53 protein-coding genes (2 of these 53 cut by a window edge) are annotated in these 55882 nt (G+C 71.2%); 23 read left to right on the top strand and 30 right to left on the bottom strand.

What is annotated here, in order from left to right:
- Positions 1-104 carry the 5' end (the start) of a lysophospholipid acyltransferase family protein gene (locus AAHG09_RS12405; protein WP_342107543.1) on the bottom strand. The gene continues 628 nt to the left of window position 1, outside the view, so 104 of the gene's 732 nt are visible here — the first part of the coding sequence; the start codon lies at positions 102-104; its stop codon lies beyond the left edge, outside the window.
- A gap of 179 nt (positions 105-283) precedes the next feature.
- Here AAHG09_RS12405 and xth point away from each other — a divergent pair, with 179 nt between their 5' ends.
- Both xth and AAHG09_RS12395 read left to right on the top strand, forming a co-directional pair.
- Complete coding sequence (gene xth / locus AAHG09_RS12400) at positions 284-1093, top strand: exodeoxyribonuclease III (RefSeq protein ID WP_342107794.1); 810 nt, start codon at positions 284-286, stop codon at positions 1091-1093.
- A gap of 272 nt (positions 1094-1365) precedes the next feature.
- Complete coding sequence (locus tag AAHG09_RS12395; RefSeq protein ID WP_342107542.1) at positions 1366-2244, top strand: SDR family oxidoreductase; 879 nt, start codon at positions 1366-1368, stop codon at positions 2242-2244.
- Here AAHG09_RS12395 and AAHG09_RS12390 read toward each other — a convergent pair.
- A complete protein-coding gene (locus AAHG09_RS12390) occupies positions 2193-3359 on the bottom strand; it encodes a metallophosphoesterase (protein ID WP_342107541.1) in 1167 nt (388 codons plus the stop codon). The two genes, AAHG09_RS12395 and AAHG09_RS12390, sit on opposite strands and share 52 nt — an antisense overlap.
- 380 nt (positions 3360-3739) lie before the next feature.
- Between AAHG09_RS12390 and AAHG09_RS12385 the strand changes: the two genes are divergently transcribed.
- The 3 genes from AAHG09_RS12385 to AAHG09_RS12375 all read left to right on the top strand — a co-directional run bounded on the left by AAHG09_RS12385 (position 3740) and on the right by AAHG09_RS12375 (position 9026).
- Positions 3740-5896, top strand: a complete 2157-nt coding sequence (locus AAHG09_RS12385; protein WP_342107539.1) for a hypothetical protein — start codon at positions 3740-3742, stop codon at positions 5894-5896.
- A gap of 77 nt (positions 5897-5973) precedes the next feature.
- Entirely contained in the window at positions 5974-7701 is a 1728-nt protein-coding gene (locus AAHG09_RS12380) for a type I secretion system permease/ATPase (protein WP_342107538.1), read from the top strand.
- Positions 7698-9026 carry an HlyD family type I secretion periplasmic adaptor subunit gene (locus AAHG09_RS12375; protein ID WP_342107537.1) on the top strand — a complete coding sequence of 443 codons (1329 nt, stop codon included), beginning with the start codon at positions 7698-7700 and terminating at the stop codon, positions 9024-9026. The genes AAHG09_RS12380 and AAHG09_RS12375 overlap by 4 nt, the downstream gene beginning before the upstream one ends.
- Positions 9027-9279: 253 nt before the next feature.
- Here the strand turns inward: AAHG09_RS12375 and ssb are convergent, their stop codons facing one another.
- Both ssb and AAHG09_RS12365 read right to left on the bottom strand, forming a co-directional pair.
- Entirely contained in the window at positions 9280-9849 is a 570-nt protein-coding gene (gene ssb / locus AAHG09_RS12370) for a single-stranded DNA-binding protein (RefSeq protein ID WP_342107536.1), read from the bottom strand.
- Between the two features lie 168 nt (positions 9850-10017).
- Positions 10018-11034: an NADP-dependent oxidoreductase gene (locus AAHG09_RS12365; protein WP_342107535.1), complete on the bottom strand. Its 1017-nt coding sequence runs from the start codon at positions 11032-11034 to the stop codon at positions 10018-10020.
- 147 nt (positions 11035-11181) lie between these two features.
- Between AAHG09_RS12365 and AAHG09_RS12360 the strand changes: the two genes are divergently transcribed.
- The gene (locus AAHG09_RS12360; protein WP_342107533.1) at positions 11182-11577 is read left to right on the top strand and encodes a DUF4174 domain-containing protein; all 396 of its coding nucleotides are present in this window, start codon (positions 11182-11184) and stop codon (positions 11575-11577) included.
- A 147-nt stretch (positions 11578-11724) separates the two neighbouring features.
- Entirely contained in the window at positions 11725-11901 is a 177-nt protein-coding gene (locus tag AAHG09_RS12355) for a hypothetical protein (RefSeq protein ID WP_342107531.1), read from the top strand.
- Between the two features lie 14 nt (positions 11902-11915).
- Here AAHG09_RS12355 and AAHG09_RS12350 read toward each other — a convergent pair whose 3' ends face one another.
- The 3 genes from AAHG09_RS12350 to AAHG09_RS12340 form a co-directional block, all read right to left on the bottom strand.
- Positions 11916-12272 (bottom strand): hypothetical protein, encoded by a 357-nt coding sequence (locus AAHG09_RS12350; RefSeq protein ID WP_342107530.1) that lies wholly within the window; start codon positions 12270-12272, stop codon positions 11916-11918.
- 394 nt (positions 12273-12666) lie between these two features.
- On the bottom strand, positions 12667-13071 hold the full coding sequence (locus AAHG09_RS12345; RefSeq protein WP_342107529.1) for a hypothetical protein: 405 nt from the start codon (positions 13069-13071) through the stop codon (positions 12667-12669).
- Between the two features lie 68 nt (positions 13072-13139).
- Positions 13140-14087 carry a protein-methionine-sulfoxide reductase heme-binding subunit MsrQ gene (locus tag AAHG09_RS12340; RefSeq protein ID WP_342107528.1) on the bottom strand — a complete coding sequence of 316 codons (948 nt, stop codon included), beginning with the start codon at positions 14085-14087 and terminating at the stop codon, positions 13140-13142.
- Between the two features lie 192 nt (positions 14088-14279).
- Here AAHG09_RS12340 and AAHG09_RS12335 point away from each other — a divergent pair, with 192 nt between their 5' ends.
- From AAHG09_RS12335 to AAHG09_RS12290, 10 genes are all read left to right on the top strand, one after another.
- Entirely contained in the window at positions 14280-15290 is a 1011-nt protein-coding gene (locus AAHG09_RS12335) for an aldo/keto reductase (protein WP_342107527.1), read from the top strand.
- Between the two features lie 368 nt (positions 15291-15658).
- Positions 15659-16420 (top strand): ribosome maturation factor RimP, encoded by a 762-nt coding sequence (gene rimP / locus AAHG09_RS12330; protein WP_342107525.1) that lies wholly within the window; start codon positions 15659-15661, stop codon positions 16418-16420.
- Positions 16421-16485: 65 nt separating this feature from the next.
- Entirely contained in the window at positions 16486-18114 is a 1629-nt protein-coding gene (nusA, locus tag AAHG09_RS12325) for a transcription termination factor NusA (protein WP_342107524.1), read from the top strand.
- 25 nt (positions 18115-18139) lie between these two features.
- Positions 18140-18862 (top strand): RNA-binding protein, encoded by a 723-nt coding sequence (locus AAHG09_RS12320; protein ID WP_342107522.1) that lies wholly within the window; start codon positions 18140-18142, stop codon positions 18860-18862.
- A 76-nt stretch (positions 18863-18938) separates the two neighbouring features.
- A complete protein-coding gene (infB, locus tag AAHG09_RS12315; RefSeq protein ID WP_342107520.1) occupies positions 18939-21911 on the top strand; it encodes a translation initiation factor IF-2 in 2973 nt (990 codons plus the stop codon).
- A gap of 105 nt (positions 21912-22016) precedes the next feature.
- Positions 22017-22445, top strand: coding sequence for a 30S ribosome-binding factor RbfA (gene rbfA / locus AAHG09_RS12310; protein ID WP_342107519.1), 429 nt, complete (start codon positions 22017-22019; stop codon positions 22443-22445).
- A gap of 54 nt (positions 22446-22499) precedes the next feature.
- Complete coding sequence (truB, locus tag AAHG09_RS12305) at positions 22500-23528, top strand: tRNA pseudouridine(55) synthase TruB (RefSeq protein ID WP_342107518.1); 1029 nt, start codon at positions 22500-22502, stop codon at positions 23526-23528.
- A 450-nt stretch (positions 23529-23978) separates the two neighbouring features.
- Positions 23979-25373 carry a dihydrolipoyl dehydrogenase gene (locus AAHG09_RS12300; RefSeq protein WP_342107515.1) on the top strand — a complete coding sequence of 465 codons (1395 nt, stop codon included), beginning with the start codon at positions 23979-23981 and terminating at the stop codon, positions 25371-25373.
- Between the two features lie 75 nt (positions 25374-25448).
- On the top strand, positions 25449-28064 hold the full coding sequence (locus AAHG09_RS12295; protein WP_342107514.1) for a histidine kinase dimerization/phosphoacceptor domain -containing protein: 2616 nt from the start codon (positions 25449-25451) through the stop codon (positions 28062-28064).
- A complete protein-coding gene (locus tag AAHG09_RS12290) occupies positions 28061-28669 on the top strand; it encodes a biliverdin-producing heme oxygenase (RefSeq protein WP_412760031.1) in 609 nt (202 codons plus the stop codon). Before AAHG09_RS12295 ends, AAHG09_RS12290 begins: the two co-directional genes overlap by 4 nt.
- Positions 28670-28692: 23 nt before the next feature.
- Here the strand turns inward: AAHG09_RS12290 and AAHG09_RS12285 are convergent, their stop codons facing one another.
- Positions 28693-29586: a LysR family transcriptional regulator gene (locus AAHG09_RS12285; protein WP_342107512.1), complete on the bottom strand. Its 894-nt coding sequence runs from the start codon at positions 29584-29586 to the stop codon at positions 28693-28695.
- Positions 29587-29684: 98 nt separating this feature from the next.
- Between AAHG09_RS12285 and AAHG09_RS12280 the strand changes: the two genes are divergently transcribed.
- Positions 29685-30131 carry a DMT family transporter gene (locus AAHG09_RS12280; RefSeq protein WP_342107510.1) on the top strand — a complete coding sequence of 149 codons (447 nt, stop codon included), beginning with the start codon at positions 29685-29687 and terminating at the stop codon, positions 30129-30131.
- A gap of 204 nt (positions 30132-30335) precedes the next feature.
- Here the strand turns inward: AAHG09_RS12280 and gmk are convergent, their stop codons facing one another.
- From gmk to AAHG09_RS12235, 9 genes are all read right to left on the bottom strand, one after another.
- Entirely contained in the window at positions 30336-30998 is a 663-nt protein-coding gene (gene gmk / locus AAHG09_RS12275; protein WP_342107508.1) for a guanylate kinase, read from the bottom strand.
- Between the two features lie 39 nt (positions 30999-31037).
- The gene (locus tag AAHG09_RS12270) at positions 31038-31913 is read right to left on the bottom strand and encodes a YicC/YloC family endoribonuclease (RefSeq protein ID WP_342107506.1); all 876 of its coding nucleotides are present in this window, start codon (positions 31911-31913) and stop codon (positions 31038-31040) included.
- Positions 31914-32013: 100 nt separating this feature from the next.
- The gene (locus AAHG09_RS12265) at positions 32014-32454 is read right to left on the bottom strand and encodes a type II toxin-antitoxin system VapC family toxin (protein WP_342107505.1); all 441 of its coding nucleotides are present in this window, start codon (positions 32452-32454) and stop codon (positions 32014-32016) included.
- A 126-nt stretch (positions 32455-32580) separates the two neighbouring features.
- Positions 32581-32904: a hypothetical protein gene (locus tag AAHG09_RS12260; RefSeq protein ID WP_342107503.1), complete on the bottom strand. Its 324-nt coding sequence runs from the start codon at positions 32902-32904 to the stop codon at positions 32581-32583.
- Positions 32905-33002: 98 nt separating this feature from the next.
- On the bottom strand, positions 33003-34400 hold the full coding sequence (mltG, locus tag AAHG09_RS12255; protein ID WP_342107500.1) for an endolytic transglycosylase MltG: 1398 nt from the start codon (positions 34398-34400) through the stop codon (positions 33003-33005).
- A gap of 163 nt (positions 34401-34563) precedes the next feature.
- Complete coding sequence (gene mutM / locus AAHG09_RS12250) at positions 34564-35454, bottom strand: bifunctional DNA-formamidopyrimidine glycosylase/DNA-(apurinic or apyrimidinic site) lyase (protein ID WP_342107498.1); 891 nt, start codon at positions 35452-35454, stop codon at positions 34564-34566.
- Between the two features lie 97 nt (positions 35455-35551).
- A complete protein-coding gene (locus tag AAHG09_RS12245; RefSeq protein ID WP_342107497.1) occupies positions 35552-36190 on the bottom strand; it encodes a Smr/MutS family protein in 639 nt (212 codons plus the stop codon).
- Positions 36187-37302, bottom strand: a complete 1116-nt coding sequence (gene mltA, locus AAHG09_RS12240; protein ID WP_342107495.1) for a murein transglycosylase A — start codon at positions 37300-37302, stop codon at positions 36187-36189. Before mltA ends, AAHG09_RS12245 begins: the two co-directional genes overlap by 4 nt.
- Before the next feature lie 96 nt (positions 37303-37398).
- Positions 37399-38112: a Tim44/TimA family putative adaptor protein gene (locus tag AAHG09_RS12235; RefSeq protein WP_342107494.1), complete on the bottom strand. Its 714-nt coding sequence runs from the start codon at positions 38110-38112 to the stop codon at positions 37399-37401.
- A gap of 358 nt (positions 38113-38470) precedes the next feature.
- Here AAHG09_RS12235 and secB point away from each other — a divergent pair, with 358 nt between their 5' ends.
- From secB to AAHG09_RS12220, 3 genes are all read left to right on the top strand, one after another.
- Positions 38471-38971, top strand: a complete 501-nt coding sequence (gene secB / locus AAHG09_RS12230; RefSeq protein ID WP_342107493.1) for a protein-export chaperone SecB — start codon at positions 38471-38473, stop codon at positions 38969-38971.
- 463 nt (positions 38972-39434) lie between these two features.
- Complete coding sequence (locus AAHG09_RS12225; RefSeq protein ID WP_342107492.1) at positions 39435-40667, top strand: MFS transporter; 1233 nt, start codon at positions 39435-39437, stop codon at positions 40665-40667.
- 42 nt (positions 40668-40709) lie between these two features.
- The gene (locus AAHG09_RS12220) at positions 40710-41222 is read left to right on the top strand and encodes a GNAT family N-acetyltransferase (protein WP_342107491.1); all 513 of its coding nucleotides are present in this window, start codon (positions 40710-40712) and stop codon (positions 41220-41222) included.
- Positions 41223-41271: 49 nt separating this feature from the next.
- On the opposite strand, the gene AAHG09_RS12215 is transcribed toward AAHG09_RS12220, so the two are convergent.
- The 7 genes from AAHG09_RS12215 to AAHG09_RS12185 all read right to left on the bottom strand — a co-directional run bounded on the left by AAHG09_RS12215 (position 41272) and on the right by AAHG09_RS12185 (position 48889).
- Positions 41272-42147 carry an RNA polymerase factor sigma-32 gene (locus tag AAHG09_RS12215; protein WP_342107490.1) on the bottom strand — a complete coding sequence of 292 codons (876 nt, stop codon included), beginning with the start codon at positions 42145-42147 and terminating at the stop codon, positions 41272-41274.
- Positions 42148-42458: 311 nt separating this feature from the next.
- Positions 42459-43058, bottom strand: a complete 600-nt coding sequence (locus tag AAHG09_RS12210; protein ID WP_244000052.1) for a CarD family transcriptional regulator — start codon at positions 43056-43058, stop codon at positions 42459-42461.
- Positions 43059-43570: 512 nt separating this feature from the next.
- The gene (gene fdxA / locus AAHG09_RS12205) at positions 43571-43909 is read right to left on the bottom strand and encodes a ferredoxin FdxA (protein WP_342107488.1); all 339 of its coding nucleotides are present in this window, start codon (positions 43907-43909) and stop codon (positions 43571-43573) included.
- A 216-nt stretch (positions 43910-44125) separates the two neighbouring features.
- Positions 44126-44422: an RNA-binding S4 domain-containing protein gene (locus AAHG09_RS12200; protein WP_342107487.1), complete on the bottom strand. Its 297-nt coding sequence runs from the start codon at positions 44420-44422 to the stop codon at positions 44126-44128.
- Positions 44423-44431: 9 nt separating this feature from the next.
- Positions 44432-47827: a helicase-related protein gene (locus tag AAHG09_RS12195; RefSeq protein WP_412760034.1), complete on the bottom strand. Its 3396-nt coding sequence runs from the start codon at positions 47825-47827 to the stop codon at positions 44432-44434.
- An 88-nt stretch (positions 47828-47915) separates the two neighbouring features.
- Positions 47916-48233, bottom strand: coding sequence for a hypothetical protein (locus tag AAHG09_RS12190; RefSeq protein WP_342107484.1), 318 nt, complete (start codon positions 48231-48233; stop codon positions 47916-47918).
- Between the two features lie 29 nt (positions 48234-48262).
- Positions 48263-48889, bottom strand: a complete 627-nt coding sequence (locus tag AAHG09_RS12185; protein WP_342107482.1) for a TetR/AcrR family transcriptional regulator — start codon at positions 48887-48889, stop codon at positions 48263-48265.
- Between the two features lie 75 nt (positions 48890-48964).
- Between AAHG09_RS12185 and AAHG09_RS12180 the strand changes: the two genes are divergently transcribed.
- A complete protein-coding gene (locus tag AAHG09_RS12180; RefSeq protein ID WP_342107480.1) occupies positions 48965-49321 on the top strand; it encodes a darcynin family protein in 357 nt (118 codons plus the stop codon).
- 20 nt (positions 49322-49341) lie between these two features.
- On the opposite strand, the gene AAHG09_RS12175 is transcribed toward AAHG09_RS12180, so the two are convergent.
- Entirely contained in the window at positions 49342-49632 is a 291-nt protein-coding gene (locus tag AAHG09_RS12175; protein ID WP_342107478.1) for a DUF1330 domain-containing protein, read from the bottom strand.
- Positions 49633-49706: 74 nt separating this feature from the next.
- Positions 49707-50648, bottom strand: coding sequence for a DUF3108 domain-containing protein (locus AAHG09_RS12170; protein WP_342107476.1), 942 nt, complete (start codon positions 50646-50648; stop codon positions 49707-49709).
- Between the two features lie 343 nt (positions 50649-50991).
- Between AAHG09_RS12170 and rpmB the strand changes: the two genes are divergently transcribed.
- On the top strand, positions 50992-51294 hold the full coding sequence (gene rpmB, locus AAHG09_RS12165) for a 50S ribosomal protein L28 (protein ID WP_091718626.1): 303 nt from the start codon (positions 50992-50994) through the stop codon (positions 51292-51294).
- Positions 51295-51556: 262 nt separating this feature from the next.
- Here the strand turns inward: rpmB and cobT are convergent, their stop codons facing one another.
- The 4 genes from cobT to AAHG09_RS12145 form a co-directional block, all read right to left on the bottom strand.
- Positions 51557-53464, bottom strand: a complete 1908-nt coding sequence (cobT, locus tag AAHG09_RS12160; protein WP_342107475.1) for a cobaltochelatase subunit CobT — start codon at positions 53462-53464, stop codon at positions 51557-51559.
- Positions 53465-53470: 6 nt separating this feature from the next.
- Positions 53471-53965 (bottom strand): DUF29 domain-containing protein, encoded by a 495-nt coding sequence (locus AAHG09_RS12155; RefSeq protein WP_342107474.1) that lies wholly within the window; start codon positions 53963-53965, stop codon positions 53471-53473.
- Between the two features lie 17 nt (positions 53966-53982).
- Complete coding sequence (gene cobS / locus AAHG09_RS12150; protein ID WP_342107473.1) at positions 53983-54966, bottom strand: cobaltochelatase subunit CobS; 984 nt, start codon at positions 54964-54966, stop codon at positions 53983-53985.
- 309 nt (positions 54967-55275) lie between these two features.
- On the bottom strand, positions 55276-55882 hold the 3' portion of the coding sequence (locus AAHG09_RS12145) for a J domain-containing protein (protein ID WP_342107472.1). It continues 17 nt past the right edge of the window; the window shows 607 of its 624 coding nt (coding positions 18-624); the start codon falls outside the window, past its right edge; the stop codon is at positions 55276-55278.

The raw sequence follows: 55882 nt of genomic DNA, 5'->3' as shown, positions 1-55882 counted from the left end.
CGTTCGGGGGATCCGCTCAGGAGGAAGATGACCAGGGGGACGAGGAACAGGGTCGTCCAGGCGGCCCAATAGGCGGCGAACAGGAACGAGCGGGCATGAGCCATGGCGGGGCCTCGACGCGGGGCCCGGGATACAGGGCAGGGGCTGGGCATATAGCGCGTGCCGGGCGGGCGCGCACGGCCTTTTGCCCCATCCACGGCGAGCGGACTGTCGCGGATCGCGAAATCCGCTATCGGATCTCCACCCCGTGCGAACCCCGCCCGTGCGAACCCCGGCCCAGCCCGTGCAGCTCACCGTCACCACCTGGAACATCAACTCGGTGCGGCTGCGCATCGACCTCGTGCTGCGCTTCCTCGCCGAGCAGAAGCCGGACGTGCTCTGCCTCCAGGAGACCAAGTGCCCGGACGACGCCTTCCCGCTGAAGGCCCTGCGCGGCTCGGGCTACGAGCACGTGATGTTCGCCGGCCAAAAGGGCTACAACGGCGTCGCGATCCTCTCGCGCTTTCCCCTGCACACCCGCACCGTGATGGGCTTCTGCGAGCGTCAGGATGCCCGCCACATCTCGGCGGTGCTGGGGCCGGAGGCGGGCGCCGCCGCGGGGATCGTGCTGCACGATTTCTACGTGCCGGCCGGCGGCGACGTGCCGGACCGGGACCTCAATCCGAAATTCGCCCACAAGCTCGACTTCCTGTCGGAGCTGCGCGTCTGGGGCGGCAAGCGCGTCGCGGGCCCGGCGATCCTGATGGGGGACCTCAACGTCGCGCCGCTGGAGCACGACGTCTGGTCGCACAAGCAGCTCCTCGACGTGGTGAGCCACACGCCGGTGGAGACCGAGGCGCTGGAGATCCTGCGCGGCGAGGCCGGCTGGATCGATACCGCGCGCCACCTCACCCCGGAGCCGGAGAAGATCTACACGTGGTGGAGCTACCGGTCCCCCGATTGGGCGGCCGCCGACAAGGGCCGGCGCCTCGATCACCTGTGGGTCTCGCCCGATCTCGCCGGCACCGTTCGCAAGGTCGAGGTGCTGCGCGATGCCCGCGGCTGGGAGCGCCCCTCCGACCACGCGCCGGTCACTTTGACGCTGGCCCTCTGATCGCGAACCGCCGGCGGAACTGCGACTCGGGCCGAGCATTGCCCGCTCACGATGCCGTGACGTGAGGTGACCCCATGCGCAAGATCCTGATCGCCTTCCTCCTCCCCCGAGTCGTCTCGTTCCTCCGCAATCGCTACGGCAAGCCGCACGCGACCCGCGGGCGGGCTTTCTAAGTCGGCAAACGACCTGCGCACGGCTGTGACGGCCGGGCGCAGGCTGCGCCCTCGGCGGCAGCCCTAGATCCGGGCCTTACCCGCCGAGGAGTTGAACCGATGACCGACGATCCGCGCGAGGCCGGCCCGCGCCCCCCCTATCCCGGCGACCAGCAGCAGCCCCGTCCGGGCCTCACGACCCGGATGACGCCGCGGCCAGACCACGGCGAAGAGAGCTATGTCGGCAAGGGCCTGCTCGCCGGTCGGGTCGCGCTGATCACCGGCGGCGATTCCGGCATCGGCCGCGCCGTGGCGATCGCCTATGCCCGCGAGGGCGCGGACGTGGCGATCTCCTATCTCGACGTCGAGCAGGAGGACGCCGAGGATACGAAGGCCTGGGTCGAGAAGGCCGGCCGCCGCTGCCTCCTGCTGCCCGGTGACATCCGCGACGAAGGCCATTGCCGGAGCCTCGTGGCGCGGACCGTGGAAGCCTTCGGCCGCCTCGACATCCTCGTGAACAACGCCGCCGCCCAGGTGGTGAACGAGGGGCTCGACGATCTGAAGGCGGCCGACATCGAGGGCTCGTTCCGGGCCAACGTGTTCGCGATGTACTACCTCGCCCAGGCGGCGGTGCCGCACATGAAGCCCGGCGGGGCGATCGTGAACAGCACGAGCGTGCAGGCGAAGGTCGCCGATCCCAGCATGCTGATCTACGCGGCCACCAAGGGTGCCATCGCGAGCCTGACCATCGGCCTGTCGAATCTGCTCGCCCCGAAGGGCATCCGGGTGAACTGCGTCGCCCCCGGGCCGGTCTGGACGCCGATCCAGCCGATCGTGAAGAGCCCGGAGCAGATCGAAGAACTCGGCGCCCAGACGCCGCTTGGCCGCGCCGGGCAGCCCGCCGAGCTGGCCCCGGCCTACGTGCTCCTGGCGTCGCGGGAGGGCAGCTACATGTCGGGCGCCCTGGTGCCGGTCACGGGCGGCATGCCGATGCTCTGAGCGGCGCGGCGCAGGGTGATCCGCGTCAGCTCGGACGGGCGGCCGAGCCGGAGGGCGAAGCCGGGCCACAGAGCCGTGCCGTTGCTGACGTAGAGCCGCATGCCGCCGACCTGATAGGCACCCGAGACGAAGCCGGCATTGCCCCGCGCGACGAGCCGGTCGAGGCCGCGGATCATGCCGCCATGGGTGTGCCCGGAGAGCTGCAGCGCCACCCCCCGCGCCGCGGCCCGGGCGGCCTGCGCCGGCTGGTGGTCGAGCAGGACGATCGGCGCGCCCGCGGGCGCACCCGCCAGGGCGGCGGCGAGGTCGGGTCCCGGATGTCCGGTGGCGGGCGCCGAGCGGTCGGTGACGCCGGCCAGCACCAGCGCGCCGCCATCGCGCGTCAGGACGGTGTGAGCGTTGGCGAGGATCCGGATCCCCAACCCTTCGAGGTGGCGCATCCAGGCGTCGGCATCGAAGAAATACTCATGGTTGCCGGGCACGGCCCAGACGCCGTCCCGTGCCCGCAGGGCTGCCAGCGGCGCGACGTCAGCGCGCCGGGCGTCCAGCGATCCGTCGATGAAGTCGCCCGTCACCACGATCACGTCGGCGTCGAGCGCATTGGCGCGCGCCACGACGTCCCGTGCCCAGGAGCCCGGGAACAGGCGGCTGATGTGCAGGTCCGTGAGGTGCAGGAGCGTGAAGCCGTCGAAGCCGGGGGCCAGGTCGGCGATCGCCACGCCGACGTCCTTCAACGGCGGGACGCGCAGCGCCTGCCGCACCGCAATGGCCGCCAGGAGCGCGGATGTCAGGGCGACCGCGGCGCGCGCAGCGGTCGGGATCGTCCAGCCGCCCCCAGGCAGGGCCAGGGAGACCAGGGCCACGAGATCGAGGGCGATCTGGAGGGGCGCCGCCAGGGCGATCGCACCGAACGCCCAATTGAACAGGATCACCACCGGGCGCGGGAATTCGGGGGCGAAGACCGACCCGGAAGAGAGGCGGCTCCACAGGTGATACTGGGAGGCGGCCAGGAGGACCAAGGCGAGGCCGAGCTTCAGCGGAAGCGGCCACGGCATCGGCCACACCACCCGCGCGATGACGTAGAGGGCGGGCAGGCTGGGGATCAGGCGGATCATGGCCGGCTACATGGACCGGGCCGTATCCGGAAGGCAAAGCCACCGGCCCGCGCCGGCACCGGATGAGGCCCGAGCCGGGGCGGCCCCCGAAGTCGCGCCCGGCAGACGCACGCGGCCTGCGATCTCGATCATGCGGGTAACGGCGACAACCTCGGCCCTATCCGGAGGTCTCCCGGCTCGCGCGATCGAAGCCGGTTCTGATCCTTCATCCGTCGGATTGGGCGCAGACTGTGTTGGCGGTGTAGCTATTGTTGAATGCGGCGGATTTTTCCGAAAATACAACTAGAAGTGAAAGGTAAATTACGGACTATTCACCACTCGAGCCGCTAAAAGCAACCGAAGATTGCATTTCTGGTTACATGGCAAAACCGGAGGTGCTCATGTCGTCATCCCCCCTCGCCATCCTCAGCCCGGCCACCCGATCGCTCGAATGGCTCGTCGGTCCGGGCGCGTTGCTCTCGTCCACCGCCCTCTCGACCGGCCAGCTCGCGAGCCTCGGCCCGATCGCGTCGCAGATCGAGGGGGCCGTCAGCGCCACCGCCGGAAGCGACGGCGGCTCGGTCCTCCCCGACACGCTGGCCGAGACGGCCAACACGATCGTCCTCGATACGCACGCGCAGCTCGAAACGGTGGGCCATGAGGTGGCGCCGCTGAACGGGCCGCTGCACGGTCTCACCAACCTCGGTGAGACGATCGGGCTGGGTCACATCGGCGAGGCCGGTAACCTGATCACCGATCTGACGGGCGCCGTCACCGATCCGAACGCCGGTACGGTCGCGCCGCTCCTGACCGACGCCGGCCACGTCACCGACGCGGCCAACACGCTGCTCGACACGGTGGCGGCGGTGCCGGCCGCCGGCAACGGCCTCGTCGGCACCGGCAGCGTCCTCACACCGGCGACCGATATCCTCAATCAGACGGTGCTCGATCTCCACACGACGCTGGAGGATATCGGTCATTCGGTCCCCCAGCTCAACGAACCGATCCACGCGGTCACGGGCCTCGGCGAGACGGTCGGCCTCGGCCATATCGGCGAGCCGGGCAACCTGCTGACCGACGCCCTCGCGGTTCCCGGATCGGTCCTCAACGGCGGCGGCCTCGCCTCGGCGGATCCGCTCCTGTCCGACCTCGGCCACGTCCTCGGCGCGACCGACACGCTGCTCGGCTCCGCCACCGGCGCCCTCAGTGGCGGGAGTCTCCTGGCCTCGGACGGGCTTCTCGCCCCGGTCACGAACCTCGCCAACATGGCCGTCCTCGACGTCCACATGACGCTGGAGAATCTCGGCCATGAGATTCCCCTGCTGAACGACGCCATCCACGGGCTGACCAACCTCGGCGAGACGGTCGGGCTCGGTCATCTCGGCGAGGGCGGGAACCTCCTCACCGACGTGGCGGGCCTGCCCGGCGACCTGCTGGGCGGCCAGGGGCTCGGTGCGGTGTCCCCGATCCTCGGCGATGTCGGCGCGGTGACGAATGCCGCCGGCGGCCTCGTGGACGGGGTGACCGGCCTCGTCGGCACGCTCGGCAGCAGCGGGGCCGGGATCCCGGCGGCCGGCGGCCTCCTGACCCCGGTGACCGCCACGGTGGACGGCCTGCTCGGCGACCATGCCGCGAGCCCGCTCGCCGGTCTCCTCGGCGGCGTGACCGGCGACGGCCAGAGCGTGACCGGCAGCCTGCTCGGCGCCGGTGCGCCGCTCCAGCCGGTCGGCGATGTCGCCAACACGCTGATCGACACCGTCCACGCGGGCCTGGAACAGGTCGGCCACGACGTGCCGGTCCTGAACGATCCGCTCCATTCCGTCATCACCCTCGGCAACATGTCCGGCCTCGGCGAACTCGGCGAGACGAGCAACCTCGTCACCGACGTGGTCAACCTGCCCGGCTCCGTGCTGACCGGAAACGGCGTGCCGGCCACGGGGCAGGTCGTGAGCGACGTCGGGCATGTCGCGGATGCGGCGGGCGGCGTCCTGGACTCGGCGACGGGCCTTCTCTCCGGAGGCGGCGCGGGTTCGGGGGCATCCCTCGGCGACCTCCTGACGCCCGTGACGACGGCGGTGGGGACGGTGACATCCGGTGCGGCCGGAAACGAGGTCGGCACGCTGCTGGGCGGCCTGACCGGTGGTACGACGGGGGAGGCCGGCGCGCACCCGCTGATTGATGTCTCCGCGGGGCCGACGACCACGGCGCCGGTGGCCGACGCCGCGATCCTCACGCCCGCCGCCGATCCGGCCCACACCGTCGAGGTGAGCGCGGTCTCGGTGGGGGCCGATCAGCCGAGCCTGGCGACCGCGAACCTGCTGACCGGCGACAGCATCCTCCTGCCGCAGACCGGCGGCGGCGGCGCGGATGCCCTGGTCGGCCAGCTCGCCAGCGCGATCCAGGGCACGACGGCAACGCCGGCCGATGCCGAAGCGTCCCATGGCGCCAGCGTCGATCTCGGGATCGCCACGGTCGATCTCGGCGGCCACGCCGACGTCCAGCACACCGACCCGACGCCGCACACGACCACGAGCGGTCTGCACCTGCTCGGGCTGTAAGGCCGAGCGCCCCCGCCGCACCCACGGCGGGGGCCGCCATCGTCGTCGCGCCACACCGAGAAGCCGGGGAAAAACCTGTGACCGACGAACGCGTGCTGCGTGTCGCGAGGCGTCGCGAGTTCTGGGCCGCCCTCCGGGCCGGGCGCGCCTGCCTGATCACCGTCATGGTGGTCAGCGGCCTCATCAACCTGTTGATGCTGACCGCCCCGATCTTCATGCTGCAGGTCTACGACCGGGTGCTGCCGAGCCGGAGCATCGCCACGCTGGTCGGCCTCGCCGGCATCACGCTGATGCTGCTGGTGATCCAGAGCATCCTGGAGATCTTCCGCGCGCGGATCCTGTCGCGATTCGGCCGGCTCATCGACGAGCGCCTCGGCCACCGGATCTTTCGCACCCTGCTCGCCCGCGGCGCCGAGATGCCGCGCAGCGACGCGGGACCTCAGGCCCTGCGCGACCTCGATACCGTGCGCGGCTTCGTGTCGAGCATGGCGGTGAGCGCCTTCTTCGATCTCCCCTGGGTGCCGCTCTACGTCGCGGTCTGCTTCCTGTTCCATCCCTGGCTCGGGGCGGCGATCGCCGGGGGCGCCCTGTTCCTTTGTGGGCTGACGATCCTGACCGATTGGGCCTCGGCCGCCGTCACCCAGGAGGCCATGCGCGTGGCCGGCGAGCGCCGGTCCGTCACCGACATGGCGCACCGGAATGCGCCGCTGCTCTCGGCCCTCGGGATGCGCGCCCGCATCGCGGCCCTCTGGCAGGTCCGGTCGCGCCGCAACCTCGACGTGGCGACAAGGGGCAACGACCTCGCCATCGGGTTCGGCACGACGGCGCGCCTGCTGCGCACCCTGCTGCAATCCGGTATCCTCGGCCTCGGCGCCTTCCTGGTGGTGCGCGAGGAGGCGACCGCGGGCGTGATGCTGGCCGCCACGATCCTGTCGGCCCGGGCGCTGGCGCCGGTCGATCTCGCCATCGCCAACTGGAAATCCTTCACGGCCGCCCGGCAGGCCTGGGGCCGACTCACCGCCTTCCTGCCCCCGCGGGAGCCGGCTGTCCCGACGCCCCTGCCGGCCCCGCGCGAGAGCCTGCGCGTCACGGCCCTGTCGATCGCCATACCGGGCACCGACACCCTCGTGCTGCACGACGTGAACGTCGCCCTCGCCCCCGGCAGCGCGCTCGGCGTGATCGGCGCCAGCGGGTCCGGGAAATCGACCTTCGCCCGGGCCCTGGTCGGCCTGGCGCGGCCGAGCCGCGGCGTGATCCGCCTCGACAGCGCCGCCCTGGACCAATGGGACCCCGACGACCTCGGGCGCGCCGTCGGCTACCTGCCGCAGGATACCGAGATGCTCGACGGCACGATCGCCGAGAACATCACCCGCTTCGATCCCGCGCCCGATCCCGAGGCTTTGCTCGCCGCCGCCAAGGCCGCGGGCGTCCACGAGGTCGTGCTCCGGCTGCCGGGAGGGTACGACGCCCGGGTCGGCGGCGCCGGCGGGCTCGGGCTGTCCGGCGGCCAGCGCCAGCGGATCGCCCTGGCGCGGGCGCTCTACGGCGAGCCCTTCCTGGTCGTCCTCGACGAGCCGAACTCCAACCTCGATGTCGACGGCGACCGCGCCCTCTCGGCGGCCGTCCAGGGCGTGCGCGCCCGCGGCGGCATCGTGGTGGTGATCGCGCACCGGCCGAGCGCCCTGGCGGCGGTCGACCGGATCCTCGTGCTCGGCGACGGGCGCGTGCAGCTGCACGGGCCGCGCGACGAGGTTCTGGCGAAGCTCGGCGCCCTGACGCGCCAGACACCCACGAGGGTCGCATGACGACGCAGCCCAGCTCCACCGCGCCGGATTCCGACCCGACCGCCGGGACGCGCCGCTCCCTCCGCCGGCATATCGGCGGCGTCGCCGCCGTGATCGTCGTGGCCCTGGGCGTGGGCGCCTGGACGGCGGCGACGGAGCTGTCCGGCGCCATCATCGCGTCCGGCTCGCTGGTGGTCGAGAGCAACATCAAGAAGGTCCAGCACCCGACCGGCGGCGTCGTGGCCGAACTGCCGGTCCAGGAGGGGGACCGCGTCCGGGCCGGCGATCTGCTGGTGCGCCTGGATGCGACGGCGGCGCGGGCCACCTACGACAGCGTCACCAAGAGCCTGTGGGAGATCGCCGCCCGCAACGCCCGGCTGGAGGCCGAGCGCGACGCCCGCCCGGATCTCGTGATCCCGCCCGAGCTCACCACGGCCGGGCCGGAGGTCGCGCGGATCGTCGACGGGGAGCGCAAGCTGTTCCGCTTCCGCCGGGACGCGCTGCAGGGCCAGAAGGCGCAGCTGCGCGAGCGGGTCGGGCAGCTCAACGAGGAGATCAAGGGTCTGGTCGAGCAGGCCGCCGCCAAGGAGCAGGAAACCGCGATCATCGGCCGGGAATACGCGGGCGTCGAGGAACTCTGGAAGAAGAACCTGATCCAGCTGACGCGGCTCACCAGCCTCCAGCGCGACATGTCCCGCCTCAAGGGCGAGCGCGGCGTCCTCGTGGCCACCATCGCGCAGACCCGCGGCAAGGTCTCCGAGACCGAATTGCAGATCCTCCAGCTCGAACAGAACCTGCGCAGCGAGGTCGGCAAGGAACTCGCCGAGAACCGCGCCAAGGCGGCGACCCTGATGGAGCAGAAGATCACCGCCTTCGACCAGCTCCAGCGCATCGAGATCCGCGCGCCGCAGACCGGCTACGTGCACGAACTCGCGGTCCATACCCGCGGCGGCGTGATCGCCCCGGGGGAACCGATCATGCTGATCGTACCGACCGCGGATTCGCTCGTGGCCCAGGTGCGCGTCGCGCCGCAGGACATCGATCGGCTTCAGACCGGTCAGGCCGCCGGCCTGCGCCTCCCGAGCTTCGACCAGCGGACGACGCCGGAGCTGAACGGCCGCGTCACGCGGATCGCCGCCGACGTGAGCGAGGACAAGCGGACCGGCAGTTTCTACTACCTCGTCCGGCTGGGGGTGACGAAGGACGAACTCGCCAAGCTCGACGGGGCCAAGCTGATGCCCGGCATGCCCGTGGAGGCGTTCATCCGGACGGCCGACCGGACGGTCCTGTCCTACCTGACGAAGCCCCTGGTCGATCAGGCGCGGCGGGCATTTCGCGAGAAGTAGCGGGCCGACCGTTTTCCCGGGCGCATGGAGCGCCGGCGGAATGCGGCCCGGGAAACCAGCGCAAGAGTTCGCGGCGTCCCTAAGAAACAATCGGGGCCGCTGGCGCGGCGCTTCTTGGGCTGGATCCCGGATCAGGTTCCGCTGTCGCGCCACCTGTCCGGGACAGGGGTGCGCGACATGGGACCGAGCGGATCCCACGTCGCGCAACACGGCTCAACACCTTGAGAGGGCGGGTTCCGACCCCTGATGGATCCTAGAACGGGATGTCGTCGTCGAGGTCGTAGCCGCCGCGGCTGCCGCCACCGCCGCCGCCCGTGGAAGCCGGGGCCGGACGGCGCTCGCCGCCCTGGGCGCGGCCGCCGCCGAAATCGCCGCCGCGGTCACCACCCCGGCCACCGCCGAAGTCGCCGCCGCGGCTGACCTGCCCGCCGCCCTCATCCTCGCCGGCGAAGTCGCCGCCACCGCCGCCGCCGCGCCCGTCGAGAATCGTCATCTCGCCGCGGAAGCGCTGGAGCACCACCTCGGTCGTGTACTTCTCGACGCCGGAATTGTCGGTCCACTTCCGGGTCTGGAGCTGGCCCTCGATGTAGACCTTCGAGCCCTTGCGCAGGTACTGCTCGGCCACGCGCGCGAGGTTGTCGTTGTAGATCACGACCGAGTGCCACTCGGTCTTCTCCTTGCGCTCGCCGCTCGCCTTGTCCTTCCACGACTCAGAGGTGGCGATCCGCAGGTTGCATACCGGATCGCCCGAGCCGAGGCGGCGCATCTCCGGGTCGCGCCCGAGATTGCCCACCAGAATCACCTTGTTGACGCTGCCCGCCATCGCTCTCTCCTTATCGTACGGATCTCACAGGGCATGGGCCCGGCGGCGCGCGAACCATGCGCCCGGGCCTCCGGAGCGGCAACCTGCGGTGCGAGCTTGTGCCCGCTTTCCGCAGCGCCGACGGATCTGAATGTTCTATCTCTGTTCCGAAACGGCAGCAAGCGGCCGTCAGGAGACGCGTACGACCAGCTTGCCGAAATTGCGACCTTTCAACAGGCCGATGAAGGCGTCCGGCGCCTTCTCAAGGCCCTCGACCACATCCTCGCGGTAGCGGACGCGCCCGTCCCGGATCCAGCCGCCGACCTCGTCGCGAAACGTCTCGGCCTGGTCGGCGAAGTCCCAGACGATGAAGCCCTGGATGTGCAGGCGGTTGGTCAGGACCGAGCGCATCAGGCCGGGCAACCGATCGGGGCCGGGCGGAACCTCCGTGGCGTTGTAGGCCGAGACGAGGCCGCAGACCGGGATCCGCGCGAAGGGGTTGAGCAGCGGCATCACGGCGGCGAAGACCGCACCGCCGACATTCTCGAAATAGACGTCGATGCCCTTCGGGCAGGCGGCCGCCAGGGCGCCCGGCAGGTCGTCGCCGCGGTGGTCCACGGCGGCGTCGAAGCCGAGCTCCTCCGTGAGATAGCGGCACTTGTCCGGCCCGCCCGCGATGCCGACGGCCCGGGCGCCCTTCAGCTTGGCGATCTGCCCGACGAGCGAGCCCACCGGCCCCGCGGCGGCGGCGACCACCACGGTCTCGCCCGCCTTCGGCCGGCCGATATTGAGCAGGCCGGTATAGGCGGTCATGCCCGGCATCCCGAGGACGCCCAAGGCCGTCGAGGGCGGCGCGGCGCCGGGGTCGACCCGGCGCGAGCCCTTGCCGTCCGTCACGAAGTAGTCCTGCCAGCCCGCGAAGGCGGTGAGCAGGTCGCCGACGGCGTAGTCCGGATGGTTCGAGGCCACGACCTCGCCCACCGTCTCGGCGGTGATCGGCGCGCCGATCTCCACGGGTGCCGCGTAGGACTTCGCATCGCTCATCCGGCCGCGCATGTAGGGGTCGAGCGACAGCCAGCGGGTGCGCAGGAGAACCTGCCCGGGGCCGGGCTGCGGAACCGGCACTTCCTCCAGGCGAAAGTTCTCGGGGCGCGGCTCGCCGTGGGGGCGCGAGGCCAGGACGATGCGGCGGTTCATGGCGGTCATGGACAAACTCCCGGAGACTGGCGGCCTGCCCCGATCTGGGGCGCCGGCCGGCGGCTGCAAAGGCGTTCAGCGATCTTCGGGGCGATCTTCGGGGCGATCTCGCGGGCGGATCGCGCGTTGTCCGGTCTTCTCATTCGGAGGCACGGCATGCGCAGGACGGCCCTCGGCCTCGGATTGGCGGCCCTGACGGCGACCGCCTCGGCGGCGCCCCTCGACGCCTATCGGGATCGCGCCCGCGTGCTGGTCCTGTCGGCGCCCGACGCCGGGGACGCGCAGCTCAGGGCCCAGCGCGCCGCCCTGGGGCCGGTCCGCAGCGGCGTCGCCGAGCGCGATCTCGTGGTGCTGGAGGCTTTGGGCTCCGGCGCCGAAGCGCGGGCGCTCCGCGCCGCGCTCGGTCTGCCGGCCGACAGTTTTCGGGCCGTCCTGGTCGGCAAGGACGGGGGCGCCAAGCTCACCGCTGCGGCGCCGATTCCGCCCCAGCGACTGTTCGCCACGATCGACGCGATGCCGATGCGGCGCAGCGAGATGCGGGAGCGTCGATAGGCCATAAATCCCAGGATCGGATGTGCACAGCGGCGGGCGCGGACACCAACGGTTAAGCCTACCGACCTATCACCGACTCGTGTCGACGGCCGTATTCCGGCCGTCCGTTGAGGCCCGCCAGGACGCTCCCACGAGACGCTCGAACCGATGAACCGACACCATGTTGCCGACGCCATCCGCCGCCTCGTCGCCGCGCAGGTCGAGGATATCGAGCGCGCGGTCCGCGACGGTCACAAGACCATCGCGCTGAACGAGCTGGCGGATCTGAACCGCCAGCTCAAGGCCTTTGCGGCCGCCCTCAAGAAGGCGCCCGCCCGCATCTGAGCGGATCCGCGCGCCTACCAGCGCGGCCCATCCCAGTGTGAACCGCCCCAGCGGCGGGGCGGGACGTCCTCCGGGGGCGGAGGCGGCGGGGGCGGGCCGCGGTCGAAGCCCGGCTCGTCGCAGACCCGCACCCGGCGCACGACCGGCGCACCGTCCGGATCGAACCGGCGCCGGACGAATTCCCGGCACGCCTCAGGGGGCGCCGCGGTGAAGCGCGGCCGATGGAACTCCGGCTCGGGACGTGGCGGCGGAGGCGGGGGCCAATGCTCCAGCTCCTCCGGGGGCGGACCACCGTAGCCACGGTGCGGCGGATAGGGGCCGTCGAAATCGGCGGCCGAAGCCGAACCGGTTGCGAGAAGCAGGGCGAGCAATCCGGTCCGAATGGGGAGACGACGGGCGGGCACGGGCGGCCTCGGCGTGATCGGGCGCGCGGGGATCGCGGCCATCATCACCGGAGATTGCGCTTGGCCGCCTGAACCGCCCCATGGGTGGCACGTTGGCCGCCGTTCAGCTGGACGCTGGGGTGCTGTGATGGGGTATCCTATCCATCCCCCTCATCCTGAGGTGCCCGCGTCAGCGGGCCTCGAAGGAGGCCTCGAAAGACCTGCGATCCCTGGAGGGCTCCTTCGAGGCCTCCGCTACGTTCCGGCACCTCAGGATGAGGAGGTGGATTGGGCGACCGTCGTTTTAAGCCGCGTGAGGCGTCGCGAAACAACCCTGCAGAGATCTGGATGCCGAGCGCTGGTGTTCGCCTTGTGAAAGGCTCTATTTCTGCATCGCGTTCACTTCGCATTGCGCATACTCGCCGCTCGCCTTCACGTAGGCGTTGAGCTTCTGCAGGTAGGCCTCGGCGATCGGCCGGAAGGCCTGCGCCTGCAGGTTATAGGCCTTGATCGCGTCGTTGTAGCTGTAGGCCTCCCAGCCCGGGCAGCCCTCCTTGGTGTCCAGGCATGCCGGCTTGTCCGGCAGTGCGGGCTTGGCAGGGCGGGCGGAGGCCGGCGGCGGCTCGGGCGGGGTGCAGGTCGCGACCGCCGGTGCGGCTGCCACGGACGGTGCGGCCGGTGCGGCCTTGGCGGGCTTCGCGGCGGACGCCGGTGGCGCCCCGTTCGGGGCCGCCTGGGCGGCGACGGGCACGAGCAGGCCCGCGATGAGGAGAAGGGTGCCGCGCATGGCGTCCTGACAAGCTCCGCTGCGGCCCGGACCGTCGTCGGCGGGGGCCGGCCGCGGGTTCTGCGGCATCAGGCCCGCGGCGACAAGGGTTCCGGCAAGGCTTCTTGGGACGCCGGCCGCCGGGCCGGGGACGCGACCTGTCCACCCGCAGGTCGGCGCGTCGCCCGCGCACCCCGCACGAGCGCCATCGCGGGCAGCAGAAGGCCGATCGCCAGCACCCACCAGGCCGGCCGGATCGGGCCGGAAAAATCCAGGTTGGCGGCGAGCACGAGGCTCGCCGGGACGCCGCTGGCGAGCCCGTACCACGCGGCCTCCAACGCCGCGGTGGCGAGCCCCGCGAGGATCGCGAGCAGCAGGAGCGACCATGGCCGCTCCGGCCATTTGAACCGCCGCATCACCCGCCAGCCCATCAGCAGGAGGAACAGCCCGGCCGAGAAGACCGGATCGGTGACGTCGATCTTCGATTGCAGGAAGTAGTGGACGAGCGCCAGCACCGCGATCGTGTAGACGAGCCGGTGCAGCCGGTGCCAGTTCGGCCCCAGGTTGCGCACGGCCGCATCCGTCGAGGTCAGCCCCAGGGCGATCAGGCCGATCAGCGCCACGAAGCCGATCGTCAGGTAGAGCCGCAGCGCGATCTCCGAGACGATCTTGGTGAGGATCAGGTTCTGATCGACCGCGTAGAGGGTGAGGTGCGCCACCCCGTAGGCCATCACGGTGATGCCGAGCATGCGCCGGACGCCGATGACCTTCGGCCAGTCGGCGATGCGGCGCAACGGCGAGATCGCCAGGGAGAACAGCAGGAAGCGCACCGCCCATTCGCCGGTGGCATGGATCAGGGCGGTAATCGGCTTGGCGCCCAGCGCGTCGAGCCGGTAGGCGGCGGCGAGATAGAGCGCCGGCGCGATGCAGCCCGCGAACACCGCGAGCCTCAGCCAGGAGAGGCGTCCGGCCCGGTCGAGCCAGGGGAGGGGGATGCCGAGGGGGATGCCGAGGGAGCCGGCCAAGCGGTCGATCATGCGTCGCGAACGGGGCTTGAGGCGGTGGAAGGAGCACCGACGGGCTCCCGGAAACGGCTGTCTTGCGGCGTCGGTGCCGTCACGGGTCGGTTCGCCGCGGGACCGCCCCGGTTACAGGGCGGGTTGACCTGTGTGGTTGACCTCGGGCGCCCTGCGGCAAGATAGCGGGGCGACGGACACCGGATGGATCCCATGCAGTATCGCACGCTCGGCCGCTCCGGCCTCAAGGTCTCGCCGATCTGCCTCGGCACGATGATGTTCGGCGGCCCCACCGACGAGCCGACCGCGGGCCGGATCGTCGCCAGCGCCCGGGAGGCGGGGGTCAACTTCATCGACACGGCCAACGTCTACACGGACGGACGCTCGGAGGAGATCACCGGCCGGGCCATCAAGGCGGAGCGCAACGCCTGGATCCTGGCCACCAAGGTCGCCAACGCGACGGGGCAAGGCATCAACGACCGCGGCCTGTCGCGCGTCCACGTGATGAAGGCCGCCGAGGACAGCCTGCGCCGCCTCGGCACGGAGTTCATCGACATCTACTACCTCCACAAGGAGGACCACGACACCCCGCTGGCCGAGACCGTGCGCGCCATGGCCGACCTCGTGCGGTCCGGCAAGATCCGGCATTTCGGCGTCTCGAACCACCGCTCCTGGCGGGTCGCCGAGATCTGCCGGCTCTGCGACGAGCTCGGGATCGACCGGCCGGTGGTGAGCCAGCCCTACTACAACGCCTTCAACCGCATGCCCGAGACCGAGCACCTGCCGGCCTGCGCGCATTTCGGGCTCGGCGTCGTGCCGTACTCGCCGCTGGCCCGCGGCGTGCTCACCGGCAAGTACGATCCCGACGCCCCGCCCCCGGCCGAATCCCGTGCCGGGCGGCAGGACACGCGGATGATGCAGACCGAATGGCGGCCGGAATCGCTCCGCATTGCCCGCACGCTCAAGGAGCACGCCGAGGCCCGCGGCATCACGGCCGGCCAGTTCGCCACCGCCTGGGTGCTGAACAACCGCCTCGTCACCGGCGTCATCGCCGGTCCGCGGACCGAGGCGCAGTGGCAGGAGTACCTCGGCGCCCTCGACTACGCCTTCACCCCGGAGGACGAGGCGCTGGTCGACGGCTTCGTCGCGGCGGGGCACCCGACGACGCCGGGCTACAACGATCCGGCCTATCCGCTGGAGGGGCGGGTGCCGCGGAGCGGGTGAGGCGCTCAAAAGCAGTCGATTTCCAATCCACCCCCTCATCCTGAGGTGCGAGCGCAGCGAGCCTCGAAGGAGGGTTCCTGCCGGCCGCGCGATCCCTGGAGGGCTCCTTCGAGGCCTCCGCTTTCGCTCCGACACCTCAGGATGAGGGCGAGATTTGGAAGAACCAGGCTGCGTGGTGCGCCGGATCCGTCTTGCGCTCCGGACCGTGGCTCGCTATTTAGCCCCTAACAGTTCTGATGGCAGTCGAGAGGCTGCGGTTCGGGAGTGGGCCCCACCGGGTCCGCTCTTTTTTTTCGCCGCACGTCTCTTTCGTCGAACGCCCGCGGGCGGGCCACGCAGAACGCCGCAAAGGGTGTTCACCACCACACATGTCGTCCGAGATCGAAGCGGATCTGTCCGAGAAGCGCCTCGTCCGCGAGGGCGGGGTCGCTGCGCGCGTCGCGCAGGTGATCGAGGGGCCGCTCCAGGGCCTCGGCTTCCGGTTGGTCCGGGTGAAGATGTCCAACATCAACGGCTGCACCGTCCAGATCATGGTCGAGCGGCCGGACGGGACTTTCACCATCGCGGATTGCGAGACGGTGAGCCGCACGATCTCGCCGCTCCTCGACGTCGACGATCCGGTCGGCGGCGCCTACAACCTCGAAGTGTCCTCGCCGGGGATCGACCGGCCGCTGGTGCGGGTCTCGGACTTCGCCCGCTGGGTCGGCTACGAGGCCAAGGTCGAGCTGAGCCCGCCGCTGGACGGGCGCAAGCGCTTCCGCGGCATCCTCGGTGCGCCGGATCTCGACAAACAGACAGTGCCGATCGACCTGCCCGACGTGAAGGAAGGGCTGCCGAGCCGCATCGACCTGCCGCTCAAGACTCTCGCCGAGGCCCATCTCGTCCTGACCGACGAGCTGATCCGCGAGTCGCTCCGCCGCGGCGGCCCGCCCGCCGAAGATGCGGCCGATGAGGTCGAGGACGACGAGCCCACCGAGGAGCCGGCGGCGCCCGCGCGCAGCGCGTTCCGCCCGCAGGGGCCGAAGAAGGCCAGCCCCGCGGCCAAGCCCCAGAAACCGGCGCGGACCGGTCCCCGGAAGCCGATGGTGACCAAGGCGTCCCGGCTCAAGGACCGCGACTCGCTGCACTGAACACGCCAGCGCCGGCCCACGCGGCCGGCCTGAAAACGTTTGACGGAAGAGAAGGACCGACACCGATGGCCGTCGTCAGCGCCAACAGGCTCGAACTCCTCCAGATCGCCGACGCGGTCGCCCGCGAGAAGGTGATCGACCGCTCCATCGTGATCGACGCGATGGAGGAGGCGATCGCCAAGGCCGCCCGCTCGCGGTACGGCGCCGAGACGGACGTTCACGCCGAGATCGACCCGAAGACCGGGGCGCTCCGCCTCTCGCGCCACCTCCTGGTGGTCGACGAGGTGGAGAACGACGCCCGCGAGATTACCCTGGATCAGGCCCGCCGCTACAACCCCGGCGCGCTGGTCGGCGACGTGATCTCCGACACCCTGCCGCCCTTCGATTTCGGGCGCGTCGCGGCCCAGTCGGCCAAGCAGGTCATCGTCCAGAAGGTGCGCGACGCCGAGCGTGCCCGCCAGTTCGACGAGTACAAGGACCGGATCGGCGAGATCCTCAACGGCATCGTGAAGCGCGTCGAGTACGGCAACGTGATCGTCGATCTCGGCCGCGGCGAGGGCATCGTGCGCCGGGACGAGATGATCCCGCGCGAGACCTTCCGCCCCGGCGACCGCATCCGCTCCTATCTGTTCGACGTGCGCTCGGAGGTCCGCGGCCCGCAGATCTTCCTGTCGCGCTCGCATCCCCAGTTCATGGCCAAGCTGTTCGGCCAGGAAGTGCCCGAGATCTACGACGGCATCGTCGAGGTGAAGGCGGTGGCCCGCGATCCGGGCTCCCGCGCCAAGATCGCGGTGATCTCCCGCGACGGCAGCATCGATCCGGTGGGTGCCTGCGTCGGCATGCGGGGATCCCGCGTGCAGGCGGTCGTGGGTGAACTACAAGGTGAAAAAATCGACATCATCCCGTGGTCCGAGGACGAGGCGACCTTCATCGTCAACGCCCTCCAGCCCGCCGAGGTGGTGAAGGTGGTGCTCGACGAGGAGGCCGACCGCATCGAGGTGGTGGTGCCGGACGACCAGCTGTCGCTGGCGATCGGCCGCCGCGGCCAGAACGTGCGGCTGGCTTCCCAGCTGACCGGCTGGGACATCGACATCCTGACCGAGGCCGAGGAATCGGAGCGCCGCCAGAAGGAGTTCGCCGAGCGGACCCAGGTGTTCATGGAGGCGCTCGACGTCGACGAGACCGTCGGTCAGCTGCTGGCGGCCGAGGGCTTCCGCAACGTCGAGGAGATCGCCTACGTCGACCTCAACGAGCTGTCCGGCATTCAGGGGCTCGACGAGGAGACCGGCGCCGAGATCCAGGCCCGCGCCCAGGATCACCTCGCCCGGATCGAGCAGGCGCACGACGCCCGCCGCACCGAGCTCGGCGTCTCCGACGATCTGCGCGAGATCGAGGGCATCACCACGCCGATGATGGTGGCGCTCGGCGAGAACGACGTGAAGAGCGTCGAGGATCTGGCGGGCTGCGCCACCGACGACCTCGTGGGCTACACCGAAGGCCGCGGCCCCGAGGCCGTCCGCCACGCCGGTTATCTCGACGGGTTCGACCTGTCCCGCGCCGAGGCCGAGGGCCTGATCATGGCGGCCCGCCTCAAGGCCGGCTGGATCGAGGCCCTGCCGGAGCCGGAGGCCGAGGACGACGCCGAGCAGGTCGGCGAGGGCGAGGAAGCCACCCCCGCCCAGGCCGAGGCCTGAGCGGACGGGCGGCGGCGGAGGCGCAGTGAGCGAGGTCGAGACGATCCCGCCCGAGGGCGGACCGGACGCCGGGGGGCTCGATGCCGGCCCCGGCCGCCGCGCGCCCGAACGGACCTGCATCGTCACGCGCGTCGCCCAGGCGCCGGAGGCGATGATCCGGTTCGTGCGCGGGCCGGACGGGCATGTCGTGCCGGACCTCCGCGCCCGGCTGCCGGGCCGCGGCGCCTGGGTCAGCGCCCGGCGGGACGCGGTCGCCACGGCGGTGCGCAAGAACCTGTTCTCCCGGGCCTTCAAGGGGCCGACGCCGGTCGCTCCCGATCTGCCGGACCGGATCGCCACGGGGCTGCGCGAGGATCTGCGGCAGGCGATCGCCCTCGCCAACAAGGCGGGCTGCATCGTGGCCGGCTTCTCGAAGGTCGAGGCAGCGATCGGCGGCCAGCCCGGCGCGGTGGCGGTGATCCACGCCGCCGAGGGCAGCGCGGACGGCCGGCGCAAGATCGCTTCGGCCTTGTACCGGCGTCACGGCGAGGCCATGTCAAGGATACCGATCATCGACGACCTGTCCGAAGATGAATTGGACATGGCCTTAGGTCGGGATCATGTGATACACGCTGCGCTCGTCGCAGGAGCCGGAGCCGCCGGCTGCCTGTCGCGTTGGCGTCGGCTACGCTCCTTCGAGGGCGCCGCCGCGGCGACCGGGGAGCCCGATCCAGCCCGAATCGGCGGGGTCGACGAAGCCTCACGTTGACGACGCAGGACTATTTTGACCGGCGCCACCGGGCGTCGGTTCACGGGACGATGGAAACCCTCAGGGTTCAGGCTGAATGAGCGATACGAACAACCCGGGCGACAAGACTCTGAATCGGACTTCCCCGAAGCCGCTCGGCCTCAAGCGGCCGATCGAGGCGGGCACCGTGCGTCAGAGCTTCTCCCATGGCCGCTCCAAGCAGGTCGTGGTCGAGACGGTGAAGCGCCGTGTCATCGGTGCGGCGCCGGCCGCACCCGCCCGTGAACCCGCCCCCGCAACCACCCGCCCGGCGCCCCCTGCGCCGACGGCGCCGGCTCCCCGCCCGGCCCAGCGTGCCGCTTCGGGCGTCGTGCTGCGGACCCTGAGCGAGCAGGAGAGCGCGGCCCGCGCCGCGGCGCTCGCCGACGCGCAGCGCCGCGAGGCCGAGGCCCGCCGCAAGGCCGAGGCCGAAGTCGAGGCGCGCCGCAAGGAGGCCGAGGAGCAGGCCCGCCGCGAGCGCGAGGCCGCCGAGGCCCGCCGCCGCGAGGAGGAGGAGCGCAAGGCTGCCGCCGCGGAAGCCGCGCGTGCCGCCGAGGAAGCCGCCAAGCAGGCGGCGGCGGAAGCCGCGAAGGCCGCGGCTGCCCCCGCCGCCGAGGCTCCAGTCGCTGCCCAGCCCGCGCCGTCTGCGCCCGCTGCCCGTCCGACCCCCGCTCCGGCTCAGCCCGCGGCAGCCGCAGCCCGCCCGGCCGCTGCTGCGACGCCGGCTCGTCCGGCTGCGACTCCGGCCCGGCCGGCCGCCGCGCCGGCACGCCAGGCGGAGGCGACCCGTCCCGCTGCGGCCCGCCCGGCCGCGGCACCGACCGCTGCCCCGCGTCCGCCGCTGACGCCGCGCCCCTCCACGGGCGAGCCGCGCAAGACCATCACGGCCGATTCGCGCAAGCCCCGCGATCTCAACTTCATGGCGCGCCCCGCCCCGGCCCCCGAGCCGGAGAAGAGCGCGACGCCGACGACCGCCGCGCGTCCGGCCGGTGCCGGTGCGGCTGCGCGCCCCGCCGGCCGCGCGACCCAGACCAACGAGGACGAGTCCGAGACCAAGCGGGTGATCCGCCGTCCCGGCATGCCGCTCAAGATCATCGCGCCGCCCAAGACCCCGAAGTCGCCGGGTGGCGACCGCAACCGCGGCCGTCTGACCATCGCGACGGCCACGTCGGGTGAGGAGGAGCGCACCCGCTCGGTGGCGTCGTTCCGCCGCCGCCAGCAGCGGATGAGTGGTCGCGGTCATGTCGAGCAGAAGGAAAAGCTGTCCCGCGAGGTGACGATCCCCGAGACGATCACCATCCAGGAACTCGCCAACCGCATGTCGGAGCGGGCCGTGGACGTGATCCGGATGCTGATGAAGCAGGGCCAGATCCACAAGATCACCGACGTGATCGATTCGGACACCGCCCAGCTCATCGCCGAGGAACTGGGCCACACCGTCCGCCGCGTCGCCGAGTCCGACGTCGAGGAGGGCCTGTCGTCCGACGAGCCGGATCTGGAGGAGGATCTCGATCCCCGTCCGCCGGTGGTCACCATCATGGGCCACGTCGATCACGGCAAGACCTCGCTGCTCGATGCGATCCGCAAGGCGAACGTGGTCGAGGGCGAGGCCGGCGGCATCACCCAGCATATCGGCGCCTACCAGGTCGCCTCGCCGTCCGGCGACATGATCACCTTCATCGACACCCCGGGCCACGCGGCGTTCACGTCGATGCGCGCCCGCGGCGCCAAGGTCACCGACATCGTGGTGATCGTGGTGGCGGCCGATGACGGCGTCATGCCCCAGACCATCGAGGCCATCCAGCACGCCAAGGCGGCGGGCGTCCCGATGATCATCGCGGTCAACAAGATCGACAAGCCGGATGCCAAGCCGGAGCGGGTCCGCACGGAGCTGCTGCAGCACGACATCCAGGTCGAGTCGATGGGCGGTGAGACCCTGGAATTCGAGGTCTCGGCCAAGACCGGCGACGGCCTGCCGGAGCTTCTGGAGGGTATCCAGATCCAGGCCGAGATCATGAACCTGCGCGCCAACGAGAAGCGCGACGGCGAGGGTACGGTGATCGAGGCTCAGCTCGACCGCGGTCGCGGCCCCGTGGCCACGGTCCTGGTCCAGCGCGGCACCCTGTTCACCGGCGACATCGTCGTGGCGGGCGCCGAGTGGGGTCGCGTGCGCGCCCTGATCGACGACCTCGGCGAGAACGTGCAGTACGCCGGACCTTCGGTCCCGGTGGAGGTGCTGGGCTTCAACGGCACGCCCGATGCCGGCGACCGCGTGACCGTGGTGCCGAGCGAGGCCCGTGCCCGCGAGGTCACCGAGTACCGCGCCCGCCAGAAGCGCGAGCGCCAGAACGCCCGGACCGGCGGTGCCAACCGGTCGCTCGTCGACATGATGCGCGACCTCAAGGAAGGCGCCGGCCGCAAGGAGCTGCCGGTCGTCATAAAGGGCGACGTGCAGGGCTCGGTCGAGGCGATCTCCGGCGCGCTGGAAAAGCTCGGCAACGACGAGGTCGCGGCCCGCATCCTCCTGGCGGGTGTCGGCGGCATCACCGAGTCGGACATCACCCTGGCGCAGGCCTCGAAGGCGGTCGTCATCGGCTTCAACGTGCGCGCCCTCAAGGAGGCCCGTGAGGCCGCCGAGCGGGCCGGCATCGAGATCCGGTACTACAACATCATCTACGACCTCGTGGACGACATCAAAGCCACGCTGTCCGGGATGCTGCCGCCGACCCTGCGCGAGGAGCGCCTGGGCGAGGCTACGATCCAGGAGGTCTTCGAGGTCTCGAAGGTCGGCAAGGTCGCGGGTTGCCGCGTCCAGGACGGCATCGTGGAGCGCGGCGCCCATGTCCGCCTCATCCGCGACAGCGTGGTGATCCACGAGGGCAAGCTGAAGACGCTCAAGCGCTTCAAGGACGACGCGAAGGAAGTCACCTCCGGTCAGGAGTGCGGCATGGCCTTCGAGAACTTCGAGAACATGCGCGCCGGCGATACGATCGAGTGCTACCGGGTCGAGGAGATCCGCCGCACCCTCTGACGCTCCGGACCCGTCCGGACAGGGCGGTCGCGGCACCTGCCGCGGCCGTCTTTTCTTTTTTCCAGGACGTGAGCCGGCCGCCCCTGGGTGCCGGCCCGAGACAGAATGGCCCAGAAACCCACCACCACCGGCCCCTCGCAGCGTCAGCAGCGCGTGGCCGAACTCATCCGTCATGCCCTCGCCGAGGTGCTCCAGCGCGGCGACATCCAGGACCCGGTGCTCGGCACGCATGTCGTGACCGTGCCTGAGGTGCGGATGTCACCGGACCTGAAGCTCGCCACCGCCTATGTGATGCCGCTCGGCGGCCTCGACGAGGCACCGGTGATCGCCGCCCTGGAGCGTCACCGGAAGGTGCTGCGCCAGGAGGTGGCGCGGCGGGTGAACCTGAAATTCGCGCCTGAGCTGCGCTTCCGCCGCGACGAGACCTTCGACGAGGCTGCGCGGATCGACCGCCTGCTGCGCGACGAGCGCGTGCAGCGCGACCTCGATCCCGGCGAGCAGGACGACGAACCGGAGACCGGGCCGGGGCATTGATCCCGGACACGAACGAGAAAGGGACGGGGCTCGACCCCCGGGGGACGCGACGACATGACGGTTTCCATCGAAGACCAGCCGCAGGGCGAGCGCCCGGCCATCAACCCGGCCGGTGAGCGCCGGGGCCCGGAGGGCCGCCGCCCGCAGCGCGGCCCGCGCCCCGACCGCCCGAAGCGCCGGGACGTGTCCGGCTGGGTGATCCTCGACAAGCATGTCGGCATGACCTCGACCCACGCGGTCGCGGTGGTGAAGCGCGCCTTCAACGCCAAGAAGGCCGGCCATGCCGGCACCCTCGACCCGCTGGCGTCGGGCATCCTGCCGATCGCGCTGGGCGAGGCGACCAAGACCGTCCCCTTCGTGATGGATGGCCGCAAGGCCTACCGGTTCACGGTCCAATGGGGCGTCGAGACCGATACCGACGATGCCGAGGGCCGCGCGGTGGCCACCAGCGAGGCCCGGCCGGACCGGGCGGCCGTGGAGGCCGCGCTGCCGGCCTTCGTGGGGGCGATCGAGCAGGTGCCGCCGCGCTATTCGGCGATCAAGATCCAGGGCGAGCGCGCCTACGACCTCGCCCGTGAAGGGGAGACCGTGGAGCTGGTCGCCCGGCCGGTGCAGATCGACCGGCTCGCCGTGGTGGAGCACGATGGCGATCGCACCGTCATCGAGGCGGAGTGCGGCAAGGGCACCTATGTGCGGGCGCTCGCCCGCGATCTCGGCCGGATGCTCGGCTGCTACGGCCACGTGGCGGCCCTGCGCCGGACCCGCGTCGGGCCGTTCTCGGAGGCCGAGTCCTGCCCTGTCTCGGTCCTGTCGGAGGGTACGCCCGAGGCGGCGCTCGCCCATCTGCGTCCGGTGGAGACGGCCCTCGACGCGATCCCGGAGGTCGCGGTGTCGCGGGATCTCGGCCTGCGCCTGATGCGCGGCCAGCCGGTGATCCTGCGGGGCCGGGATGCCCCCGTCGCCGGCAAGGCCTTCGCCACCTGTGCCGGCGTCCTGGTCGCCGTGGGCGACGTGGAGCGCGGCGAACTGGTGCCGCACCGGGTGTTCCACCTCGGCGGCACGGCGCCGGGCCGCGGGGCGTAAGGCGTCCCCGCTCCCGTGCAGGCCTGCGGATTCCCACAACGCTTTGCAGCTTGAACGGCGGGGTAGGACTGGAATCCCCTCACCCCGCCTGCGGGGAGAGGGCCGCGTCTCCCCCTTGTCGGGGAGCGCGGCGAGGCTGCAGCCGAAGGTGAGGGGGCGATTCAGGACGAGACTCCTCCGGACGCGCCCCCTCACCGCCGCTCCGGCTTCGCCACCGCTTCCCGCACGGACGACGAGGTCCGTGCGGGCCTCTCCCCGCGCGCGGGGAGAGGGGGTCCCGCGGTCCATCCTGCCGAAACCTCAAGCAAGTGTCGTCTGAAGCCCGCAGACCCACGTCTTCTCCGTCACGCACCGTTCACAGGCCACCTCCCACCCACCTGAGGCGCGTGCGCGCAGGCGGAACGAACCTCAGCCATGAAACTTTGGCCTCGGCGGATGAGCGGGGGCAGGATGCGTGAGCTGGCGTGCGACGTGGCGGTGATCGGCGCCGGGACGGCGGGCATCGCCGCCTATCGCGCCGCCACCGGAGCCGGCGCCCGCGCCGTCCTGATTGAGCGCGGCCCGGGCGGCACCACCTGTGCCCGCGTCGGCTGCATGCCCTCCAAGCTGCTGATCGCCGCCGCCACCGCCGCCCATGCGGCGCGCACCACAGATCTGTTCGGGGTGCGCGTGTCGGGCGTCACCGTGGACGGACCCGCCGTGATGGCGCGTCTCAGGGCCGAGCGCGACCGCTTCGTCGATAGCGTCTTGGAGGGGCTGGACGATCTGCCCGCCGCGGACCGGATCCACGGCAGCGCCCGGTTCATCGACGACCAGACCGTCGCGGTCGGCCCGGACGTGTGGATCCGGTTCAAGGCCGCCGTCATCGCCACGGGGTCGAGCCCGACGGTGCCGAAACCCCTGCGCGGCCTCGGCGATCGCCTCCTCACCACCGACACCTTGTTCGAGATCCCCGACCTGCCGGACTCGCTGGCCATCCTCGGCGCGGGCGCGGTCGGGATCGAGATCGCCCAGGCCATGGCCCGGCTCGGCGTCGCCGTGACGGTGCTCGACGCCGGCGACACCATCGCGGGTCTGAGCGACCCGAACCTGACCCGACAGGCGGCGGAGATCTTCGGGGCCGAACTGGATCTGCATCTCGGCGCCACCCTGGAGGGCAGCGAGCCGGAGGGCGATCGGGTCCGCCTCGACTGGACCGATCGGCACGGACGCGGGCAGGTGACGCGGGCCGCGCGGGTGCTGGCGGCCGCCGGCCGGGCGCCGAACCTCGGGGATCTCGATCTCGCCGCCGCGGGCTTGCGCCTCGGTGAGGATGGCGTCCCGGATTTCGACCATAATACCCTGGTCTGCGCGGGGGCGCCGATCCTGATCGCGGGCGATGCCGATGCGTGGCGGCCGGTGCTCCATGAGGCGAGCCGCCAGGGCCGTATCGCGGGCGCCAACGCCGCCGCCCTCGCGGCCGGGCGTCCGGTCCAGGCCGTGGCGCCCTGGACGCGGCTGGCCATGGTGTTCACCCATCCGCAGTCCGCCGCGATCGGCGCCCCCTCCGCGCCGGACAGTGACGATCGTGTGATCGGCGCGATGGATTTCTCGGATCAGGGCCGTGCCCGCGTCGAAGGCCACAACCACGGCGGTATCCGGATCTGGGCCGATCGGGACGGACGACTCCTGGGCGGCGAGATGCTCGGCCCCGCCGTGGAGCACCTCGCCCATCTCCTCACCTATGCGGTCGCGGAGGGGCTGACGGCGCAAGACATGATGGATCGGCCGATCTACCATCCCACGGTGGAAGAGGCGCTGACGACCGCGCTGGCGGACATATCCCGGATAAGAACTGGGTGCTGATCTTGTCGCGATCGCGAGCATTGCGCTCGACCCCTTGCACCGCCATACCCGTCCAATGAGCTGGTTGGGTTCCTGATGCCGCCGAGTCCGGCCGACGATAGCATTATAGACCTCGATGCACTCGCGCCCGATGCGATCGACCGCCTGGATCAGGGGGTGATCGGCCTGGACGCGGCGGGCGCGGTCGTGGCCTTCAGCGAGGGCGCAAGCGTGCTCTCGGGCTTCGCGCGCGAGGCCGTGCTGGGCCGAGACTATTTTCGCGATGTGATGCCTGGTGCCAACGTCCCGAATTTCCGTGGTCGCTTCCTTGCCGGCGCGCGCCGCGGCGCCCTGGACGAGCGGTTCGATTACGTGTTCGGCCGGGTGCCGCAGCCGCTGCGCGCCCGGATCCATATGCGCCACGGGACGATGGCGGGCGGCCCGCCGGTGACGTGGCTGACGATCGACCCCCTCGAGAGCCTGAGCGCCGGCCTGTCCCGGGAGGCTGTCCTGGCGGCGATCGGAAGCCGGGTCCGGGCCGAGCCGGTGGATGCCAGCCTGTGCGAGCGCGAGCCGATCCATATCCCGGGCTCGATCCAGCCCAACGCCGTGATGTTGGCCGCCGATGCCGGCACGCTGACGATCCTCGCCTACTCCGCCAATGTCGACGAGCTCGTCGACCCGACCGAGCCGCCGCTCGCGGGGCGGCCGCTGGCCGAGATCCTGCCCGCGGGTTTCGTCGAGACCGTCCGTAGCCGGCTCGCAAACGGGACGCTGGATGACGGCCGCTCGGTCCGCGCCCGGCTCACCCTCCCGGGCCGCGACGCGACCTACTACGCCGTCGCCCACGCCCATGCCGGGCGGCTGATCGTCGAACTGGAGCTGGAGCCCGACGCGGAGGCGGATTTCGCCACCGCCAGCCAGGTCGACACGGAACTCGCCGTCGGGCGCCTGCGCGAGGCCGAGACCCTGGCGGATGCCGCCCGGATCGCGGCCCTGGAGATCCGGGCGTTCACCGGCTTCGAGGCCGTGCTGGTCTACCGGTTCGACGTGGACTGGAACGGCGAGGCGGTCGCCGAGGACAAGACGCGCGACTGGTCGCGCAGCCTGCTCGGCCTGCGCTTCCCCGCTTCCGACATCCCCGCCCAGGCGCGCGCGCTTTACACCAAGGCCAAGAGCCGCTTCGTGATCGACCGCGACAGCGTGCCGGTGGGCCTCGTTTCGGCCGCGGGCGCCGGCAATGGCCCGATCGACCTGACCTTCGCGCAGCACCGGACGCTGTCGCCGATCCACTTGGAGTATCAGCGCAACCTCGGCGTGAACGGCTCCATGTCGATCTCCATCATGGTGGAGGGTCGGCTCTGGGGCCTGATGATCGGGCATCACCGCCGCCCGCATTACGTCACGCCCGAAACGCGCTCGGCCGCCACCGTGCTGACCGACGCCTTCGCCATGCGGGTGCAGGAGATCGAGTCCCGCCGGCTCTGGGCCGAGCGGCAGGCGCATCTCGACGTCGAGATTCTCCTCGTGCGGCGCTTGACCCGCTCCGACGATTTCGTGACCGCCCTGACCGAGGGCGGGACCACGCTGCTGGACCTGTTCAGCGCCACAGGTGCCGGGATCGTCTCGGGCGAGCGGATCACGCTGATCGGCCGCACGCCCCCGGCAGACCTCGTGACGGCGATCGCGGGCTGGCTGCGGGGGCAGATACCGACGGGCGAGTACAGCTACAGCAGCAGCAGCTTCACCACCGCGTATCCGGACGCGGCGCCGTACCGCGAGTTCGCCAGCGGGCTGCTCGCGACCTTCGTGGACCAGTCGCGCGAGAACCTGCTCCTCTGGTTCCGCCCCGAAGTGCCCAGCACGGTGACGTGGGGGGGCGATCCGCGCAAGCCCGTGCTCGCCGGCAGCGGCCCGGTGGCGGTGCTGCCGCGGCGCTCGTTCGAGCGCTGGGTCGAGGAGCGGACGGGCTTCGCCGCGCCCTGGGCCGAGTGGCAGGTCCAGCTCGCCGGTTCCCTCGCGGAGGCGGTGGAGGGCGTGGTCCTGCGCCAGCGGCGCAAGATCGACGAACTGACCAGCCTGCTCGCCGAGAAGGAGCGGCTGCTGGAGCAGAAGGACCTGCTCACCCGGGAGATCGACCACCGGGTCAAGAACTCCCTGCAGATCGTCTCGGCCTTCCTGCAGATGCAGCGCCGTCAGATCGCCGACGGCGAGGCGCGGCAGGCCTTCGCCGACACCTCGGCTCGGGTGATGAGCGTCGCGCGGGTGCATGACAGCCTGTACCAGGCCGAGCGGGTGGACGAGGTCGATCTCGGCCAGACGCTCGAAAGCCTGTGCAACGACCTCGCGGAACTCGCCGGCGAGGGGCATGCGGTCGATCTCACCGCCGAGCCCGGCCTGATGGTGCCCTACCGCAAGGCGGTGGCGCTCTCGCTCATCGCCACGGAACTCGTGACCAACGCGTTCAAGTACGCCGCCAAGCCGGCCGGCGGCGGCCGCGTCGAGGTCAGCGTCTCGGCTTCCGGCCCCGGCGAGGTGCAGCTCCGGGTCTGCGACGACGGCGCCGGCCTGCCCGCCGACTGGGCCGACGCCAAGGCCCGCGGCAAGGGCTCGGGGCTCGGCATGAAGCTGATCCGGGCGATGCTCGATCAGATCAACGCCCGGCTCGACGTCGCCAACAACCCCGGCGCCTGCTTCACGATCACCGCGTGAGCCCCGCCAACCCGATCCGGCGCGACGGCCTGCACGCCCGCCTGCGCGCGGCCACCGACCCGGCGCATCGGGCGCTGGAGGCCGGCCTCGACTGGCAGGCGCGGGTGGCGACGCGCGCGGGCTATCGCGATCTGCTGGCCCGGCTCCACGGCTTCCACGCCACCTGGGAGCACGCGATCGGCGCGCAGCTCTCGGATGAGACGTTCCTGGCGCCCAGACGGCGCCTCGCGCTTCTGGCCGCCGACCTCGACCATCTCGGCCTCGCCCCGGCGGCGATCGCGGCGCTGCCCCAGCCCGGAGCGGTTCGGCTCGACGGTCCCGCCGCGGCGATGGGGGCGCTCTACGTGCTGGAGGGCTCGACCCTCGGCGGCCAGCTGATCGGCCGGCACATCGCGGGCCTGCATGGCTTCAGCGAGACGGGGCTCGCCTATTACCGCGCCCACGGGCCCCGGACCGGGGCGATGTGGTCCGCATTCCGCACGCGCCTGGAGGCCTTCGGCGACGATCCGGATGCGGAGGCCACCCTGACCCATGCCGCGGTGGCGACCTTCGCGGCGATGCGGGCTTGGCTCTGCGCGCCGCACGGCGTGCCGGGGGCCGGCTGATCCCGCGGGCTGATCCCGCGGGCTCATGCCCGCACCAGCGCATCCCGCTCGGCCTTCAGGTGGACGATCAGCCGCTCGGCGAGGCGGCTCGTCGGCCGACCGGCCGGGCGCAGCAGGACCGTCTCGATCGGCGCCTCGGGTCGGAACGGCCGCAGCGTGATCGGCAGGCCGGTCAGCTCCCGGGCCGGCACCGGATCGACGATCGCGATGCCGAGGCCCTGTGCGACGAGCCCGCAGCGTGCGGCGGTGTATTCCGCCATCATGCCGAAGCGCGGCGTCACGCCGGCTTTCGCGAAGGCAGCCTCCACGCTGGGTTGCACGGATCCGGCTCCGGCCGAGATCAGCGGCAGCCCGGCCAGGTCCTGGGCGGTGACGACCCGCTTGCGCGCGAGGGCGTGTCGCCGCGGCAGCGCGCAGACCGCCGCCAGGGTGAGGAACGGTTCGGCCGCCACCGCCGCGTAGCCCGACCGCGGCCGGGCGAGGCCGAGATCGCACTGGGCCGACGCCGCCCAGGACCAGATCGTGTCGGGGCTCGGCACATGGACCGAGACCCGCAGGCCCGGGCATTCCGCATCGAGGCGCCGGAGCGCCCGGGGTAGCAACCGGGAGGCGAGGGAGGGCTGGCAGGCGATCCGCAGGGAACCGGTGCCGCGCTCCCGGATCCGCCGGGCGGCGTGGTGCAGGTGGTCGAGGCCCGCGAAGGTCTGCGCGACCTCATGCGCGAAGGCCTCGCCCTCCTGCGTCGGGACCGCGCTGCCGTGACCGCGGACGAAGAGCGGAAAGCCGAGATCCGCCTCCAACTGCGCGATGGCGCGGCTGACATGGGGTTGGCCGACGCCGAGGGTCTGCGCGGCCCGCGTCATGCCGCCGTGGCGGATCACGGCGCGAAACAGGTCGAGATGGGCCGGATTGATCATGCCGATCCTGCATCGACGCGCAGCGTTCGGGCATTTGACGGCATGGGTGCGGGCGGCTGTCAATGCGTGTCTGATTCCGCCTCCGGAAAGGTCCGTCGATGCTCGCCCTCGCGCTGTCTGCCCTGCTCGCCATCCTGGCGGGTGTCGGCCTCGTCGTGCAGCAGATCCTGAACGCGAACCTGCGCGGGGGGCTCGCCTCCGCGGCCTGGGCGGGATTTTCCAGCTACTTCGTGGGCTTGGCCTGCATGACAGCCCTGGCCATCGCCCTGCGCGATCCCGTGCCCGCCGCGAGCGTGGCCGGCCGCATCCCGTGGTGGACCTGGAGTGGCGGGCTGTTCGGCGCGGTCTTCATCGGGCTCGCCATCCTGCTCGTCCCGAAACTCGGCGCCGCGACCTTCTTCGCGCTGCTGGTGACGGGCCAGATGCTCGCCTCGGTGGTGTTCGACCAGATCGGCCTGCTCGGCCTCGTGCAGCGGCCCATCGATCTGCCGCGCCTCATCGGGGTGGGGCTGCTGATCGGTGGTGTCGTGCTGATCCGGCGGTAGGGGAGGGGGGCGACGCTATCGGGCCCCCCTTTCCCGGACGCCTGGAACGCAGTGGAAGGTGATCCGGGAACCAGCACAGGAAGTGCCGCGAAAGCGGCACCGAACAGGGACTTTGCGCGGCTTCGCGCGCTGGATCCCGGGTCGCCTTCCGCTTCCGCTCCATGCGCCCGGGAAAGGGAGCGCCCGCTCCTGCGCCAGCAGCCCCTATGGCGTCTCGGCCAGCAGCCCGTCCACGAAGGCCGCGAGCCCCGTGCGGCGGGCGCGCTTCAGCCGCTCGGCGGCCAAAATCCCCTGGAGCGCCTGGAAGGCGTTCTGCAGGTCCTCGTTGACGATGACGTAGTCGTACTCGACCCAGCGCTGGATCTCGGTCCGGGCGTTGGCGAGGCGCTTCTCGATCGTCTCGGCCGAATCCTCGGCCCGGCGCTCCAGGCGCTGGCGCAGCTCCGCCATGCTGGGCGGCAGGATGAAGACCGTCACCACATCCTGGGCGAGCTTGGAGCGCACCTGCCGCGTGCCCTGGTAGTCGATGTCGAAGATCATGTCCCGGCCGGCGCCCAGCACCTTCTCCACCGGGCGGCGCGGCGTCCCGTAGTAGTTGCCGTGAACCTCGGCCCATTCGAGCAGATCGTCCCGGGCGCGCAGGTCCTCGAACGCCTCGCGGTCGATGAAATGGTAGTGCCGCCCGTCGATCTCGGAGGGGCGCCGGGACCGGGTGGTCACCGAGATCGACAGGTCGAGCGCCCAGGCGGGGTCCTGCGCCACCGCCCGCGTGAGCGTGGTCTTGCCCGCCCCCGAGGGCGACGACAGGATCAGGATCAAGCCGCGCCGGGCGATCGTATCCGAGACGTTGCCGGCCGGTTCGGTCATCGGCGTGGCTCCGCGGTGTTGCGCATCCGTATCCTCACGTCACTCGATGTTCTGGACCTGCTCGCGGAACTGCTCGACCACGGCCTTCAGGTCGAGCCCGATCCGCGACAGGCTGATGTCGTTGGCCTTGGCGCCCAGGGTGTTGGCCTCCCGGCCGAATTCCTGAGCCAGGAAGTCGAGGCGCCGGCCGATCGCGCCGCCCGCCGCCAGGAGCTCGCGCGCGCTGGCGACGTGCGCCCGGAGCCGGTCGAGTTCCTCGCGCACGTCCGCCTTGCCGGCGAGCAGCATCGCCTCCTGATGGAGCCGGTCCGGGTCGAGGCCGCTGCCGCCGAGCGCCGCGATGGCTGCCTCCAGTCGCGCGCGCACCGCCTCGGGCTGCCGGGCCGGATTGTCCTCCGCGGCCTGGGTCAGCGCCGCGATGCGGTCGATCTGGGCGGTGACGACCTGTTCCAGCTGCCGCCCCTCGGCCCGGCGGGCCTCGACGAGGTCCGCCACGAGCCGGGCCGCGGCCTCGGTCAGGTCGCGGGTGAGGGCCTCGGGGTCGGCGGCCTCGTCCTCGACCTCGACGACGCCGCGCAGGCCGAGCAGCCCGTCCATCGTGGCCGGCGCCACGCCCTCGGGGACCGGAACCCGGGCCACGGCCTGGGCGAGGCTCGCCAGCAGGGCCTCGTTGATCCGCACCCGCGCGGTGGCCTCCGGCTTGGTCAGGGTGAGGGTCAGCTGGCACTGGCCGCGGGTGAGGGCCTTCTGGAGGGCGGCGCGGGCCGCCTCGCCGGACGCGTCCTGGCCGGCCGGCGTCCGGACGCGCACCTCGAGCCCGCGCCCGTTGACGCTGCGGACCTCCCAGGTCCAGTTGACCGTTCCGGTCGCGCCCGCAATCCGGGCAAAGCCGGTCATGCTCGCGATCTGGGCCATGGCGAACCCCGTTGCGGAGAAGATCGGCGCCTGTAGCACGGATCGTCCCGCCGGGAAGAGGCAGTGTGCTGATCCGGGCCGGCATTCGCGGGCAGGACCGTCAGACGACCTCGTAGAACAGGATGCGACCCGCCGGTTGCAACTGCTGGAGCAGGTCGAAATCCGCCACGTTGGCCGTCAGCAGCGTGCATCCGGTTTTCAGGGCCTGCAGGTACAGCGTGCCATCATGCAGGGCCTTCATCCGATGGTCCCGGGCATAGCCGCGCAGACGGCACAGGATCCCGGCCACGACCGCCGCGTCGGTCAGGACTTCCTGATCGGGCACATAGAGGCGGTGAAGCGGAATGCCGTCGAGCAGGGTGCGGATCACCCCGACATGTCGCGCCGTGTTGGGATGCGCCGGGTCCAGGACGCCGATCGTATGCAGCACTTCCTGTGTGGCGACGACGCTGTGATGGACGGTGCGGACGCGCAGGAGGCTTCCCAGTGCGGGCGGCGTGCGTCCCATGAGGCCGTGGATGTAGACGCTGGTGTCGAGCATCAGCGGGCCGCCTGCCGTCGGGGCCGCGGCGAGGAAGGGCAAGCTGTCGCGCGGTCGCGGTTGAATCTGCCGCAAGTCGTGACGGGTGCTGAGCTTCTCCGCCCACCGCGAGATCGGAAACACGGCTCAGAAGCCGAGATCCAGATCCGGATCGAGCTGACCCTGCGTGCGCTCGAACGCATCCGCGAACGCGTCCTCGGCCACGAGGTTTGCGAGTGCGACGGTGAGGAGGTCGGTGTTGGAACTGAGGCCGGTCCGCTTCTTGGCCTGCCGGATGAGGCTGGCCGGCAGGCGGGCTCCGACCTGCTGCCGCTCACCCTGGTCCAGCCCCGTTCGCACAACGTGCTCGCGCAGGGCATCGATCACCGGCGCGAGGGCGGCATCGGCTGCTCCGGGCGCAATCGATCCACCGCCCGATTCCGTCTCCCGACGCGCCGCTCGTTTGGGCATCGTCCCGCCACGCTGTTTAACAGATCGCCGATCCCGCTAACATAGATGCGAGGCTCTTGGGCGGCAACGTGAAACCGCGCAGCCTCAGGCGTCGAACCTCAGCGTCGGCCCCTCGGCGCGGGCGCTGGCGCCGCGAGCGCCGGCACGGTCTTGGGCGAGCCGAGATCGTAGCTGCGGTTCTTCAGCGGATCGAGCCGCGTGCCCTCGGAGGCGTCGAAGGCCCGGGTGCCCGGCGTCCCGGTCTCGAGGAAGGCCGCGTTCGTGCTCCCCGCGCCGTTGGCCGGCGCGAAGGCCGAGGCGCGGCCCGGCACGGCCGGGTCGGAGCCCGGATCGACCTTGTCGACGGCGTCCGGCGGCGCCTGCCGGCTCTTCTCCACCGCGCGCCAGCGGGCGACGTTGCGCTGGTGCGCCTCCAGCGTATCCGCGAAGGCGTGGCCGCCGGTGCCGTCCGCCACGAAGAACAGGTCCTTGGTGCGGGAGGGGTTGGCCACCGCCTCCAGGGCGGCGCGGCCGGGATTGGCGATCGGTCCCGGCGGCAGGCCCTCGATCACGTAGGTGTTGTAGGGCGTCGGCCGGTCGATCTCGGAGCGCATGATCCCGCGGCCCAGCGTGCCGCGCCCGCCCACGAGGCCGTACACGATCGTCGGGTCCGATTGCAGCTTCATCCGCTTATTCAGGCGGTTGATGAACACGCCCGCCACGCGGGGCCGCTCGTCGGCGCGGCCGGTCTCCTTCTCGACGATGGAGGCCAGGGTGACCATCTCGGCCGGGGTCCGCACCGGCACGTCGGCGCTGCGGCGGAGCCAGATCTGGTTCAGTACCTCGCGCTGCTTGGCCTTCATCAGGTCGACGATCTTCTGGCGCGTGGCGCCGCGCTCGAACTTGTAGGTGTCGGGCAGGAGCGAGCCCTCCGGCGGGATCTCGTTGATCTCGCCGGTGAGCACGTCGTTCTCGTTGAGGCGGTTCACGATCTGCTCGGAGGTCAGGCCCTCCGGGAAGGTGATGGCGTGCTGGACCTGCCGGCCCGTGGCAATCGTGTCGAGGGCGTCGGCGATGCTGGCATGGGCTTTGAACATGTACTCGCCGGCCCGGAGCGACGGCCGTCCGCCGAAGCGGGCCGCGAACTCGAACAGGCCGGTATGGTCGATCACGCCCTCGCGCTTCAGGGTCTCGGCGATCTCGGTCGTCCCGCTCGGCGGGATCACCACGACCTTGTCGGCGCCGAGCGGCCCCGCCTCGCGCACCTGCCGCTGGAACAGCGTGATGCCGATCATCGCCGCGATGGCGATGACCACCGCGAAGGTCAGCGCGCCGCTGATGACGCCGACGAAGCCGCTGCGCTCGCGCTCGGGCCGCTCCGGGGGCGGGGGCGCGACCGTCGGCTTGATCGCCTCGCCGGGGGAGCGCGGCGAGAGCCGGTGCGGCAGGGCGGGCTCGTCCGTCGGATCCTGCACGATGCGTTCGGGCGCGGGCAACTTTGAGCGGCGGAAGAACATCGGGATCCTGTCTGGGTCCGCGCGGCCCGTCACGCATCGCGGGCCGGGATCGGCTGCCCGCAACCGGGTGCGCACGTCGAAGCGTCCGACCCTAGTCGGGTTTGTGGCGAAAATGCCGTTTCGCGGCGCGAAAGGGACAGATCGTCGCGGCCAGCCCGCGCTTTCAGCCGGGAGGCTGGCAGGTCGCGCAGAAGAAGGTCGAGCGGTTGGCCTGGACGATCCGGGTGATCGCGCCGCCGCAGCCCGGCCGGCTGCAGGCGAGTCCGACGCGGTCGTAGACCCGGAAGGCATGCTGGAAGGCGCCCGCGCTGCCGTCGGTGTGGGCATAGTCGCGCAGCGTCGAGCCGCCGGCCTTCACGGCCTCCTCCAGCACCTGCACGATCGCCTTGGCGAGCGCGTTGGCCTTGGGCGTCGGCCGCCCGTCGGGCCGGGCGAGGCTGCCGGCCGGGGTCTCCGGGTGGAGCCGCGCCCGGTGCAAGGCCTCGCAGACATAGATGTTGCCGAGCCCCGCGATGAGGCGCTGGTCGAGCAGGGCGGCCTTCAGCGGCGTGATCTTATGGCGGAAGAGCCCCGCGATCACCGCGCCGGTGAGCCCGTCGAGGGGCTCGACGCCCATCTTGGCGAAGTGGCGGCAGGTCGCCAGATCCCGGATCGGAACGAGGTCCATGAAGCCGAAGCGGCGCGCGTCGTTGTAGGTGACGGTGGCGCCGGTATGCATCGCCATCACCACGTGGTCGTGCTTGGGCGTGCCCTGCGCCCCCTCCAGGTAGAAATCCCCCGGCGAGAGGTTGCTGCCATCGGGCAGGGCCACGTCGAACCGGCCGCTCATGCCGAGATGCATGATCAGCGTCTCGCCGGAATCAAGATCGGCGGTGAGGTATTTGGCTCGCCGCGCCAGCCCCGTCACGGTGCGGCCCTCCAGCCGGGCGGCGAAGCGCTCCGGAAAGGGGAAGCGCAGGTTGGGCCGGCGCAGGGTGACGCGGCTGAAGCGCGCGCCGACCATCGCGGGCTCCAGCCCGCGCCGCACGGTCTCGACCTCGGGAAGCTCCGGCATGTCTCTCGTTGCTCGCGGCGCCGCGTGCGCCGGCTTTCGGATATCGGCGGGATCGGTCGACGCCGCAACGGCGTGGGCTCGCGCGGTTTGACGCTCCTCAGCGGCGCCGCAATCGCACGTAGAGCGCGCCGCTGCCGCCATGATGGCGGGCTGCCTCCTCGAAGCCCAGCACGATCCCGCGCAGTTCCCCGCCCCGCAGCCAGTGCGGCACGCTGCGGCGGAGCACGCCGCGCTCGGCGAAGGCCTCCGAGTAGCCCGCCCCGCCCTTCCCGGTGACGACCAGCACATAGGCGTGCCCGGCGGCCCGCGCCCGGAGCAGGAAGCCGGTGAGCGCGGCATGCGCCTCGGCCTGCACCATCCCGTGCAGGTCGATCCGTGCCTCGATGGCGAGCCGCCCCCGGCGCAGGCCGACCTTCGCGGTGCGTTCGAGCCCGGCGCCCGGGGCGTGACGCTGGGGCGGCGCCTGATAGGGCGCGGCGGTGACCGGGTGCGGGGGTTCCGGCGCCGGCTTCGGTGGATGCTTCCGGGCACGCGGCTTCTTCGCGACCGGCGGCGCGGTGGGTTTCAGGATCGGGGCCGTCAGCGCCGGCATGGTGGCGGTCGGGGCCGGCACTTCGGGGACGGCCTCGGGAATCGGCGCGGCCCGCCCGGGCAGCGGCGTCACCAGTTTGGCGATCGCGTCCCAGAGCCGGACCTCCCCGGCGGTGAGACGGCGCCCGCGGCGGGGCGGCTTCATCGGGGGCTTCCGCCCGGTGCGGCCTTCGGCAGCAGAACCACGAAGCCGATGGCGTCGCGCAGGTTTCCGGCCGCGACGCCGGCCTGCGCGCCGGTCCCGACGAACAGGTCGCCCCGGGCCGGGCCCACGATCGCCGAGCCCGTATCGGCCGCGATCACGAGGCGTCCGGCCTCACCGGGGCCTGCACCCGGCAGCGGACCCGCGAGCCAGAACGGCAGCCCGTAGCGCCAGAGATTCGCGTCGACCGCGAGGCTGCGGCCGGGAGAGAGCGGCGCGTTCGCGGCCCCCGGCGGCCCGAGGGCCGGATCCTCCACCGGGGCGAGGCGGAAGAAGATGTAGGAGGCATTCGCCCGGATCAGGCGTCGTGCGCCGTCGGGATGGTCGCGCAGCCAGCCGGTCCAGCGGGCGAGCGTCAGGCCTTCGAGGGGCAGGTGCCCCTCCTGCACGATCAGCTTGGCCACCGCCGTGTAGGGGCGCCCGTTGCGCCCGTCATACAGCACCCGCACAGCGCGCCCGTCGGGCAGGCGCACGCGCCCGGAGCCCTGGACCTGCAGGACCAGCAGGTCGACTGCGTCGCGCAGCCACAGGATCGGGCGCGCCCGCCCGCCGAGGGCGCCGTCCTCGATGGCGGCGCGGTCGGGGTAGGGGGCGAAACCCTCCGCGGTGGCGCGGGCGGCGCGGAGGGTCGGATCGAGCCCGGGACGGGTCTCGCCGGGGCCGAGGGACACGAGGTCGTCGGGCCGGGCGAGGACCGGCGTCGGGAAATCCGGGCTCGGATCGAGGGAGCCCGTCAGCTCGGGCTCGAAATAGCCGGTGAGGAAGCCCGCCTGCCCGGCATCCGGCCGCTCGATGCGGAAGGCGTCGAAATGGTCGCGGAAGAACGCGGCGGCGTCCGGCACATCCCCGCTCGCCGCCATGCAGGCGGCGGACAGGGCGGCCGGATCGCCCGCGACCCCGGCGGGCTGCGGCAGGGCCGGTGCGGGGGCGGCACAGACCCGGCGGAAGGCGTCGAGGGAAGCGGCGGCGCCCGGGCCGGGAAAGCCCGGCAGGGCCTCGAAGGGAACCGGTGTGAGAGTCGCGTTGCCGACAACGGCCAGAGCGGCAGCCGACACCCCGGGGAGGGCCAACACCAGCGATACGGCCGTGACGGCTCCGGGCCAGGTGCCTGGAATCCTGTGCGGGATCGACACGGCGAAATCGTCAGGCGGTCAGGCGCCGGCCTCGGTGGCCACGAGCTGCCAGTTCGGATCGCGCGAGCCCAGGGTGCGCGCGAAGGTCCAGACATCGGGCACCTCGACCACCGTCTCGGCGCTGCCATCCACCACCTTGCCCTCGGCGTTGCGGGTGGCGGTGATCAGGTTCGACAGGAACCGCACGGTGATCTGCGCGACACGGTTGCGCACCTCGACCGCCACGATCTCGGCCTTGTCGATCGAGACGAAGGTGGTCTCCAGGGTCTGGCGGTTGCGCTCGCGCTCGGCGATCGCCCGCTCGAACGCCTCGCCGACTTCCTTCGACAGGAGGCCGCGCAGGGTCTTCCGGTCGCCCTTGGCGAAGGCGATCATGATGGCCTCGTAGGCCGATTTCGCGCCTTCCAGGAAGCCGCGCGGATCGAAGCTCGGCTCGGCCTGAACACAGGCCTCGAGCCCGCGGGCGACCTCGGAGCCGGGCTCGGCGATCCCGCGCCAGTCGCGCGCCGCCTGGGCGGGCGGCGGGGTCGGGGGCGCCCGGTCGGCCCCCGGCAGGCGCACGACGTTGTCGCCCTCGCTGCGCGTCTGCGGCTCGGTGCGGCTGCGGTCGACCGGCTTGAACGGCGAGCGTTCCGCGCCGGTCTTCTGGCCCAGTACCGAGCGCAGACGCCAGATCACGAAGACCGCAAGCGCGAGGAAGATGATCGTCGTAACGTCGAAACTGTCCTGCATCACCGATCCGATGGTGGCCGCGGCGCGACCCTGTGCCCCTTGCTCAGGTCGTGCGCGGTGCGACGCCGGCAAAGCGCGCATAGTCCTGACGACTCATATCCGACCAACGCGTCGGGAGCGAGCCGGTTGTACCCGCGAGACCCGATACCGCGGTCGGATCTCGATATGGGTCGCGGCCGCCGCCGCTGCCAGCGCTCCGCCGGCCCTCGGTTCGGCTGTCTCGGCCCGGCTCGCTTGTCGAGGCTCGGCGCGCGTGTTAGCGGCCCTGCCGTTCGGGGCAGTTCCGCGGCGCGATCCAGCGGCACCCGCTGAGACACCACGCGCCGGCGCCGCCGGCCGATCGAGAAGGAAAATCCGCATGGCCGATTCTCCGGCAGCGAACGGCAACGGCGGCGGCATGCCGCAGGGCGATATGCCGATGATCAACGCCCTGGCGCAGTACACGAAGGACCTCTCCTTCGAGAATCCGAACGCGCCGCGCTCCCTGCAGCCCAAGGAGGGCCAGGGGCCGCAGATCAACATCCAGGTCAACGTCAACGCGAGCCAGCTCTCGGAGACGGACTTCGAGGTGGAGCTCAAGCTCGACGGCGACGCCAAGGTGCAGAACGACGTCTTGTTCGCCTTCGAGGTGACCTATGCGGGCGTGTTCCGCCTGCAGAACATCCCGGCCGACCAGATCCATCCGGCCGTGATGATCGAGTGCCCGCGCCTGCTCTTCCCCTTCGCCCGACAGATCGTGGCCGAGGCGGTGCGCAACGGCGGCTTCCCGCCCCTCTACATCGATCCGATCGACTTCGTCGGCCTCTACCGCCAGAAGGTCATGGAGCAGCAGGGCGCGCCGGGTCCGCTCGCCTCCTGAGACAGCGGCCGGCGGCCTTCAGAGCCGTGCCCGATCGCTTTGCAATCGTGCGCGGCTTCTAAGCCTCTCGTGTGACGCGCTCCCGTGCGCCGAACCGGTATCCGCTTCGGCGGAGAGCGCTTTAGCGGCCGCCGGGACCGCGATTGGCCGCGGCCAGAGCGCGCAGCGCGTCCGCGGCCCGCCCCCGCAGGGGGCGTGCGTGCAGCACGACCCGGGTGAGCGGGAGTTCGGGCAGGCCCAGGCGCTCCCCGGCCTCCGCCGCCCCTACCGGCGCCGATCGCCGCGACACCACCGCCGACGAACACCCCCCGCCCGGCAGGCCGGCGGCGTCGAGGTCGCGCCGGAAAACCGGGCGTTGACCGACGGGCTCATGTCGTATCGCCGCCCGCGTGACGCGCGGCAGGCTTGACCGCACGGGTGCTACGGCCCAGTTCGAGCGGCCTTTTCAGCTTTGCCGGTCGGAATGTCCCCCACAACGCATCTTGCCCTGATCAACGTCTTCATCGGCGACATCCAGGGCGGCCTCGGCCCCTTCCTTGGAACCTGGCTGGCCGAGGCGGCATCGTGGAGCCCGGCGCGGGTCGGCTTCGTCATCACGCTGGTCGGGTTCGGCACGCTCTTCCTGAGCGGCCCGTTCGGTGCGCTGGTCGACCGGCTGCCCAAGCCCCGCCTGCTCATCGCCCTTGCCTGCGGCGCCATTCTCGCCGGTACGCTGCTGCTGCTGCCGGCGCGGAGCTTCGTCGCAGTGCTGTTTGCCCAGCTCCTGGCCGCGGCGGGCGGCACGCTGCTGCTGCCGGCGGTGGCCAACCTGACGCTCGGGATCGTCGGGAAGGATCGGTTTCCCAAGCAGCAGGGCCGCAATCAGGCCTTCAACCATATCGGCATCCTCGTGGCGGCCGGCGGCATCAGCCTCGGAACGGGCTATTTCGGCCCGGCGATCGCCTTCTGGGTGCTCGGCGGGATGGCGCTGGCCGCGATCGTCGCCACCCTGACGACCCCGGCCGGGGCCTGGAACCGGCGGCGGGCGGTGGGCTGGCAGGAGGATGCGGAGGATGAGCCCGAGCGTGGCGGCCTCCGGCAGGTTCTGAGCAACCGACGGCTTCTCGTCCTGACCGTGGCGCTGACGCTGTTCAACCTCGGCAACGGCGGCATGCTCTCGCTGCTCGGCCAGAAGCTCGTCGCCACCGCGGCCGACGCCACCACCTGGACGGCGCGCTACGTGATGGTGGCCCAACTCGTGATGGTGCCGGTGGCTCTGTTTGCCGGCTCACTGGCGGATAAGCGCGGGCGGCGCCAGCTTCTCATGGTCGCCTTCGCGGTGTTGCCGGTGCGGGCGGTGATGTCCGGGCTGATCGACGATCCGGTCTGGCTCATCGGCGCCGAGGTGTTGGACGGCGTCGCCTCGGGCATCGTCGGGGTGGCGGTGCCGGTGGTGGTCGCGGACCTGACCTGGGGCTCCGGACGGACCCAGACGGCTTTGGGCAGCGTCAACGCGGTCCAGGGGGTCGGCGGTGCCCTGTCGGGCTGGTACGGGGGCCTGTCCTACAGCCTGTTCGGCTGGACCGGCGCGTTCCTCGCCCTCGGTGTTCCGGCGCTCTTCGCCCTCGGCCTCGTGATCTGGCTCGACGCCACGCCCGAGCCCGGCCGCCGCCGCAAGCGGCGGGAGCGGCGCGACGCGGCGATGCAGGGGGCGTAGCGACCGCGTCGCGCGTTCAAACGGCTTGGAGGTACGGCGGCCATGGGTTTGGGCCCCTCCCTATCGCTCGAGGCTGTCACCGCCCGGAACCTGCGGGACGTCGATTCAGTCTTCGACGACCTCGAAGCCTACTCCCTGCACGTCGATGGCGTTCCGCGGCGGGCAGATGCCGCCCGCGCATTCGTCAGTACCCGCCCGCCGGGCTGCGAGCCGCAGCGCAAGCATGTCTTCCTGGCCCGCAGCCGTGCCTGCGCTATCGGCCTGCTGGATCTGATCGACGGCTATCCAAGCGCTGGGACCGTCTTCATCGGTCTTCTGGCGATCCGTGAGAGCGCACAGGGAGCCGGGTTTGGCCGGGCGTTCTATCGCGAGGCCGAGCGTTTCGCACGCGAGCATCTGGAAGCGCGTGGTCTGCGCTTGGCGGTGGTGAAGACCAATCCCGTCATCGGCTTCTGGACCCAGATGGGTTTCCACGCGACGGGCGAGGTCAAGCCGTTCCGGGGCGAGCGCGTCTTGTCTCAGGCCGTGTTGATGGAGAAAGACCTTTCGACATGAAAAAGCCCGGCCTCGGGCCGGGCTTCACGGGATGACGCTGCGCAGCCGATCAGCCGATATGCGGGCTGCCGGTGGCGGCGGGAAAGCGGTCGGCCAGCGCCCGGCGAAGCTTCTCCAGGGCCCGGTTCTCGATCTGGCGGACCCGCTCCTTCGAGATGCCGAGCCGCTGGCCCAGCGCCTCGAGGGTCGCCTGATCCTCGGCGAGCCGGCGCTCGCGCAGGATGCGCAATTCGCGTTCGGACAGCACGGTCAGCGCCTGATGGAGCCAGCTGAGGCGACGCTCGCCGTCGACGGTGGCGCTCACGGTCTCGTCCGGCAGGTCGGCGCCATCGACCAGGAAGTCCATCCGCTCCGAGGAGGCGTCGCTGTCCTCGCCAACGGGGGCGTTGAGCGACATGTCGGGCCCGGACAGGCGGGCATCCATCAGGGCGACGTCGTCGCGGGAGACGCCGATGGCGCTGGCGATCCGGCGGTGGATCTCGTCGCCGACATGCTCCTCGGTGGACTGCATCAGCCGGGCGCGCAGGCGGCGCAGGTTGAAGAACAGCGCCTTCTGGGCGGAGGACGTGCCGCCGCGCACGATCGACCAGTTGCGCAGGATATAATCCTGGATCGAGGCTCGGATCCACCACGTCGCGTAGGTCGAGAAGCGAACATCCCGCTCCGGCTCGAACCGGGCGGCCGCTTCCATCAGGCCGACATGGCCCTCTTGAACGAGGTCGGCCATCGGCAGGCCATAGTGACGGAAACGCCCCGCCAGGGCGATGACGAGGCGCATGTGGGCCGAGATCAGGCGGTGCAGGGCACGCTCGTCGCGATTGTCCTTCCAGCTGACGGCGAGGCCGCGTTCCTCCTCCCGGGCCAGGAAGGGTGCCTCCATCGCAGTCCGGATGAACTGCCTGCGTATCCCTGCGATCTCAGCCATTCCGCCTGCCTCTTGTTGTCGAGTGCTGGTGCGGCGCCGGACCTTCTGGCCGGCGCACAGGCGCAGCTGCAAAGCGACGCCTGGCGATCGACAACGGAAGGCTTAAGGAGAAAGTTCCGCGCCGCTGCCCCAGAATGCGACAGGCAGCCGGACACGATTTCGTGTTCCGTCAGGGTGACATGGAGGGCGCTGGTCGCGTGTCCAGCCCTACCGGTGCGAAAACGTCGCGCCCCGGATCGGCGGCTTGTGAACGCAGAAAAAAACCCGGCCGCGAGGGCCGGGTTTGTCATCGTCGCAGCGGAAGGCTTCGCTCAGGCGGCTTCTTCCTGAATGTCGTCGCCGTCGCTCTCACCCTCGGCCTCGGGCTCCGCCTCGCTCTTGGCCCGGCGGGGCGACTTGGCGAGGCTCTGCTCGATGAGCTTGAGTGCCTCGGTCTCGGTGATGCGGTTCACCGAGGAGATCTCGCGCACGATCCGGTCGAGCGCCGCCTCGTAGAGCTGGCGCTCGGAATAGGACTGCTCCGGCTGCGCCTCCGAGCGGAAGAGGTCGCGGACCACTTCGGTGACGGCCAGCAGGTCGCCCGAGTTGATCTTCGCCTCGTATTCCTGGGCCCGGCGCGACCACATGGTGCGCTTGATCCGGGCACGGCCGGTCAGCAGGTCGAGGGCCTTCTTCACCAGTTCCGGCTCGGCGAGCTTGCGCATGCCGACGCTGTTGGCCTTCGCGGTGGGCACGCGCAGGACCATCTTGTCCTTCTCGAACGAGACCACGAACAGCTCAAGCTTGTAGCCGGCAATCTCCTGCTCCTCGATCGCGGTGATGCGACCGACGCCGTGGGCCGGATACACGACAGCCTCGCCGGTCTTGAAACCTTGCCGGCCTGCGGTCGTCGTCTTCTTGGCTGTGGTCATGCGAGAAGGGCCTCCACTGGCGCGCAGCGTATGACGCCGCACGAAACCGTGTTGTTCCGGGCGGGACACCCGGTTTGCCTCGCCGTTCCCGGAGCCCCCGCCACCTGCGAGGGCCGAGGGATTCCCCGGCGCAGCCGCGCAAAAGCCCAGACCTTCCGCCGAAGCACCTTCGGCGGTCAATCGCGTACCTCTCCTAACCCACGATAACCGAAGGTGTTTCAGCTGGAGGAAGCACGTCAGGCGCGAGCGACGGCAGGCAGCTTGTCTACCACAACCCGGCGCGCAGAGCAAAGCATCCCTGGCGACGCGCACGCGCTCGTGCACGGTATCCCGGCACGGTCCCATCGCGTTTTACACCGGCGGAGCCGGAGAGAAATGATCCTGCCGCGGAGCTGGGCTTCGCCCATTGCAGAGCAGGAAATCGGTTGCCGACGCGGGGTGATCCGCACTTGTCCACACGTCCGGTCGGACTTGGCCGGACCGGCATCACATCCCGTGGCCCCCGGCGGTGCTCAGTCCCCCGAGCCGGGGTTCGGCGAGAAGTAAGCCTCGAGCTTGCCGCTCTTGCCGTCCCACTCCTTGGCGTCGGCCGGGGCTTCTTTCTTCTGCGTGATGTTCGGCCAGGACTTGGCGTAGTCGGCGTTGAGCTTCAGCCACGTGTCGAGATTCGATTCGGTGTCGGGCTTGATCGCCTCGGCGGGGCATTCCGGCTCGCAGACGCCGCAATCGATGCACTCATCCGGGTGGATGACGAGCATGTTCTCGCCCTCGTAGAAGCAATCGACCGGACAGACCTCGACACAGTCCGTGTACTTGCACTTGATGCAATTGTCGGTGACGACATAGGTCATCGGATGTCTTCGTCCTCAACCACGACTTGGCCCGGGCGGAGCCTCGGGACGGCCCGCACGCCCGGGTGGCACTGCGAGGGAATGCCGGTGCAGCCCGACTCGGAGCCGGGCTTCGGAGGCAACGGCCTTAGACTCTGGCTTCCGGGCTGACAAGCGCGGCGCCGCCGCATCCCGACCGCGCAGGGTCGCTGTTCCGGCCGCTGTGGCCTTGCCTCATCACTCCGGATGCTCCGACGCCGCGGCGGCACCGCCCGACAGGTCGTCGTAGAGCAGCCGCGCCTCCGGGGCCGGCCCCCGCCGCAGGCCGAGGTCGACGACCCGCACCGCCAGCGTAGCGTGGGGCGCGGCGATCGTCACCACATCGCCGATCGCGAGGCCCTTGGCGGGATTCTCGGCGCGCAGCCCGTTCACGCGCACGAAGCCGTCGGAGGCCAGCCGCGCCGCAAGCGACCGGGTCCGCGCGAAGCGCGCGAACCAGAGCCATTTGTCGAGGCGCTGCCGGTCCTCCCGCATGCGCGGGTATCAGCGCTTCCCGCCGTCGCCAGATTCGAGCTGCGCCTTGAGCGCCGCCAGCTTGGCGAAGGGCGAATCCGGGTCCGGCGCCCGCTCGCGCCGGGGCGGCCGCTGGTCGGGCCGCGGGCCGGAGGCGCGCTGCTCGTTGTGCGGGTCGTTCCGGCGCTCCGGCCGGCCGCCCTCGAAGCGGTCGCGACGGGGGCCGCGGTCGCGCCCCGGGCGCGGGCCGCCCTCGCCACCACCCTCGGCGCGGCGATGCTCCGGCTGGCCGCCTTCGGGCCGGTGACCGTCCGGACGGCCCTGTCCCTGGTGCTGGCCCTGCTGGCCACCGTCCCGGCCCCGGCCGGCGCCACGTGGGCGATTCTGCGGACGCTGGTGGGCGGGGCGCTGATGGCGCTGGAGGTGCCAGACCTCGATCTGCGGGATCTCAGTCGCAGCCTCGCCCTCGGCCTCGGCCTCGGCCTGTTCCGGGCTCGCCTCGACCGGCTTTGCCGCATCGGCAGCGGGCTCCGGCGCCGCCTCCGACGTCGCTTCCGTGGTGGTCTCCGGCTCGGCCGCGGGTTCCGCCTCGGCCGGACCGTGATCCTCGGCCGCAGCCTCTTCGACCGCCGGCTCCGATGCCGCTTCCGCCGGGCTCCCGGTCTCGGCGGTCGCCGGCTCGGCGGGTGCGTCGCCGGCCGTCTCGTCCCCGGAGGCGGCCACCGCTTCGGGGGTCTCCGGGGCCGAAGTCTCCGCGGTGGAGGTTTCCAGGGCGGAGGTCTCCGCGGCGGAGGTCTCCCCTGCGGGGGGCTCCGAGGCCGTGGCCTCGTCGCCGGTGGGCTCGGCGGCATCCGCCTGCTCGGTGACCGCCGCGTCGGAGGAGGCCTCGGCGGCGGCCGTCGCCGCCGGCGTCGTGGCGGCGGCCGGGACGAGCGGCACCGTGATGGCCGGCCCGGGGCGGGTGTCGGCCGTGTAGCCGAGCGACTTCAGGATCGAGGCGAAATCCTCGCCCGAGCAGCCGACGAGCGAAGTCATGCCCACGGTCGCCACGAACCCGTCCCCGTCGGCCGAGCCGTCCGGCGGCGTGCCCGGTGTGGTGCCGGGCCGGTAGGCGATGGCCGGCCGGATCAGGTCGGCGAGCCGCTCCAGGATGTCGACCCGCACCGCCCGCTCGCCGCTCACGCGGAAGCCGGCTGCCCGGTAGAGGCCCTTGGCGATCTCGCGATCGACCTTGATCGAGGTCCGGCCGGAGCCGGCCAGATGCGCGATCTCGTCGAGCCCGCGCTGGTCGAGGCCGCCGTTGCGCAGGGCCCAGAGCTGGGCCGCGAGCGTGCGGGGCGCCGGCTTCAGCAGGGCCGGCAGGAAGATGTGATAGGCGCCGAAGCGGACGCCGTGGCGGCGCAGGGCCCCGCGGCCGTCCTGATCCAGGCTGCGCATCTCGTGCGCCACCTTCGACCGCTCCAGGACGCCGAGCGACTCGACCACCTGATAGCCGATGCCCTTGGCGAGGCCCGTCAGGTCGGCGGCGGTCTCGATCTCCATCAATGGCCCGAGCAGGCGCACGATGTGAGCCTTCAGCCACGCATCGAGCCGTGCCTCGACCTTCTCGCGGTGCGCGCCGGTCAGGCTGTCGTCGGCCAGCAGACGAATCTGCGGGGCGAACAGCTTCTCGCCGGGGGTGAGCTTGGCGACGGGGGCCCCGGTCCAGCGGATCGTGCCGTCATGCGCCAGCACGAGGGTCGAATCGGCTGTCGCCGAGAACCGCTCCGCCCGGGACTCGATCTCGCCCGCGAGCGCCTTCTCGGCGGCGCTCCTCAGGGTCTTGGCCTCGTGGCCCTCGGCGCTGGCATCGGGAACGAATAGAAATCCGTGAAGGTGGCCGACATGCTGACCCTCGACGGTGACGTCACCGTCGGCGGTGATCTGGGCTTCGAGCATCGTGTTCTCTCTCAGGCGCCGCATCAGGACGCTGGTGCGCCGGTCGACGAAGCGGCTCGCGAGGCGTTCGTGCAGGGCGTCGGACAGCCTGTCCTCTACCCGACGCGTCTCGCCCTGCCAATGTTCTGGGTCGCGCAGCCAGTCGGGACGGTTTGCCACGAACGTCCAGGTGCGTCCCTGGGCGATCCGGCGGGACAGGGTATCGATGTCGCCGTCGGTCCGGTCGATCATCGCGACCTGCTCGGCGAACCACGTGTCGGGGATGCGGCCGGCCATCCCCTTCATGAGGAATCGGTAGAGCTGCGCGACCAGATCGGCGTGCACCTGCGGGTGGACCTTGCGGTAATCCGGCACGCCGCAGGTGTCCCAGAGGCGGCGCACCGTGGCGGCGCTGCGCGCCATGTCGCGGATATCCTCCTCCTTCATGAGGATCTCGAGGGCCTGCTGGTCCTCGCCCATGGGGGCGCGGGTCAGGCCCGATTCGCGCGGGTGCTCGTCGAGGCTCGCCTGCAGCCCCTCCAGGCTGCCGAAGCTCAGATCCGGGTTGCGCCATTGCAGGATGCGCAGGGGATCGAAATCGTGGCTCTCCAGCCGCTCCACCAGCTCGGCCTCGAAGGGCGGGCAGCGGCCGGTCGAGCCGAAGGTGCCGTCCGCGAGGTGCCGCCCGGCCCGGCCGGCGATCTGACCCATCTCGGCGGGGGTCAGCTTGCGGAATCGGGTGCCGTCGTACTTCCAGTTGGCCGCGAACGCGACGTGATCCACGTCGAGGTTGAGGCCCATGCCCACCGCGTCGGTGGCGACGAGGTAATCCACGTCGCCGGCCTGATACATCTCGACCTGGGCGTTGCGGGTCCGCGGCGACAGGGCGCCCAGCACCACCGCGGCACCGCCGCGCTGGCGGCGGATCAGCTCGGCGATTGCGTAGACCTCCTCGGCCGAGAACGCCACGATGGCGGTGCGCCGGGGCAGGCGCGACAGCCTTTTCTCCCCCGCGAAGCTGAGCTGCGACAGCCGCGGCCTTGTCGTGGTGTGGACGTTGGGGATCAGGCTCTGGACCAGCGGCAGCATGGTCGAGGAGCCGATCAGCAGGGTTTCCTCCCGGCCGCGCACGTAGAGCAGCCGGTCGGTGAAGACGTGGCCGCGATCCATGTCGGCGGCGAGCTGGATCTCGTCGATGGCGACGTAGGCCACGTCGAGGTCGCGGGGCATCGCCTCGATCGTGCAGATCCAGTAGCGCGGCCGGTCCGGCTTGATCTTCTCTTCCCCGGTCACCAGCGCGACCTTCTCGGGGCCGACCTTGGCGACGACGCGCAGGTAGACCTCCCGGGCGAGCAGCCGCAGGGGCAGCCCGATCATCCCGGTCGGGTGCGCGAGCATCCGCTCGATGGCGAGATGCGTCTTGCCGGTGTTGGTCGGCCCGAGGACCGCGGTGACGCCGCGGGCGCGGGCGTCGCGGGACAGCGAGCGGCTGGGCGAGGGGCGGAGCAGCGCGTCGATGGTCGGCGGTTCCTTCGGATGAAGGCCGTCGCAGCGCCGTCGCGGCGCGGGCGGGGAGGGGTGTTATCGGCCGGTCGCGTCAGGGACGATAGGGCCGGATGGGTTGTCCCCCATATGGGATGCCGCCGCCCCCAGGTCCAACGGGTCCCCCCTGCGGCGTGACGAGCGGGTAGACGTCGATCTGCGTCGTCGGCGTGCCCGGCTGGGGCGCGAGGTCGGCGCAGAGCGTATCGGGCATCGCCACCAGGGGGCCGCGGCGATGCTCAACGATCTCGGCGGAGGAGAACGCGTCGCCGCCGCAGCTCGATTCCGCGGTGCCGGCGGTCAGCGGCTGAGCGAAGACCGGCCGGGTGAGCGCGGTGACGGCGAGGGCGATTCGGAGGAGTGGCAGGCGCATCCGCGCATTATCGCGCGGATCGTGAAGATTCAGGCCATCGCCTGCGGCAGGCCGAGATAGCCGTGCACGGCGCGCAGGACGCGGCGCTCCAGGGCCTCCCCCTCCCGCTCGCCGCGTTCGCCCGCGGCGTCGATCATGCCGCGCACGAGGGCGAAGAGGTCGCCCGCGGCGGTCTCGGGTTCGAGCGGCAGCGCGGCGCCGAGGCGCGCCAGCAGGGCCAGCAGCGCGGTGGTCAGATCCGCGGCGACGGAACCCAGCGTGTCGCCGAGCTGGAGCCGGCTCTCCTCGCGGTCGAGCAGCAGCGCGAGGCGCGGCCGCGCCATCTGGTGGGCGACGCAGGCCCGGACGATCCGGCGCAGCCCGTCCTCCGGCGTCGCGGCGCCCGGCGCGGCGCGCACCGCCTCGATCAGCAGGGCGGTCTCCCGGGCCACCAGGGCCGCGGTCAGGGCGTCCTTGCCGGGGAAGTACTGGTAGACCGAGCCGATCGACACGCCGGCCCGCTCGGCGACGGCGTTGGTCGTGTAGCCGTCGAGGCCGCGTTCCTCCAGAACGCGAGCCGCGCCCTCCAGGATCGTCCGGACGGTCTCGGCCGAGCGCGATTGTCCCGGGTTTTTCCGGGGCTTGAGCCCCGGCCGGCGCGGCCGGACGGCGCTCATGAACGCGAGTTCGCCGCAGGCCCGGCCAGAGGCATCATCGCGGCGTTCCGACAGACTTCTGGAGCGCAGAACCCCATGTCCGACACAACCTTCGACCCCAAGCTCACCGTCTTCATGCTGGTGAAGACATCCCCCGAATGGCTCGCCCTGCCGATCGACGATCGCTTCGCACGGTTGCGCGAGGCCTTCGAGCCGATCCTGCGCCGGCACGCCGACACGGTGCGGCTCCGCTTCTACGACGCCGAGTTCTACACGGCCCGGCTGACCGACCTCTGGGTCTGGGAGGCCGCCGACCACCACGCCTACGAACTCGTCGTCGAGGCCCTGCGCGAGACGGCGTTCTGGGACCGGTGGTTCTCGATCGTCGAGATCATCCCGGCGGTGGAGAACGCCTACGCGACGCATTACGGCCGGGCCCCGCTGGCGGCCTGACCGGCGGACGAGGGGGCGGCTCAGTCCACCCCCTCGACCAGCACCACCTCGCCAATTCCCGCCGGCCGGCGCTTGGCGATGGCCGCCTGGTACTCGGGTGAGAAATAGTAGGTGCGCGCCGCCTCGTAGGATTCGAATTCCAGCACGACGTTGCGCGGCCGGGCCTCGCCCTCCAGCGCCTCGCTGCGGCCGCCGCGGACCAGCGGTTTGCAGCCATATGTGCGCATGGCCTCGGAGGCCATGGCGGCGTACTCTTTGTAGGCCTCCGGATCGGTGACCGTCATCCGGACGATGATGTAGCCCTTGGGCAAGTCTGGCCTCCCTGGCGCGTCCGCCGCGCCGGGCAGACGTGCCGGGAAAACGGCCGCCCGTCAAAGCCGGTGCGCTACTGCCCGGGCAGGCTCGCCTGCGCGACGCTGGTCGCGTTCGGTTCGGCCCCGGCCGTCCCGGTCGTGCCCGCGGTGCCACCCTGGGTCCAGCGCGTCGCCTCGATGATGTTGGTGCCGACCGTGGTCAGCACCGAGATGCGCAGCGGAAGCAGTACCCGCGTCCCCTCGACGGGGGCGAGCCAGACCGACATCTCGCGGTTGTCCTCCATGAACTTCACCCCGGGCCGGTCCGGCCGGTGGCCGGCCACCGCCTGATAGCGGGCGTTGCACACGAGGACTTGCCCCGCATAACCGGGCTTCTGCACGGGCCGCGTCTCGGCGTAGCTGAGCACCACGTTGAAGCGGGTCGCGCCGTCGAAGACCGGCAGGGTCCGGTTGCAGTTCTCGGGGTCGAGCGGCTCGCCGCGCCCCTGGGTCGGCATCAGCAGCGCGCTCACCGGATCGAGGATGCCGCGCGTGTTGGCGGGCGTCACCGGCACCCGGTCCTGCATGTCGACGAGCGGCGGCGTGATCTCAGCCTGCACGACGTTCCCGCGGGCCAGCGCCATGCGCACCGCGATCCCGGAACTCGCCGTATGGGTGGCGATCGAGAAGGCGCCGGGTTGGGGGACCGCCGCGAAGGTCCCGGAAGCCCGGGCCGAGCCCTTGCCGCCGGTGATCGCGCCGACGAGGCCGGTGAGCACCGCCGACACGTCCATGACGTAGCGTTCACGGTCGAACGATCCGCCCAGCCGCGCCGTGCCGATCGGCAGGCCGGCGAGGTTGATGCTGTAATCGACCGCCACGGTGGCGGCCGGTGCCGCGCCCGGCCGTTTGGTGCGCGCCCGCGCCTCGGCGGGGCCCGCAAGCGCCGCGACGGCAAGGAGGCCGGCGGCGAGGCGGCCGACGGCGTGCCGCGTCAGCGGCTTGATCGTCCGATGGTCAGGCGTGGCGCTCATGATCCGGATCGCATCCCAGGAAGGGCGGCACGAGCCCGCACACGCCCTCTCGAACACATCCGCCGACGGCATCCTCGCGACGCCTGGAGCGGGGCGAGGTGCCTTCCTGCGGATGGAAGAAGGCTATATCCCGGCATCGTGGTTAACAGACCGTTGGATCGCCGGGCCGGCCGGTTCATCGTCCTGCGCCTTGACGCGGTGTGGCTTCGTCGCCTATAGGCTCGCGCCTTCAACAGGACTCCGCCGGACCTGGAACCGCATTGGGCACCGCCCGCTGCGACGACGATCGCGCCGCTGCGATCGGGTCTTCATCGAGCGGAACGAGACGGGATCTTAAGTCATCATGGCGCGCCGCTGCGAACTCACCGGCAAGGCCGTTCAGGTCGGCCACCTCGTGAGCCACTCGAACCGCAAGACCAAGTGCCGGTTCCTGCCGAACCTGTGCAACGTCACGCTCCAGTCCGACGCGCTCGGCAAGCGCGTGCGCCTGCGGGTCACCGCGCACGCCCTGCGCTCCGTGGAGCACCGCGGCGGGCTCGACGCCTTCCTGATCAAGGCCGGCGAGGGCGACCTGTCGCAGACCGCCCGCCTCCTGAAGCGCGAGATCCACAAGAAGCTCGCCGAGGCTCCGGCCGAAGCGGCCTGAGTCGGCGGGCTTCGCGCCCTCTTTCATCGGATGGTTTCAGGTCGCTGCAGCCCCCAGGCTGCGGCGGCTTCCGCTTGCGCGCGGCAGGCACATTGATCCGGGCAATCCCGTCTACACCCTCATCATAAAGTGCCCGCGTCAGCGGGCCTCGAAGGACGGCTCCTTCGAGCCCTCCGCTGCGCTCCGGTACCTTAGGATGAGGTTCTGAATCGGACGGGGTAAAGGGCCCAACGGCAGAGGCTGCTGTTGGCTTGGCCGGCGGTCACCGCCGCCCGCCCGCCGCCCGCAGCATCCGCCCCACCGGCGCCGCCGCGCCGTCCTCCTCGAACAGCTCGGCCAGCTTCTCGGTCATCGCGCCACCGAGTTCCTCGGCGTCGATGATCGTCACGGCGCGGCGATAGTACCGCGTCACGTCGTGGCCGATGCCGATCGCGAGAAGTTCCACCGGCGAGCGCGTCTCGATCTCCTCGATCATCCAGCGCAGGTGCCGCTCCAGGTAGTTGCCGGCATTCACCGACAGGGTCGAATCGTCCACCGGCGCGCCGTCGGAGATCACCATCAGGATCTTGCGCTGCTCCGGCCGGCCGAGCAGGCGCTTGTGCGCCCAATCCAGCGCCTCGCCGTCGATATTCTCCTTGAGCAGCCCCTCGCGCATCATCAGCCCGAGGTTCTTTCGCGCCCGCCGCCAGGGGGCGTCGGCCGACTTGTAGACGATGTGGCGCAGGTCGTTCAGGCGGCCCGGGTTCGGCGGCTTGCCGGCGGCGAGCCACGCCTCGCGGCTCTGGCCGCCCTTCCAGGCCCGGGTGGTGAAGCCCAGGATCTCCACCTTCACGCCGCAGCGCTCCAGCGTCCGCGCCAGAATGTCGGCGCAGGTCGCCGCCACGGTGATCGGCCGGCCGCGCATCGAGCCCGAATTGTCGAGGAGCAGCGTCACGACCGTGTCGCGGAAGTTGGTGTCCTTCTCCTGCTTGAAGGAGAGGGGCTGGTACGGGTCGATCACCACGCGGACCAGCCGCGCCGGATCGAGCTGGCCCTCCTCCAGGTCGAAATCCCACGCGCGGTTCTGCTGCGCGAGCAGCCGCCGCTGCAGCCGGTTGGCGAGGCGGCCGACCACGCCCTGGAGATGCGAGAGCTGCTTGTCGAGGTAGGAGCGCAGGCGCGACAGCTCATCGGCGTCGCACAGCTCCTCGGCGTGGATGACCTCGTCGAATTTGGGGTTGAACACCCGGTACTCGGGCCCGCGCGCCTCGTTGCCCTGCCGCTGGGGCGGGCGCGAGGCCTCGGAGGCCTCCTCCGATTCGGCATCCTCGGATTCCTCCGGCAGCTCGCCCGAGGGCGCGTCGGCGGATTCCTGGGCGCCCTCCTCGATCTCGTCGGAGGCTTCCTCCGAAGTCTCGATCTCGGCGCGCTCGCCCTGGCTCTTCTCCTCGGAATCGCCCTCGCTCGGGTTCTGCTCGTCGTCCTGGGCGTCGTTCTCGTCGTCGTTCTCGTCGTCCTCGGCGTCGAACGGCGTCTCGTCCGACATGTCGAGCGAGGTCAGGAGTTCGCGCACCGAGCGGGCGAACTTGCGCTGGTCCTCGATCGAGCCGAGCAGACCGTCGAGATTCGGGCCGGCCTTGGCCTCGATATGCTCGCGCCACAGCTCCACGATCTTGGCGGCGGCCTCGGGCGGCCGCTGGCCGGTGAGCCGCTCGCGCACCATCAGGGCGACGGCGTCCTCCATCGGAGCGTCGGCCCGGTCGGTGATGGTCTCGTACTTGCCGCCGCGGTGGTAGCGATCCTCCAGCATCGCCGAGATGTTGCTGGCGACACCCGCCATCCGCCGCGAGCCGATCGCCTCCACGCGCGCCTGCTCGACCGCGTCGTAGACCGCTCGGGCGGCGCTGTTCTCGGGGGCGAGGCGGCGATGGACCGCCACATCGTGGCAGCCAAGCCGCAGCGCCATGGCGTCGGCGTTGCCGCGCAGCACCGCGACGTCCTGGGCCGAGAGCTTGCGCGGCGGCTCGGGCAGGCGGGCCTTGTCGCCCGTGAGCGCCGGCCGGTCGGTGGCGTAGGTGACCTCGACCTCGGAGCGCCGGGCGATGGCGCGCAGGCATCCGGCCACCGAGCGCTTCAAGGGCTCGGCCACGGGTTCGCGGCGCTCGCCGGGCTTGCGGTTGGAGATGGACATGCGGAGCTACCGGTCGTCGTCGAACGCGAAGGGGCGGTTCAGGATCTCGTCCCAGGTATAGGGACAATCCGTGGGCAGGGATTTGAGAGGGCGCTTCATCTCGCGGGCAGCCCGGATCCGACCGAGCCGGTACCCGTCCGAGACAGCCTCGGCGATCCGCGACTTCAGGCCGGGATTCTTGCTCAGCTGCCTGTCGATCCGCACCCGCTGCTCTGCGATCGTCAGCGACCAGCTTCGGCTGCGTCGCTCGGGCTGATGGTCCCACTTGAGGGCGTGAGCCAACAGCACGTCGATCGCGCTTTCGAGCTTGTCGTATTGCTCCGAGCCCACGTCGCTCAGCTCCTCGGCGATGTTGTCGAGGTCGAGCGCGTCCACCCGGCCGGCGCGGAGCAGCGCCACCTGCTCCTGGACCCAGGTGTAGAGATCGTCCGCATAACGCGTCCGGCCCCGTGCGTGCGGGGCCGCCGGGGCGTCCTCGTGCGTCAGGGCCGGATGCGCCATCGCGTCCTCCATGCGGGTCAGCTCAGCGCGACGTTGACCGCGCTCTCGGGCAGCTCCTTGCCGAAGGCGCGCTGGTAGAACTCGGCCACCAGCGTCCGCTCCAGCTCGTCGCACTTGTTGAGGAAGGTCACCCGGAAGGCGAAGCCGACATCCTTGAAGATGTCGGCGTTCTCGGCCCAGGTGATCACCGTGCGCGGGCTCATGACGGTGGAGAGGTCGCCGTTCATGAAGGCGTTGCGGGTGAGGTCCGCCACGCGCACCATCCGGTTGACGATGTCGCGGCCCTGATCGCCCCGATAGTGTGTCGCCTTCGACAGGACGATGTCGACCTCGCGGTCGTGCGGCAGGTAGTTCAGCGTCGTGACGATCGACCAGCGGTCCATCTGGCCCTGGTTGATCTGCTGCGTGCCGTGATAGAGGCCGGACGTGTCGCCTAGCCCCACCGTGTTGGCGGTGGCGAAAAGCCGGAAGGCCGGGTGGGGGCGGATCACGCGCTTCTGATCGAGCAGCGTCAGCCGGCCGGACAGCTCCAGCACGCGCTGGATCACGAACATCACGTCCGGGCGGCCGGCATCGTACTCGTCGAAGACCAGCGCGACGTTGTTCTGCAGCGCCCAGGGCAGGATGCCGTCCTGGAAGGCGGTGACCTGCTTGCCGTCCTGCAGGACGATCGCGTCCTTGCCGACGAGGTCGATGCGCGAGACGTGGCTGTCGAGGTTGATGCGGATGCACGGCCAATTCAGCCGGGCCGCGACCTGCTCGATATGGGTCGACTTGCCGGTGCCGTGATAGCCAGTGACCATCACGCGGCGGTTGCGCGCGAAGCCGGCCAGGATCGCCAGCGTCGTCTCCCGGTCGAAAATATAGTCGGGGTCGAGATCGGGGACGTGCTCCTCGGACTCGGCATAGGCCGGGACCTTGAGGTCGAGGTCGATGCCGAAGACCTCACGGACGGAGACGGTGCGGTCGGGGAGCCGGGCGGGCGTGTCGTCAGAGCGCATTCGGAACCTCGTAAGGCGCGGACGCTCCACTCCCTAACAGTGGACCATCCGCGCGGAAGAACGTCGAGCCGGGCCTCCGCGGCGGGGCGGAGCCATTCTTAGACGGCGGCGCGTTCCGGCGCCACCGACCAGCCTGGACACCATATAGGGCTGCGCGGCGTGGTTTTCCCTATGGGGAGATAGAACCGACGTGCATGCATCGTGCCGGGAGGGCCGTTCGCGGTTGCGGCGCGGCCGGGAACGGCCCTCCGGATCGTGCTCGACGCGCTCTCGTGCGCCGAGCCGGCATCCACCTCGGCGGAGAGCGCTTCAGCAGAGGCCGGCGGCACGGAGCACGTCGTGGGCGCGGATGATGTCGCGCAGCCGCTCCTCGAAGGAGCGGTCGCCGCCATTGGCGTCGGGGTGAAAGCGCTTCACCAGCACCTTGTACTGCGCCTTGATGGCGGCCGTGTCGGCGCCCTCCTCGAGGCCCATCACGTCCAGCGCCCGGCGCACCGTCGCCGAGTGGCGTGGCCTCTCCGGCTCGGGCTGGCGGGCGCGCCGCCGGGTATCGCCGACGCCCTCGCCGCGCAGGATGCCGAGCGGATCGACATAGGCCCAGTCGCGCGCCGGCTCGTCCGCCGGCTTGGCTTGGCCGCTCTTGTTCACGCCCATCGCCCAGGTCGGGCGATGGCCGATGATCGCGTCCTTCTGGTAGGCCTGCACGGCGGCGTCGTTCATGCCGTCGAAGTAATTGTAGGTCGCGTTGTAGGCGCGCACGTGGTCGATGCAGAAGCGCCAGTACTGGCCCTCCGCCTTCCGGCCCTTCGGCGCCCGGTACAGGCCCGGCTGCGCGCAGCCCGGACTCTCGCAAACGCCATCGGCCGCGGCCTTCGGCTCGTCGCAGGACGGTTTGATCCGGATGCTGTCGAACAGG

The sequence above is a fragment of the Methylobacterium guangdongense genome (assembly GCF_038442355.1).
Classification (GTDB): domain Bacteria; phylum Pseudomonadota; class Alphaproteobacteria; order Rhizobiales; family Beijerinckiaceae; genus Methylobacterium; species Methylobacterium guangdongense.
Note: the sequence above shows the minus strand (reverse complement) of the source record. Positions and strands in the feature narration are given on the sequence as shown.

What these genes read in the sequence shown, in the direction of transcription:
- AAHG09_RS12395 (WP_342107542.1), top strand. Translation starts at nt 1,366, where the DNA reads ATGACCGACGATCCGCGCGAGGCCGGCCCGCGCCCCCCCTATCCCGGC.
- AAHG09_RS12390 (WP_342107541.1), bottom strand. Translation starts at nt 3,359, where the DNA reads ATGATCCGCCTGATCCCCAGCCTGCCCGCCCTCTACGTCATCGCGCGG.
- AAHG09_RS12385 (WP_342107539.1), top strand. Translation starts at nt 3,740, where the DNA reads ATGTCGTCATCCCCCCTCGCCATCCTCAGCCCGGCCACCCGATCGCTC.
- AAHG09_RS12375 (WP_342107537.1), top strand. Translation starts at nt 7,698, where the DNA reads ATGACGACGCAGCCCAGCTCCACCGCGCCGGATTCCGACCCGACCGCC.
- ssb (WP_342107536.1), bottom strand. Translation starts at nt 9,849, where the DNA reads ATGGCGGGCAGCGTCAACAAGGTGATTCTGGTGGGCAATCTCGGGCGC.
- AAHG09_RS12365 (WP_342107535.1), bottom strand. Translation starts at nt 11,034, where the DNA reads ATGACCGCCATGAACCGCCGCATCGTCCTGGCCTCGCGCCCCCACGGC.
- AAHG09_RS12360 (WP_342107533.1), top strand. Translation starts at nt 11,182, where the DNA reads ATGCGCAGGACGGCCCTCGGCCTCGGATTGGCGGCCCTGACGGCGACC.
- AAHG09_RS12355 (WP_342107531.1), top strand. Translation starts at nt 11,725, where the DNA reads ATGAACCGACACCATGTTGCCGACGCCATCCGCCGCCTCGTCGCCGCG.
- AAHG09_RS12345 (WP_342107529.1), bottom strand. Translation starts at nt 13,071, where the DNA reads ATGCGCGGCACCCTTCTCCTCATCGCGGGCCTGCTCGTGCCCGTCGCC.
- AAHG09_RS12340 (WP_342107528.1), bottom strand. Translation starts at nt 14,087, where the DNA reads ATGATCGACCGCTTGGCCGGCTCCCTCGGCATCCCCCTCGGCATCCCC.
- AAHG09_RS12335 (WP_342107527.1), top strand. Translation starts at nt 14,280, where the DNA reads ATGCAGTATCGCACGCTCGGCCGCTCCGGCCTCAAGGTCTCGCCGATC.
- rimP (WP_342107525.1), top strand. Translation starts at nt 15,659, where the DNA reads ATGTCGTCCGAGATCGAAGCGGATCTGTCCGAGAAGCGCCTCGTCCGC.
- nusA (WP_342107524.1), top strand. Translation starts at nt 16,486, where the DNA reads ATGGCCGTCGTCAGCGCCAACAGGCTCGAACTCCTCCAGATCGCCGAC.
- infB (WP_342107520.1), top strand. Translation starts at nt 18,939, where the DNA reads ATGAGCGATACGAACAACCCGGGCGACAAGACTCTGAATCGGACTTCC.
- rbfA (WP_342107519.1), top strand. Translation starts at nt 22,017, where the DNA reads ATGGCCCAGAAACCCACCACCACCGGCCCCTCGCAGCGTCAGCAGCGC.
- truB (WP_342107518.1), top strand. Translation starts at nt 22,500, where the DNA reads ATGACGGTTTCCATCGAAGACCAGCCGCAGGGCGAGCGCCCGGCCATC.
- AAHG09_RS12300 (WP_342107515.1), top strand. Translation starts at nt 23,979, where the DNA reads ATGCGTGAGCTGGCGTGCGACGTGGCGGTGATCGGCGCCGGGACGGCG.
- AAHG09_RS12295 (WP_342107514.1), top strand. Translation starts at nt 25,449, where the DNA reads ATGCCGCCGAGTCCGGCCGACGATAGCATTATAGACCTCGATGCACTC.
- AAHG09_RS12285 (WP_342107512.1), bottom strand. Translation starts at nt 29,586, where the DNA reads ATGATCAATCCGGCCCATCTCGACCTGTTTCGCGCCGTGATCCGCCAC.
- AAHG09_RS12280 (WP_342107510.1), top strand. Translation starts at nt 29,685, where the DNA reads ATGCTCGCCCTCGCGCTGTCTGCCCTGCTCGCCATCCTGGCGGGTGTC.
- gmk (WP_342107508.1), bottom strand. Translation starts at nt 30,998, where the DNA reads ATGACCGAACCGGCCGGCAACGTCTCGGATACGATCGCCCGGCGCGGC.
- AAHG09_RS12270 (WP_342107506.1), bottom strand. Translation starts at nt 31,913, where the DNA reads ATGGCCCAGATCGCGAGCATGACCGGCTTTGCCCGGATTGCGGGCGCG.
- AAHG09_RS12265 (WP_342107505.1), bottom strand. Translation starts at nt 32,454, where the DNA reads ATGCTCGACACCAGCGTCTACATCCACGGCCTCATGGGACGCACGCCG.
- AAHG09_RS12260 (WP_342107503.1), bottom strand. Translation starts at nt 32,904, where the DNA reads ATGCCCAAACGAGCGGCGCGTCGGGAGACGGAATCGGGCGGTGGATCG.
- mltG (WP_342107500.1), bottom strand. Translation starts at nt 34,400, where the DNA reads ATGTTCTTCCGCCGCTCAAAGTTGCCCGCGCCCGAACGCATCGTGCAG.
- mutM (WP_342107498.1), bottom strand. Translation starts at nt 35,454, where the DNA reads ATGCCGGAGCTTCCCGAGGTCGAGACCGTGCGGCGCGGGCTGGAGCCC.
- AAHG09_RS12245 (WP_342107497.1), bottom strand. Translation starts at nt 36,190, where the DNA reads ATGAAGCCGCCCCGCCGCGGGCGCCGTCTCACCGCCGGGGAGGTCCGG.
- AAHG09_RS12235 (WP_342107494.1), bottom strand. Translation starts at nt 38,112, where the DNA reads ATGCAGGACAGTTTCGACGTTACGACGATCATCTTCCTCGCGCTTGCG.
- secB (WP_342107493.1), top strand. Translation starts at nt 38,471, where the DNA reads ATGGCCGATTCTCCGGCAGCGAACGGCAACGGCGGCGGCATGCCGCAG.
- AAHG09_RS12225 (WP_342107492.1), top strand. Translation starts at nt 39,435, where the DNA reads ATGTCCCCCACAACGCATCTTGCCCTGATCAACGTCTTCATCGGCGAC.
- AAHG09_RS12220 (WP_342107491.1), top strand. Translation starts at nt 40,710, where the DNA reads ATGGGTTTGGGCCCCTCCCTATCGCTCGAGGCTGTCACCGCCCGGAAC.
- AAHG09_RS12215 (WP_342107490.1), bottom strand. Translation starts at nt 42,147, where the DNA reads ATGGCTGAGATCGCAGGGATACGCAGGCAGTTCATCCGGACTGCGATG.
- AAHG09_RS12210 (WP_244000052.1), bottom strand. Translation starts at nt 43,058, where the DNA reads ATGACCACAGCCAAGAAGACGACGACCGCAGGCCGGCAAGGTTTCAAG.
- fdxA (WP_342107488.1), bottom strand. Translation starts at nt 43,909, where the DNA reads ATGACCTATGTCGTCACCGACAATTGCATCAAGTGCAAGTACACGGAC.
- AAHG09_RS12200 (WP_342107487.1), bottom strand. Translation starts at nt 44,422, where the DNA reads ATGCGGGAGGACCGGCAGCGCCTCGACAAATGGCTCTGGTTCGCGCGC.
- AAHG09_RS12190 (WP_342107484.1), bottom strand. Translation starts at nt 48,233, where the DNA reads ATGCGCCTGCCACTCCTCCGAATCGCCCTCGCCGTCACCGCGCTCACC.
- AAHG09_RS12185 (WP_342107482.1), bottom strand. Translation starts at nt 48,889, where the DNA reads ATGAGCGCCGTCCGGCCGCGCCGGCCGGGGCTCAAGCCCCGGAAAAAC.
- AAHG09_RS12180 (WP_342107480.1), top strand. Translation starts at nt 48,965, where the DNA reads ATGTCCGACACAACCTTCGACCCCAAGCTCACCGTCTTCATGCTGGTG.
- AAHG09_RS12170 (WP_342107476.1), bottom strand. Translation starts at nt 50,648, where the DNA reads ATGAGCGCCACGCCTGACCATCGGACGATCAAGCCGCTGACGCGGCAC.
- rpmB (WP_091718626.1), top strand. Translation starts at nt 50,992, where the DNA reads ATGGCGCGCCGCTGCGAACTCACCGGCAAGGCCGTTCAGGTCGGCCAC.
- cobT (WP_342107475.1), bottom strand. Translation starts at nt 53,464, where the DNA reads ATGTCCATCTCCAACCGCAAGCCCGGCGAGCGCCGCGAACCCGTGGCC.
- AAHG09_RS12155 (WP_342107474.1), bottom strand. Translation starts at nt 53,965, where the DNA reads ATGGCGCATCCGGCCCTGACGCACGAGGACGCCCCGGCGGCCCCGCAC.
- cobS (WP_342107473.1), bottom strand. Translation starts at nt 54,966, where the DNA reads ATGCGCTCTGACGACACGCCCGCCCGGCTCCCCGACCGCACCGTCTCC.